The organism is Rubritalea tangerina (assembly GCF_042683245.1).
GTDB classification, from domain to species: Bacteria; Verrucomicrobiota; Verrucomicrobiia; order Verrucomicrobiales; family Akkermansiaceae; genus Rubritalea; species Rubritalea tangerina.
The window spans coordinates 1-57,671 of record NZ_JBHUJB010000051.1; the positions used below are offsets into that span (position 1 = coordinate 1).

Here is a 57,671-nt window from a genome sequence, read left to right on the forward strand (position 1 = left end):
TATGAGCCATGAGCTTACCAGCAACCATGGCGCGGCCTCACCTCTCTTCTCATTCTATCTTTTTTTCGAAAAATAATTCCTAATGCCTCACAGAGCCTGTGGTTCTCCATTCGTGCAATTCGCCAGATTCGTGGTAAAAGGCTCCGCTAGTATGGCAATTTCATCAGATCTGTCTTTCGAACCTTTCGTCACTTTAGCGGTCCAAATGTTTCATCTACCAAGCCTAATTCTCTATGGCTTACCACTCACACGAGGATTGATATAGTTAGGGTCCATGCCCTTTTTCTTCATCGAAATCCCTGTGAGAAACTGCAGCATCACACGACGACACAAACGTGCTGTCTGCTGACCTTTATTGTCGTAGAATGGATTGAACTCAACCAAGTCTAACCCAACAATCGTCTTCGTAGCTGCAAACTTCCGTAAATGCGGAAACAACTCGTTGGGTGTCATTCCAGTCGGCTCACTCGAACCAGTACCTGGCGCATACGACATATCAAACACATCAATGTCGAATGACACGTAGACCAGTTCCACATCCTTTAAGTCCTCGTACATCTTCGCAAAAATAGCATCCACTCCATCTCTGCGAATTTCATGTAAGTGATACACCTTCCCGCCTTCCTCAAGAATCTCATCATAGAGATCCTCGCCAAATGCAGGACTGCCCATACCAAACTGCACAACATGCTTACCGTCTAACAAACCTTCATCGACAGCCATGTTCATGTAGCTCCCTGAATGATAGAAAGCCCCAAACTTGCCAGTTCCTCGGTCAAGGTGCACATCAAAGTGCACAAACCCAACCTTCTTCTTCCCATAAACATCGACAATCCCGCGATACGTGGCATTAGGCACCGAATGGTCCCCACCCACTGCAAAGGGAATGGCCCCAGTGGACGCAACCTCACGTGTGACCCTGCGAATTTCTTCTAAAGTGTGAACTTGGTTATACGGATTTAACCCAACATCGCCGTAATCCACTGCTGTTAAATTCTCAAATGGATTTAACAAGGTCTCGTACTCAATCCAACTCAAAGGAAACTTCGGATCTCCATACGCCCCCCAGTCCCGAGTATAGCGTATCTCCGCTGGTGCCCACATGTTGCCTGCCGAGTGCGGCAATGCGGCTGTCGCCGCCCCAAAGATAGCCACATCCACCTGACCTGCTACCAAATCCTTCTTTTCCAATGCCACAGGCAATTGGAAAAAGGTTTTGATACCAACAGGCTCTAACTGCACGTCATACCTCTGAATGTCAATAGGACCAGGTGTCCTCTCTGGATTACGTTTAGGGTCGCGCTCACTGCGCCAGACATTCGTCGCCTTGTCCTGTAAAATTTTCATCCGACTCGGGGTCCTTTAGATCCATATGCGGCATCGGGACTAATTCCTCCTTCGGAGCCTTAGCCACAATATCTTTGTGAATCTGGGCATCACCCGCCCCATAGCTTGCAAGGAAAGCACCACACAAAAGCAGACCTGTCGAAATTCGATTCTTTCTATTCATCATTGTTGTAGGTTTGAGCTTATAAATAAATAAATAAACGTCCACTACACTATCAGTCCTAACAAATTGTTGATAGACGATTCCTCTCATATTTTGAGCGTGCACATCCTCCCCTATTCGTCCTAGTCTACACCTTTCTCAGGATGCCCTCTCTCACCACTATTTTTGAAGCCAGTTCTATCGAAGCATACGCAGAAGCATTTGGCCCCGATTGGAACACACAATGCCGCCAACTATCAGCCGGTCCCTTCTCCTTCACCGAAAAACGCATCGACTTAGAGGGTATCGCTCTCTGTTGGGACTCTTTCGCATCTTCGGTGCAAGCTATCCAAACGAGAAAATCCCCAGGCCTCTCTCTCACTCTTCCACTCACTGACACCCCACCAGCAATAGTCCAATGTCGTGAACTCGACACATCCAACGCGATTCTTCTACTGCCAGGTTCCACTCTTCATTACACCGCACCGATAGGCTTTGAAGCTTTCACTGTCGATATCCACCATCGCATGCTCTCATCGTCCATACCGCCCACCGAAGCGCACCCTATTGCTGCTATCGCAAGCTCAGACAGAGAAAAACTCCTCGAGCTAGCGCTTTATATGAGCCAACAATTAGAATCCATGCTCTCCCCCTCACCTAACGAACTCAGTCACTGGCGCCAGCAAATCCTCCAGCACCTCAATCCCATCCTCGATTGTTTCTCCCCCTCAAAAAAATCCAAATCGATCCATAAAGCGCTCCACTCAGATGCCCTCATAAAATCCATCCAAGGCTACCTCGCAGACTGGAAATCAGATACCCCACCATCTATCACATCAATGTCTAAAGAACTCGGTATCTCAAGCTCTACCGCCTACCGGCTCTTCCAAAAATGGTGCGGCACCTCACCCTACAAGTTTCACCTCATTGAACGCTTACATCATTTCAGAAAGTCCCTGATTCTTGGGCCACACACACGAGGCGCAGTGACAGAAGCTGCAAGCTCAGCAGGATTCTCCGACTACAACCGTGCTATCCAACATTACAAACACTTCTTCGGCGAAACACCCACCCAAACACTCGCTAGTGTGGGCAAATGAAATGGCTCAAATAAATTTCAGCTGCTGAAGTGATTCGTCCAGACGGCCTGATACGCGGCAACTCTGTGACTCGATTTGTTGTTTCTTTTAACTAACATACCTGATATAAGCCACGCTATATTATTTAAATCACACACTTCATGATCAAACACATCACCCTCTGCTCAGCTATCTTCAGCCTCCCCGTCATAGCCCAGGACTCAGCCTCCGAAATGGCCCGAAAACTCCAAAACCCGCTGGCCAATATTCGAGCCCTCATGACCGATAACGTCGTCGCTTACAACACCGGACTGACTAATGACACTTCCTTCAACTTCCAGCTCCAGCCGGTCTACGCCATCGACTTCGAAGAATAAGCTTCACCTTCATCCCCCGTGCTGTCATCCCAATCATGGGGATCGAGCCTGGTACTAACCTCCCCATCCTCGATAATGAAAACCGTCCCACTAACAAAAGCACTTGGGGACTTGGCGACTCGATCTTCCAAACCTTTTTCGCCCCACATTCAGAAAGCGATTTTAAATGGGGACTAGGACCACAAATCTCAGCCCCTACCTCCACCGACCGCCTCCTCCAGGGTCCCGGCTGGGGAGCTGGAGCCGCCGCCATCATCACCACCAATTTCACCCCAGAGCTTTCTTTCGCCGGCATCCTCGGAAACCATTGGGGCTTTGATGGAAACTTCAATACACTCACCATCCAGCCGATGCTCTACTACAACATTGAGGCCGTACCCGGCATGGCCGTCGCCTACAATTCTGTCATCTCCGCAGACTGGGAAGCAGCCTCGAAAGACCGTTGGACTGTCCCACTCGGAATCACCCTCAGCCGAACCTTCGACCTCGGCGAAGGCAATGGCCTCGACCTCTCAATCGGCCAATACTACAACGTCGAACGCCCAACTGGCGCCGCCGACTGGACCACACGTATCGGCATCAGCTTCCTCTTCCCATAAAAATGCAGATCGCTAACCAATGCCTCTCGCATTCGTTTATACCACTGTGCTATAATGCTCCAATCTAACCACTCACAATGACCATGAAAAAGTTCAGTATCATCAGTAGCTCAATCATCGGCTACACACTCGCCTCAGGCTCGCTGCACGCAGAAGAGTTTGACCCCAAAACAGAAAAAACGCTCATCGAAATGCTCGAGGAAAACCCAGCCTCCGTCCCACTCGATGAACGTGACCCCACCCTCGACCTTCGCAAACTCAGACGCGACCCTAACAACAACCCCAAGCGTGAACCTGGTCCCATCAACATCCAAAAAGCAATCGGTGGCCTCGCCTACATGGGCATCCCAACCTTCTTCCGCCTCCCTGTAGCCCTCGGTCCTGAAGATCTCAAAGCGGGTGACGTCGATGTCGCATTCTTCGGTGCTCCTATCGACCTTTCCACTGGCCAACGAGGAACAGCCTACGGCCCACAAGCCGTCCGCACAGGCGAAATTGTCGGTGGCTGGGGAGAAATCTCACCACTTTCGCACCCTGTCGTAGGCGATATAGACTTCACCAAAGTTCTCACGTGTGTCGACTACGGCGATGCCCCTGTAGATATTTTCTCAGGTGAACGTACTGTGCTCCCAGTCTATCAGATGGTGAAAGAAATCGCTGAGACTGGTGCCATCCCTGTAACCGTCGGCGGTGACCACTCACTCATGTACGCCGATGTCGCTGCTATCACAGAGGTCCACGGTAAAGGAAAAGTGGCCGTCGTCCACTTCGACGCCCACTTCGACGGCATCCCTCTCCTCTTCGGCCACTACCTCACCCACGGTGCTCCGGTCCGTCGCGTCATCGATGAAGGACACGTCAAAGGCGAACACTTCATCCAAATCGGTCTCAACTCCCAAAAACCCGGCGGCAAGGACCTCAAGTGGATGCGTAAAAATAAGATGAAGTACCACTTCATGACTGAAATCGATGAGAAAGGCTGGAAGGCCGTCACCGAGCGCGTCCTCAAAGAACTCGAAGACTGCCCAGATAAAATCTATATCTCTATCGACACCGACGTACTCGACCCAACCTACTCACCAGGAATGGGTACACCTGAACCAGGCGGCCTCACCGTACGGGAACTCTTCCCGATGCTACGTGCCATCGCCACCGCTAAAGAAGTGGTCGGTGTCGAACTCGTTGAAGTCAACCCTGTCGCCGACCCAACTTACCGCTCCAAACAAGTCGCTGTGCGCATTCTAAGAGAAACACTCACCGGCGTGGCACTCCGCAAGAAAGGCATCACCGACCCATTCTACGTCGACCCCAAATGGGCCGATCACGAATACAAAGAGCCAGCGGAGAAGAAGTAAACCACAGCCCTAATCAACCAGCAGCCATGCCAACTCAAGGCATGGTTGTTTCGTTCTCAACTACCGAGGAGCTTAACCACAGATTTCGCAGATTATTCAGATTGTTTCCCATTCGCCCAACCAGCACTCCACATCCGAATTCCATCAAATATTAATCTGTCAAATCCGCGTAATCTGCGGTCAAAAAAACACTCCTGACCCGATGACTAGCAACGAACTCATCGGCTACCTCGCAGGTATTCTTCTCGCTCTCAGCTTCCTTCCCCAAGTCATCGTCACTTGGCGTACTAAACAAGCTGACGACCTCTCTATGGGCATGCTCTCACTCAACCTTTCCTCCGCCATCCTCTACGAAATCTATGCGTGGCAACTCGGCCTCATCCCAGTCGTCATCATGAACGGCATCTTCTGTCTCCTCGTCCTCGCCGTCCTCATCATGAAACTCCTCTTCGCCCCCAAAAAAGCCAGCCCAACCACTCCGAACAGGTCACCTAAACCTTCATCTCTCTAAAACACGAATCGCACAAATCTTCACCAATCATGTTTCTAACACACTCAGCACATAGCTTTGCAACATTAGTGTGATTCGTGAAATTCGTGGTAAAAGCATCACGATCTATCAGCTTGAACTCTCACCTTAAACTATGAGTCTAACACGCCGTCTATTCACCAAACTCAGCCTCGCCACCTCTTCCGCCTTCCTCCTCGGCATAGGCTCGGCCTCCGCCGCCACCTTCACCGATGAAGAACTCTGCTACATGACCGCAGAAGAACTCATCCCACTCTTCAAAGCGCAGAAGCTATCCCCAGTCGATGTCCTCAAAGCGCAAATCACGCGCTACGAAGCTATTGGTAAGAAGACTAATTCCGTCACTTACACCCACTTCGACACAGCCATGGCGCAGGCCGTGGAATCCGAGAAGCGCTATGCTAGCGGCAACCCTCGGGCACTCGAAGGCATCACCGTCGGCATCAAAGACGAACACCACGACACTGGCTGGATCGTCACTCGTGGCTCCGTCCTACTCAAAGACGCTAAGATGGATCACGCCGACCCGATCGTGACCAAGCTCAAGGAAGCGGGCGCCATCCTGCACATTCAGACCACCGTCCCTGAGTTCTACATGAGTGGTGTCACCTACTCCAAGCTCTGGGGAGTGACCCGCAATCCTTGGAATCTCAAGTACGCAGTCGGCGGTTCCTCCGGTGGCTCTGGGGGTGCACTTGCAGCAGGCCTCTGCACCATCGCCACAGGCTCCGACATGGGCGGATCCGTTCGCCTCCCTTGTGCCTACAATGGCCTCTACGGCTACAAGCCACCTTTCGGTCGCGTCATATCTCAGAGCACCCTCTGCCACTTCAGCGGCACAGGCCCAATGGCACGCAGCTTCGATGACATGGTCACACTACAAAACGTTCTCTCAGGACAAACTCCAGGCTTCCCAGCCACTCTCCCACGCAAGGAAATGGCTCACGACTACGCCTCTATCAAAGGCATGCGCATCGCCAACCTAGGCTCCATGGGACTAGTCCCACTCTCAAAAGAAGTCGCCGCCGAACATGCAGAATCGATCAAGAAGTTAGAATCCCTCGGCGCTATTGTCGAAGACATTGAGCTCCAGATCGATTGGTCCGAAATGGTCAATAAATTCATCGGCGGCGTCCTCGCTGGACCGATGGGTGCCCCACTCGCAGCCGACGCCAAGCGCGCGGACGAAATGACCACCTACGCTGCCTACTTCGCAAAAAAAGCAGCCAACCCAAAACTCGGTTCCACCCAAGCAGCCGACTTCGAACTCTACGTCAACGAGACCTACGCCAAGATCCATGCAGCCGTTTTCGCCAAAGGCTACGATGCTGCCATCATGCCTAGCCTAGCCACTCCACACGTCCCAGCCGACTACGACCTCTCCAAGGAAGGCTACGTGTTAGAAGGCAACAAAATGCACAAGTCCTTCATCCTCGCCCTCACCGTCCCATGGAACGTCCTCAACTGGTGCCCAGTCGTCAACGTCCCCACTGGACTCAGCTCCCAAAACATGCCCATGGGTATGCAAATCATCGGCAAACCCTACGCCGACGACACCGTCTTCCGCATCGCCCACGCCTGGCAAAACGTCGATCCAAACCTCTACAAAGCAAATAAACTCCCAGACTTCCGCAACAACTAATTCCTAACAATGAAACTCAAACACACCTTCACAGCAGCCATTCTAACGAGCTCTCTCCTAACATCGACGAGCTTCGCTGAACCCGACAAGTACGCCACCGCCGAAGAACTCGGTCTCATGGTCGGCTTTCCACCTCCAAAGGATAAGATAGTCGACAGCTCTAGCCTCCTCAAAGGGCCAGGCAATCGCTGGGCCTACCTCAACATGCGCAAGCTCTACCCAAGTGCGGGCATCAAAGCTGCAGATGAGGCAATCCCTGTAGAAGTCGCCATCGATCCCGCGATCCAATCGCTCAAAGTCGTCAAACCTAACGACAAAGGCGCAGACACGGATCAATCCGTAGACATGGACACCTACCTGCGTGAAACTTATTCCGACACTCTACTCGTCGTGAAAGATGGCAAGGTCGTCTACGAGAAATACCTCAATGGCATGAACGCGAACCATCCGCACCAGATGATGTCTGTCACCAAATCCTTTGCGGGACTCTTCGGGCTCATGGCTGTCGCAGATGGCAAAGCAAAGGAAGAAGAACTGGTATCGAAATACCTTCCAGAACTCAAAACCTCCACCGCCTTTGCCGATGCCACCTTTGGCCAAGTCCTCGACATGACCAACTCCATGGGCTTCTCCGAAGACTACGCTGATCCTGAATCAGGTATCGTCCACTATGCAGGAGTCCTAGGCCTCATGCCTCAGCAACCAGGTAAAAAATATGCGAGTAGCATTTATGAGTACCTACCGACTCTGCCACGAGATGAAGTGCATCCTAAGCACGGCGAAATCTTCCACTACCAAACACCAAAGACCGATGTCGTCAACTGGGCAACCAACCGAGTCACCAACAAGTCGTTCGAAGACAACATGTACGACGTCCTCTGGTCGAAACTCGGCACCGATGGTGAAGCCTACGTGCTGTTAGACAAGAACGGCACCCTCTTCGCTGGTGGTGGCCTCAATGCCACCCCTTACGACCTCGCCCGCTTCGGAGCAATGATGATCAATGACGGTAAATTCAATGGTCAACAAGTAGTTGCACCCGAGACCATCAAAGCCCTTTCGGATGGCGGCAACCAAAAAGCCTTTGCAGATGGTCCTAGCAGCGGAGGTAAAATGGCAGAAGAACCATGGAGTTATCGCGCTCAATGGTGGGTGCGTCATGCCAAAGGTAAAGAAGCTTTCACCGCCCTCGGGGTACACGGCCAATGGATCTATTGTGACATCCACCGCGGCGTCGCTATCATCAAACAATCCTCACAGCCAGTCTCCGCTAGCGATTACTTCGACGCCTACAACCTCAACGCTTACGACGCTATTATTGAGCATCTAACGAAGAAGTAAGCTCCTGCTTGTTCACTTTCCCTAAGAACGATGCAGCTGTAATCACCCAACCAGACTGTTGACAAACCTCATCGAGGTTTCGGCACCCAGCCCAGAGTGGCAGAGCCAACTCTGGGTGGTTGCAAACATCAGCTAGAAGTCTGAAAGACTTCGGGCTTAAAAATGACATAGCTCCGCACACCTCAAAGTTCTTGGTATTCATAGCTGCATGTTCACAACTAGAATCAGGAGTGAAACTCTAGGCGCTGTAGTGGCCAACACCACTGCTCCATCAGCTGAACTCAAAGGCGAATAGATGCAGCCACTTAATTCTAACAACCAACAAGCTGCCGCAGAGATCCTCGCGGCAGCCTTTGCTTCTGATCCATTCATGCAGTGGTTTTCAAAAGAGCCCGACTTCATAAAACACCTCACCAACTGCCTTCTTCCTAGCATTCTCAAAAATGGCGAAGGCTACCTCACCGATGAGCTCGACGGTGTCGCCCTCTGGATCAAGCCGGGTGAGAAGTTGTGCCTCCCCCTCAACATCCCCCTTCTCTACAAACTCGTTCGCTGCGCTGGCATTTCCATCCTCTGGAAATTTGACCAACTACTCTTCAGCAAAGGCGTCCCAGCGCCACGTCCAGATTACTACTACCTCTTTCTCATAGGTAAATCCCCTTCGAGCACCCGCAAAGGCGTTGGCTCCGAACTCCTCCAGTACATGCTCAGCAAATGTGATACGCTGCAAATTCCCGCCTTCCTAGAAAACTCAAACGAATCTAATATTCCATTCTATCAAAAGCACGGCTTCACCATTCTAGGCTCCAAGTCCGTAGCCCCTGGCTCCCCACCACTTTGGTACATGTGGCGCGAACCTCAACTTCCTGAAAGTTGATCTATTAAAATCCAAAATCGCCCCATCACAAACCCATGCTCAGATTTCTCCAATACTTTTTGCTCTACCTGCTATGTTCGATTCCAGTCCTATCACAAGACGCTATCAACGACCTACCTGCTGAGCCTAATTACATCTATGCTGCGGTGTTAGGCACTGGCGTCTATCGGGTAGAAGACGCCACACTTACCACTGTGCGCCTCCCCTTTTCCTACACGCTGGACACAGAAGAAGAAGACAAATGGCGACTCCTACTCCCTGTCGTGATTGGCTATGCCAGCCTCGACCCAGATGACATTATCGACCGCTGGATCCCCACAAACCTCGGAACGCTCAGCTTCATCCCAGGCATAGAATACCGCTACCCGATAAACGATACCTTCACCCTCAAACCCTTCGCTCAAGTGGGTGGTGGCTACGATTTCGAAAATAATATTTGGAGCGGCCTCGTCGTTGGCGGCACCCGCGCCCTCTGGAAGAAACCACTCAATTCCCATTGGCAAATGCAACTCGGTAGCTAGCTCCAATGGGCCGCTGGCTGGCAACAAGAAGCGAGCTCATCCAACAGCTTTGGCCTCTTTGAAATCGGAACCGACATCCGTAGAGACCTGCCATGGAAACTCTCCGGCAAACAACTCAATGCTTCACTCTACGGCAGGTGGAGACAGTTCTTTAACGAATGGAATATCGCCAACACCCCTGATGACCCTATCAGCGTCGACGCCCTCTATGAACTCGGCCTTAGCCTTGGACTCAATGAAGGCTATAATCTCTTCGGATACAACTTGCATAGAGTCTCCCTAGGCTACGTTTGGGGCGACGGCACACAGGCTCTGAGCCTAGGCCTCGGATTCCCATTCTAACTTCCATCTATGAACATGAACTCTCTCCCCGTGCCAATTTTCTCAACGCATCACACTAGCTTTTCACCTTCTAGCGAGCACCCCTAACGCCTACCCACTATGTTCTACTTTCAGCTGCGTCACATTCATGTTATAAAATCATGTTGCTATCGCACCTTACCTTTAACCTAACACAATCAATCACACATGAACAAACGACTCCTCGCATCCACTTCGCTCAGCATGGTCTCATCCACGCTCATAGCAGCCCCTATTGCCGACACGGTATTCTCCGGCGGTAAAGTCTACACCGTCAACCCAAAGCAAGCATGGGCAGAGGCGGTCGCAGTCAAAGATAACAAAATCATCTACGTCGGTGACCAAGCTGGCCTCAAAGCCCATATCGGTGACTCCACCAAAACCATCGACTGCAAAGGCAAAACCGTCATGCCTGGTTTCATCAGTGCCCATGACCACCTCATCGCCTCTAGCTGGACCTCCCTCGGCGTGAATCTCTACGACGCTAAAGATAAAGCGGAAACCCTCAAACTCATCAAAGAATACGCCGATGCCCACCCCGATGAGAAAGTCATCCGTGGTATTGGCTGGGTAGCAGACAAAATGGGAGGCCCACCTACAGCCAAGGATCTCGATACCGTTGTCCCAGATCGCCCAGCGATATTGTTAGACTTCACCATCCACGATGCCTGGCTCAACTCTGCCGCCCTCAAAGCTGCCAACATCACCAAAGACACCCCAGACACCCTCCCAGGTGTCACCTACTGGGTGCGTGATAAAGAAGGAAATCCACTCGGAGCTGCCATCGAGATCCAATGGATGCAGGCCTACATCGATATGGGAGCTTGGGATGCGGAAACCATGGTGCGCAAAAGCGCAGATGAACTCTTCACCATTGCAGCCCAAAATGGCACGACATCCCTCCTCAACCCAGGCATTGTCACTCCTAACGTCAAAGACACCCACGGAGGCATGGAAAGAGATTTCGAAGCCAGTGTCGGCATGCTAGCCGAGCTCGAAAAAAAGGGGGAACTCAAGCTGCGCGTGCAGGCTGTCCCCTTCTTTAAAAATGCCAAAGCGGATCCCGAAAAGTTCGTGAAGTTCGCTGCTAAAATGCAAAAGCAATATCAGGGCGATAAAATCCGCTGTGATTTCATCAAAGTCCACCCAGACGGCAACTGGAACGCCCAAGTATCCCCCCACCTCGAACCCTACACCACTGGAAAACAAGGCGCTTTCAACATTGACCCAGTCACCATGAAGGCCGTGACTCTAGCAGCTAACAAGGCGGGGCTCAATACCATCATCCACACTGACGGAAGCGCCACTGGACGCGGCGCTATCGATGCCTTTGAAGCAGCCATCAAGGCTGGCTACAAAGACACACGTAACGCAATCCACCATTACACATGGATTCACCCAGATGACCACAAGCGCACGATCGATCTTAAGATCCCAGTCAACGCGACGCCTAACTTCTACAACGATTGGTCCAACCAACGCGAGGATGCCTACCGTCTCCTCGGAAAAGAGCGCACAAACACCCAATTTGGTCTCTACTCAGACCTCGCACATGCAGGCAATAGCGTTTCAATCTCAGCGGATGTTCCAAGCACCCAGCCAAGCATGCAGGCACCACTCTTCTGCGTCGAAGGTGCGGTCACTCTGATGGACCCAACACGACCAGACGAATCCAAACCATTCCCTGAAACGCGTAAACCAATGACTCTCGAGCAAGCGATCCGCGCTGTCACTATCGATGCGGCCTGGCAAATCTCCTTGGATGACAAAGTCGGTAGCCTCGAAGTCGGAAAACTCGCTGACATCGTCGTCCTCGATAAGAACCCATTCGATGTGAAACCTACCGAGATCGCAGAAATCGAAGTCGCCTACACCATGATGGATGGACAATTCACTCACACTCCAAAAGACAAAGACATCGAAGCTGAATCTCGTGATGAATTCCTAGGCACAGGCGAATACACACCCAAGACCAGCTCGTACACCCGTCCTTCCAAGAAAGCTCAAGAACAAGCACTCATTGCATCCTTTAAGTTCTTGAGCACCTTCTGCTGTGCCAAAGGCTATGCCGCCCCAGAAGGCAAGACCTATAAAGAGCAACTCATCGAAGAACTCCTCTCGACCTCACTCTAACAGGAAACCTCTACCCATACCTTCTCCAAAGCACCTCCTCAGCGAGGTGCTTTTTTAGTATCTCATTGCTCCGGCATCAGAGCCCCAGCTGAGTACGAACTTGCGCTGACCTAGGTATTTTGGCATGCACCCATTACAGCAAGCAGCCAAGAATCGGACAATTTCCTCCCTTTGTGTCCAATCCGCACTCTTCAGACACTACATCAACACATGACAACCCTCGCTATCGCCCTTGGGGCACTCATCATCTACCTCATCGCCTACAATACCTACGGGAAATGGCTCGGTCAGAAAATCTTTAAACTCAGCACCCAATCCGTCGCTCCATCCATCGAGCTAGAAGATGGGAATGATTACGTGCCGACCAAAAAAGGCATCGTCTTCGGCCACCACTTCACCTCGATCGCTGGTACCGGCCCCATCGTGGGCCCTGCATTAGCTGTCATGTGGGGCTGGCTACCAGCTCTCCTTTGGGTGCTCTTTGGCTCTATCTTTATCGGTGCCGTCCACGACTTTGGCGCCCTCGTTGTCTCCATGCGCAACAAAGGAAAAACCGTGGGTGATATTGCTGGCGACGTCATTTCCCCCAGAGTGCGCCTGCTCTTCCTTCTCATTCTCGCCATAGCTCTCACCATTGTCCTAGCAATCTTTGGCCTTGTGATTGCTGTGGTATTCAGGATCTTCCCCCAGTCCATCACCCCCTGCCTCATTCAAATTCCACTGGCGATCATCATCGGCTTTTTCGTCCACCGTAGAGGGCTCAATATTCTCATTCCCTCCGTTATCGCCCTAGTCCTCATGTACCTCTCGGTGTTCTTTGGAAACGCTGGCTGGCTGGCAAGCTTCAATGCCACCCTAGCCGCTTGGCCCATCATGACTTGGGTCACGGTACTTCTGGCATATTCCTATATAGCCTCAGTCCTTCCAGTTTGGATCCTCCTCCAACCAAGAGATTATATCAACTCACTCCAACTGATCTCAGCTCTCGTACTCGTGGTTCTTGGGCTCATCATCGCAGGTCTCTGGGGCGGCGCCCCCATCGACGGCACGCGTCCACCACTCGAAATTGTTGCCCCTGCCGTCGAGGAAAATGTCACCGCAAAACAACTCCCGCTCATTTTCCCCTTCCTTTTCGTCACCATTGCATGTGGCGCAGTCTCCGGTTTCCATTGCCTAGTCTCCTCAGGTACTTCCTCAAAACAACTGCGCTGCGAAACCGATGCGCGCTTCGTCGGCTACGGATCCATGCTTACGGAGGGTTTTCTGGCAGTCTTGGTGATTCTCGCCTGTGTCGCAGGTCTGGGACTTGGCCTCACCGCAAAAGATGGCACATTCCTCACGGGTGCAGCGGCTTGGGATGCCCAGTACAGCACTTGGGCCAGCTCCAAAGGCCTCGCTGCCAAAATCAATGCCTTCGTCACGGGCTCTTCAAACTTCCTCCAAGCACTCGGCATCTCCGCTACTTTCGCCAAGGCCTTGATGGGCGTTTTTGTCGCCTCCTTTGCCGCAACCACTCTCGACTCAGCATGCCGCCTCCAGCGCTACGTCGTCCAAGAACTCGCTGGTTGCTGGATCGACCTCAGACACAGCAAACTCCCCGAACCTGAGCGTAGCACAGTCGTCGCAGAAAAACGCAACAACTCATGGCTCACCAACAAGCATGTCTGCACCATTGCTGCTTGCTTAGTAGCTTGGTGGATGGCTTCCCTCCCTGCAGCTCCCGGCAAAGCAGCCGGCACCGGTGGCATGATCCTCTGGCCGCTCTTCGGGGCAATCAACCAATTACTCGGAGGCCTCGCCTTCCTCGTCGTGCTCTTCTGGATGCGAAAGAAGAAAATGCCCACCTGGTTCATTGCCCTTCCCACCTTCTTCATGCTCGTCCTCCCCGTCTGGGCGATGCTCTACCAAATCTTTATTGCCGCCATCGGCTCTAACCAATCTTGGATTGATCAAGAACGTTGGCTCCTCGTATCCATCGGTTTCTCCACCATTATCCTCGAGTTTTGGATGATTGCAGAAGCCCTCATGGCGTGGAAACGCTCGAAAGCAACCGAACTCCCACCCACCGAACCCGAGCTCGCTCCCAACTAGTGGGATTTCAGCTATTCCCGAACTCAAGCAAGCTCAGCCTTCTCGCCACTCATTTGTTCAATCATCAAATACACAGTCGCACTGAGCATCACAAAGAGAATGACCATGTGGCTTGCATAGCCCCCCAAATCAACTGTGCCACCCGAACACCCACAATCCACGTCAAGACCACGCGCCCAGACTGAGCCAATGGCTCCCATAAAGCTCAACAACATCCCCGCTGTGAGCAACAAAGCCCCCTCCATCCAACGCTTCAAAATCAACCCTAGCCCGACCAGCACCTCCAAGGGAGGCAAAAAGTAGGCCAACCACATGTCATATGGGGGCTCGTTGAAAGGTGGAATCTGGAAATTTGCCACATTCTCAACAAAGGCATGCGCATCCAAAATCTTCATCAGGCCAAAGACCAAGAAGATCCCCCCCAATGCGACCCGCAATACTGCCAATACCACTCTCACTTAGACAATCTCCCCATCAGGATAAATATCGCGGTACTTGATCGCTTCCACACCCACCAAAGCCGCGGTCCCGAGTAAACTTTCCTCAGTCACCGTCTTTGGTACTTGGGCAGCAGGTCGACTCAGCCCGCAAAGCAAGTGGCCATACATCTGAGCTCCAGCCACATGCTCCAACAGCTTAAAGGAAATATGAGCAGCATCCAAATTTGGAAAGACAAGCACATCAGCACTCTTCTCCGCACGCTTGTCCTGCAGTTTGACTTCCGCGGCAGCCAAATCTAATGCCACATCAGCCTGAATCTCGCCATCAATCTCAATCTCGAGTAACTGCTTGCGCGCCATATCTCTCGCCAAGGCCGTCGCAGCTACCACACGCTTTGAGGATGCTGTAGGCATCGAACCATGCGTAGAGTGGCTCAACATCGCAACCCGCGGACTGTGCCCCATAAAGTGCTCTGCCAACTTGCCAGTCTCTACGGCAAAGCCAGCTAGATCCTCGACTGACGGCTCAGGATTTACCCCACAGTCCGCCAAAAATAGCATGCCCTCACTGCCAAAATGCTTCAAATGCGGCGCCACCATCGCCACCACCGAGAAAAGCTTGGGCGCATTCGGGTCCTTCTTAATAAACTGCATTAAGGATCGATAAATCGATGCTGGGTTCGCCTGATTGCCTGACACCATGCCATCCGCCTGACCGTATTGCAGCATCATCGCAGCAAAATTGTGCGGCTTAGCCATCATCTCACGTGCGTCCGCCACCACGCGCCCGCGGTATCGCTCTACTTTCTCAAGACGCTTGCAAAACAGATCGAGGTCGCTCGACCTCCTAGGATCCATCACATTGATAAACTTCAATGAGACCCCCATTTGCACAGCCATCGCACGAATGCGATTCTTGTCCCCCAGTAATATGGGTGCGATTATTTCCATTTTAACAAGCTGGGCAGCCACCCGAATCACACGCTCATCTTGACCCTCGGTGAAAACAATACGTTTGGGATGCTTTTTAAGAGCATCAAATAAGTGCTGAGTAAGCTCGTTGGCTTCAGGAAATGAGGTATCTGGTGTCGTCATAGAAAATATCTGTGCGGTGGAACGCTGACTAGAGAACTAATCCCATCTCCAACAATCCCGCAATGCTAAAAAAGCTCCAGTTTCGATTTATAAATCGTGCCGCCACCCACGCAAAATAACCACTCAGCTGGCAATCTCGATTTTCTTGGAATAAGTATTCGACTCGTTCCTCACCCATGTGAGATCCCCAACAATCAGCAAAAGACTGACACCCTCTGAAAAATCTAGCCTTTCTCTCTCGTTAAATACCGATACACTCATGACAAAGATGCAGCGCTTCCTCCGAATCATTCCAGCCATTCTCATCCTCGCTGTAGGGGCTTGGGGCTGGAACCACTTTGCCTCACAAAAAGAGGATGCTGAAAAAAATGCGGGCCCCAAGCTTACCAAAGAACAAAGAAAAGCCAAAGCTGCTGCACGCGCACTCGCCAATGCCCAACAAACCCACGTGCTCGAACTCAGCGCCCAAGACTTCCAAGTCGAACTCACCTCGCACGGCATTGTCCAACCACCCGCCATCACTGCCCTCAACCCACAAGTTTCCGGAATTATCCAAAAAATCTCCCCCCACTTTGAGAATGGCGCCTTCGTTAAAAAAGATGAGGTCCTAGTTGAACTCGACCCAAGCGACTTCAATTCACAAATCTCAAGTGCTAAGGCTGCCCTCGCACGTGCTGAAGCCAACCTCGCTCAAGAGCAAGCACGCGCCGCTCAAGCTCTACGTAATTGGCAAGACATCGGCTTCGATGAAGAACCCAACGACCTCGTGCTGCGTAAACCCCAACTCAAAGAAGCCGAAGCCAACGTCGCCGCCCAAGAAGCCGCTCTCGAAAAGGCACAACGCAATCTCGAACGCACCAAAATCCGTTCCCCCTACGATGGACGTATCCGTTCACGCAATATCGGTCTCGGACAATCCGTGGGCACTGGCACCAAACTCGGTGAAGTCTACGCCACTTCCTACGCCGAAGTCCGCCTCCCACTCTCAACCCGCCAACTCGGCAAAATTGATATCGATGAAATCGATTTCGACCATATCCCTGTCGTCCTCACTGACGCCCTGCATGCCCACCACGACACCCAATGGGAAGCTCGTATCGTCCGCATCGAAGGCGAACTCGACCCAACCTCCCGTGAACTCTTCGTCGTCGCCCGCGTCAATGACCCATTTGGCATCGATACCGAACACAGACCTCACCCGCTGCGCATGAACCAACCAGTCGCAGCAAGCATCCAAGCCAACACCCTCAAACAAGTCGTCTCCATCCCACGTTCCGCTATCTACGGTAAAGACGAAATCATCGTCGTACGTGACAACAAAATCCATCGCGAACAAATCAACATCGTCTGGTCCACACTCGACCGTGTCTTCACCGATACCCCTGACCTCGATAAGGCCCTCCTAGCCACATCGAAACTCGCCTACGCCCCAGAAGGCTCACCAGTCCGTATCATCGAGAAAGAGACTCACTCCATCACCAGTGTCGCTCCAGAAAAATAAGACGCTTACTCATGCCGCCGAAAAGCGGCGTGCTTCACTTTCTATCTGATAGCCCCCCATCACAGCTTTCTCCTAGCTGTCCAGAACTACCGTCAGCTGTTCTGCTTCTTAAAGTCCCGTGGAGTCATTCCAACAAACTTCCTGAACATCTCAGTGAAGCGCCTCAGACTCACGAAACCACATGCCTCTGAGACTTCTTGTATGCTCACCTCCTTATTCTGCAATAAACCACGAGCATAATTAATTCTCTTCTCTAACACCACATTCCAAATCCCCTTGCCGACACATGCCTGGAAGCGCAATTCTAAATTTCTCCGACTCAGTGGCACCAAATCAACCAGTTGGCTAACATTCTTCACAGAGTCAATATTCCTGTCGATGTAATCTAACACAGCCCGCACTTCAGTATCCACTACCGCATTCACAGCCGTTGATTCCCTCTCCACCACCCGTACAGGATCTGGAGAGAAATGCCCATCATGTCGAATCGGTCGCCCTAACAAGCTATCCGCTAACATCTCTGCAGCAGCATAACCTACCGCTGCTGCTGGAATCTCAACACTCGATAAAGGAGGACGAGAGAGCCGGCACTCAACAAAATCATTATCCACCCCTAAAATAGCTACCTCCCTGGGTACCTCCACGCCTAACTCCAAACACACATCCGCAAAGTCACGTGCAGGAATGTCATTCGAACAAAATACTGCCAGCGGCTTCTCCCTATTCTCTAACCATTGCTTCATCCGCTCACGCATCGCCTGCGCCTCACTCGCTTTATCAATCTGCGGTAAATACTCTAACTCACACACCGCTACCTCTTCCCCACCTACCGCTTCCTTGTAACCACTCAAACGCATCTTAGAGTACTGTAATCGCGCGCTACCCACATACCCAAATTGCTGATATCCTAAACTTGCCAAATAGCTCCCAGCCATCCTCCCAATCTCAAAATGATTCACGTCAGCTAGTGGTAAGTCTATACCTAACAATGAGTCCGTTGTATTGACCACCGGGATCTTTAAACCCTTCACAAACTCTATCAATGCCGGATCATAAAAATGCCCAATCACCCCATCCACATTCCAAGAAGCAATCGCCTCTATCGATTCCTCAGAGGGCGCAGCATCATAGAACACCCAGTTCTTATGCCGCTGACTGTGAGCATAGATTCCTTCAATCACATTGCGGTTGTAACCAATGCTTTTCTCCATCAAGAGTGCGATCCGGTAGAGCTTTTTCACGTTCCATAAAATACAGGCTCCTAATCACGAAAAAAGCATTATTCGCATTTCATCCTCACTATTACGCAATTATCGCATACACAAGCCTCCACAGAGAGCTATCATGCAAGCACCAACGACAAACGCTATTATTATCATGAGCTACTTTCCAAACATTCAGAAGATCCAATTTGAGGGCAAACAAACCACCAACCCTCTCGCCTTCCGTCACTATAACCCCGATGAAATCATCATGGGGAAAACCATGCGCGAGCACCTGCGTTTCGCCGCTCCCTACTGGCACGTCATGCGTAACGAGCTCTCTGACCCCTTCGGCTCAGGCACTGCACTCATGCCTTGGGATGACAAGTCAGACTCGCTAGAAAACGCCCTCAAGCGCGTCCCCGTCTTCTTTGAATTTCTCGATAAAATTGGAATCGACTACTATTGCTGGCACGATCGCGATATCGCTCCAGAAGGGGCTACGCTTGCAGAAACCCACGATAACCTCGCTAAAGTCTGTGACGCCCTCGAACAACAACAGACCGCTACCGGTAAAAAATTGCTCTGGGGAACCTCATGCCTCTTCACTCATCCACGCTACGCCCAAGGCGCAGCCACTAGCCCGAATGCTGATGTCTACGCTTATGCAGCCTCTAACGTAAAACACGCACTCGAGCAAACCCACCGTCTGGGGGGTGAAGGTTACACCTTCTGGGGGGGCAGAGAAGGCTACGCCACTCTGCTTAATACTGATATGAAGCGTGAGCTCGACCACCTAGCCGCCTTCTTCCACATGGCCGTTGCACACGCCAAGAAAATCGGCTTCAAAGGTCAGTTCTACATCGAACCTAAACCCATGGAGCCATCCACCCACCAGTATGACTCAGACTCCGCAGCCTGCCTCAATTTCTTGCGTGAATACGACTTACTCGATCACTTTAAACTGAATCTCGAAACCAACCACGCCACCCTCGCAGGACACACTATGCAACACGAAATGGATGTTGCTCTCGGCTCCAATGCCCTCGGCTCTATCGACGCCAACCAAGGCGACGAACTAATCGGCTGGGACACAGACCAGTTCCCAACAGATATCTACATGGCGACCCATGTCATGGTTCGTATCCTCAAAATGGGTGGCTTCACCACTGGTGGCCTCAACTTCGATGCCAAGCGCCGCCGCGAATCCCACGAACTCGAAGACCTCTTCCACGCCCATATCGGCGGCATGGATACCTTCGCTCGCGGTCTGAAAATTGCCGCCAAAATCATCGAAGATGGCCGCTTTGATGCGCTTATCACCCAGCGCTACGCAAGCTTCGATAACGGTATCGGCGCAAAAGTCGAGGCGGGTTCCACTAGCCTCGATGAACTCGATGCCTACGCACACAGCATCGCTGCTCCTACTCTCGCCAGTGGTAAGCAAGAGATGCTAGAAAACCTCCTTAACGATTACATCGTCTAATCATTATGTTCTTAGGTCTAGACGCGTCGACCCAAAGCCTCTCAGCCATCCTCATTGATCCCGCTGAGGGGACCATCCTCTTTGATGAGAGCATTAATTTTGGTGCCCACTTTCCTCAGTACCAGGCGCCCAATGGCTTCATCGAAAATGGCAACGAGTGCCACACCTCCCCACTCATGTGGCTCGACGCGCTAGATCTGCTTTTTGATAAGCTGAGTCAATCTGGTCTCGACCTCACGAAGATAGAAGCCATCACTGGCGCCGGCCAGCAGCACGCAACCGTCTATCTCAATGCAAAGTTCCCATCCACACTCGCGACACTCAGCGTCGAACACTCACTAAGCGATCAACTCGCTCCTACTCTCTCTCGAGAGTTCTCCCCGATTTGGATGGATAGCTCCACCATCGAGCAATGTGAAGAGATCACTCAAGCCATCGGTTCGAGCGAAAAAGTCGTCTCAATCTCCGGCTCCACAGCCACCCCTCGCTTTAGTGGTCCGCAAATTAGAAAATTCTATCAGACCCAATCTGAGAACTACGCGAACACCCATCGCATTCACCTCAATTCTTCATTCTTTGCATCTGTCCTCGCAGGTGCAGATGCCCCCATTGACTATGGTGACGGTGCTGGCATGAACCTCATGGATCTCAGTGCCCAAGACTGGAGCACCCCTCTCGTAGAAGCCACCGCACCAGGTTTACACGACAAACTCCCTGCACTCACAGCCGCGGGCCATTGCTTCGGCTCACTCTCTCCCTATTTTGCTGAAAAATACGGCCTCTCAAACACATGCAAAATTCTCACCTGGACTGGTGATAACCCAGCCAGCCTCGTCGGCATGGGGGCCGCCCAGCCAGGTAAGTTAGTCGTCAGCCTTGGCACCAGCGACACTCTCTTTGCTGCGCTCGAATCACCACTCACCGACCCGAATGGCTTCGGCCATGTCTTCGGAAACCCGCTAGGTGGCTATATGAGTCTCATCTGCTTTTCTAACGGTTCGCTCGCGCGTGAAAAACTCAAGGAATCCTGCCAAATCGACTGGGACACATTCGCAGCAACCCCGACACAGCCCTTTGGGAATGATGGTAAATTAGCAGCCCCTCTCTACGTGGACGAAATCACGCCACGACTCAAGGCACAAGGTCTCCAAACTAACCACTGGGACCTCACCACTGCTGATACTCACACAAAAATACGAGCATTACTCGAAGGCCAATTTGGCAACATGCGCCTCCGCGCACGCTGGATGCAGCTCCAAGCTAAAAACCTCCTCGTCACCGGTGGGGCATCGCGTAACCAAGCCATCCGTCAGACTCTTGCTAACACTTTCCAATGCCAAGTCCAAGGGCTCGATGTATCAAGCTCAGTGGGCTTGGGTGCAGCAATCATCGCCTCAGTCCATGCCGGTTACGCATACACCGAACTCATTGCACAATTTTGCAGCCCATCCCCAGAAGTAACCACTCCAGAGGCAACAGCTATTGAACTAGAGAAGGCACTCCTCAGTTTTGAGCAATTCCAACAAGAACTCGCTCATTCACTCGCCTATTAGTTTGCTATCTGAGGAATGCTGCTATGCTGAGACAGCTCCATGACTGTCCGCGAAATCAAAAGCATCATCACCCTTGCCATCCCACTTGTCATTGGCCAGCTCGGCCAAATGCTCCTCGGTGTCTTCGATACCATCATGGTTGGTGAAGTCGGTGTCCTTGACCTCGCGGCCCTCTCATTTGCTAACAGCCTCTTTATTATCCCCTTTGTTTTTGCTATCGGCATCCTCACCTGCATCTCGATTCGTACCGCCACTGCCCGAGGAAAACAAAATCAAGCCGAAGCCCGTAGCGTCTGTCGAAACGGTCTCTTCCTCTCCGTCATCGTAGGTACAGTATTCTTCCTACTCGCCCTAGCTGCCTACCCCTTCTTGCATTCCATGGGGCAACCCGATGATGTCGCCACTCGCTCCCAAGCCTACTACCTCATCGTCATGGCTTCACTGATTCCATGTGCCATGTCCTTGCTCCTCAAAAACCATGCCGACGCTCTCGACCGACCATGGCCGGCTTTCTGGATTTTCATGGGAGGAGTCGCCCTCAATATCACACTCAATGCCGCCCTAATTTTTGGCAAGTGGGGGTTTCCCGAACTCGGCCTAGAAGGCGCCGCCGTTGCCACCCTCGTCGCTCGATGGGCCATTGTCATCGCCATGATCCTCTGGTTCCGCTACGACCATTCCCTCCACTCGTGGACACCCGAACATTGGCTCAAAAAACCAGATTGGTCAGAAATATCCGCCCTCACTAAATTAGGCTTTCCCGCAGGTCTCCAAACCCTAGCCGAGGTCAGCACCTTTGCCGCAGCAGGTTTGTTGATCGGCCATTTCGGTGCTGAAGCACTCGCCTCACACCAAATTGCACTCCAATCCTCAGGTATGGCATTCATGATCCCCCTAGGCCTCTCCATGGCTCTCCATGGCTCTCACCGTCCGTATCGGTGAAGTCCATGACGACCATCTACGTCAAAAAAATATCGTCACCACCGGCTGGTTTCTCACCCTCCTGAGTTCCTGCACCACGGCATGCATCTTCATCTTCGCTGGTACTTGGGTCGCCCGCCTCTTCATTAATGAACCTGAGATCATCGTGCTCGCAGCCTCACTGCTGGCTGTATCCGGCATTTTCCAGATTGTCGACGGCCTCCAGGTCGCCTCCACTGGACTGCTCCGCGGACTCCACGATACCAAAATCCCCGCCAAGATGGCCATTCTCTCCTATTGGGTGATCGGCGTCCCCTCAGGCTACCTCTTAGCCCACTACGTAGATCTTGAAGCCAGAGGGATCTGGTGGGGCCTCGCCATCGGATTAGGTGCCGCTGCCCTCATGCTCTCCATCCGAGTCTGGAAAAAAATTCTCCCACACCAATCCCCTAAGCCCGCTCTAGCAAAATGAAAAAGCCCAAGTAGTACACCTACTCGGACTTTCTCCCTTTAGCTTTAAATGAATTTATTTGGTGAGTGATTGGATGTCTTTTTCCAGGCCATTACGGCTGTACTTCTCCATCACTAAGGCACCTTTGACGTAAACCTTCAATACAAGACCTACCATGCTATCTACCCGCCGACCGGCAGGTGTTCCAGAGCCTCATCATCCACCTCCTACGCCTGGACGAGATTCTCGCACAATCGGAATCGCGTCAGTGTAAATGGTCTCGCGGTACTTCCCAAAGAGTGAAGTAACCGTTTCTGATCCGTTAGTCTTTGTTAAAACTGGAGGACCGTCGAGTGTATCAACTTTGTAGTAAATATCATACTCGAGCTCGATCTCATCGATCTTCTCAGCTGAGCGGTTAAACAATGTGATGTCAAAGTGTGTATTTACCGTGATCGCACGCCCCGCACGCTCAGCTTTGGCCTTTGATTCCTTAATCGTGATGCTCAAACTCTTCGTCGCAATCACCAAATCCTTGATCTCCTCGTAGTACGCAATATCGCGCTCACTGAGTTTATCAAGTGGGACAGTTAACTTTGACTTCTTTGTCTGAACCTCAATCGTTTCCTTTCCCTGATCAAACCCTACGATCCGCCCCTTGAAGGACTTGGAATAATCAGGAGTGTAAAAGCTACGCTCGTAAATGCCGTCATAGCGGTCCTTCTCAGCTTGCACAGAGGCTGGTGCATCAGTCACCACCTTCGGCTTGTACTGTAATTTGACTGCGAATGCGTCCCCTTTGGCTTCACCAGTGAGGTACACATAGTATTCCTCCTGCTTCCATCGGTACTTCATCGCCTTTGTGCCATCTTTGCCAGTATAAGCATCCTTCGTGTGCTCAACTTTGAGATTGGCATCAAATACCGCAACCCATTCTTCTAAGGTCTCGGTAAAACTTGCTTTGTCCTTTGTCTCATCGACCAAGACATTGAGCTCACGAAGAAAATTCGCTCTCGAAACCATGTCAAATCCATCAACATCTCGGTTCCACAAACGAATGTCGTCATTCTTCAGCTCAGCCTTGTCTGCAGATGCTTCCCATTTAAAATCAGGAAACTCACCCGCAGCAGCCTTCGCAGACATGGCCCAATAGCCCTCGTCTGTGAATAGCCGATCAATGTTGGTCTGGGCACATAGCGAAGTCGCTACGGCTCCAAAGGCCATCATCGTCTTGTATACTACTTTCATTGTTTTCTATAGGTGTGTTCGCAAAATCATTAGTCTACTACCTAAAGTAGACTACGATTGCACCTCATACAGTACTCTTTTCTGCTAATGGTCAACCAGAAAGCACTGGTCTTAACTTGAACGCTTCCCCATGTGACCACTCTGTCACTCAGCTCAGACTTGACCATAAAGCATCATTTCGATAACCATCGAAGTATGAACTCCCAGCTGGCCATCACCAAACTCAGCGCACTCGCTCAAGAATCGAGACTCGAAATATTTCGCCTCTTGGTCCCCTGTGGAACCAAGGGCATGAGCGCAGGTCAAATAGCCGAAACCACCAAAATCCAGCCAAACACACTCTCATTTCACCTCAAAGAGCTCAACGCCGCTGGACTCATCAACTCCCAACGCCAAGGCCGCAGCATCATCTACAGCATACAAATAGAGGGCGTACGCAATTTAATTGGCTTCCTCACGGAGGATTGCTGTGAAGGACGCCCTGAACTCTGTACACCGACAAAAGATCACTGTTGCTAACTCTCACTCTCTAAACATCAAAACTATGAATATCGGAATCAATGGCTTCGGCCGCATGGGAAGACTCGGCTTTCGAGCTGGCTTCGACAGTAAAGCCTACACTATTAAACAAATCAATGAGCTGGGTGGCCCGGCTGCAACTGCCGCTCATCTCTTAGAGTACGACACGGTTCACGGAAGATGGCAACGCGACATTCAATCCACCGACAACACTATCATAGTCGACGGCGAAGAAATAAATTACACCCAGAACGCGGCTATCGAAGACACCGATTGGTCAGCTTGCGACATCGTGATTGAAGCCACAGGTGTCTTTAAGTCAGTGAAACAGCTCGAAGCCTACTTTGCGCAAGGTGTAAAGAAAGTAGTCGTCGCCGCCCCCGTAAAAGAAGATGAGGTACTCAATGTCGTAATGGGCTGTAACGATTCACTCTACAATCCAGAGCAACATCGCATTGTCACGGCAGCCTCTTGTACCACCAACTGCATTGCACCTGCCATCAAGGTTGTGCACGAAAAAATTGGCATCGAACGTGGCACCATCACGACCCTGCACGATCTCACCAACACCCAAGTCATTGTCGACGCACCTCACAAAGATCTCCGACGCGCACGGTCTGCCATCAACTCACTCATCCCCACTACTACTGGATCAGCCACCGCCATCACCTTGATCTACCCAGATCTAAAAGGAAAGCTGAACGGGCACGCCGTTCGCGTTCCCCTGCTCAATGCGTCTCTAACCGACTGTGTCTTTGAACTCAAACGCGATGTCACAGCCGAAGAAGTCAACACCTTGCTTAAAGATGCCGCTGAGGGAGAACTGCAAGGAATTCTTGGCTATGAAGAAAAGCCCCTTGTCTCAGCTGACTTTACCAATGACACGCGCTCCGGAATCATCGACGCCCCTTCCACCATGGTAGTCGACGGCCGCATGCTCAAACTCTTTGTCTGGTACGATAATGAAGTCGGATATGCCAACCGCTTGATGGAGCTCGTCCAAAAAGTCGCTCACTCCATCGCTTAGTGTAGCCAACATACCTCCCCCCCACGCATTACCCACCCGCCGAACCAACAAACTTGCTGTGACTAAGGGAACATACGCACTCGTGACACTCGCCTATTGGGCCTTCATGCTGACCGACGGAGCCCTTCGTATGATTGTGCTTCTGCACTTTCACGAGCTTGGGTATTCCCCAGTCCAGCTGGCATTTCTCTTCCTTCTCTACGAATGTGCAGGCATTGTCACTAATCTAATCGGTGGTTGGGTTGGCTCGCGCTACGGCCTAAGACGCACCTTATTTATAGGACTCAGCCTCCAAATCGTTGCCCTCCTCGCACTGAGCTCCGTCTCAGACACCTGGCACCCCTACCTAACTGTTGGTTTTGTGATGGCCATTCAAGCACTCGCAGGTGTGGCAAAAGACCTCACTAAGATGAGCTCAAAGAGTGCTGTCAAACTTGTCATCAATGACGAGAACGCAGATGCTGAAGGTAAACTCTTCAAATGGGTCGCTGCTCTCACCGGCTCCAAAAATGCGCTCAAAGGCGTCGGCTTTTTCTTGGGGAGCCTCCTGCTTGCCAAATTAGGCTTCGACTCATCACTCTATACTCTGGCAGGCATGCTGGCCATCGTATTGATCGTCAGCCTCTGCAAGGTCAAAGGCTCGTTCGGTAAATCAAAACAAAAGACAAAATTCACCCAGCTCTTCTCAAAAAGCCCAGCCATTAACAAACTATCCTTCGCCAGAGCATTCCTCTTCGCATCCCGAGATGTTTGGTTTGTCGTGGGACTCCCCATCTTCCTTCACGATGTCCTCCACTGGGACTTCTGGCAAGTCGGTGGCTTCATGGCCTTCTGGGTCATTGGCTACGGATTCGTCCAAGCACTCGCACCCAAGTTCACACGCCTTAATAAATCTAACCCTGATACCAGCGCCCTCGCACATTGCGTCCACTCAGCAAAGTTCTGGATCTTTGCCCTCAGCCTTCTCTGCGCCACAATGGCCATGGCTGTCAGCTTAGACTTCCATCTCACCTATACATTGTTAGGTGGCCTCTGCGTTTTTGGTTTCATCTTCGCCATCAATTCATCCCTCCACTCCTACCTCATTCTAGCCTATACCGATGACGACTCAGTTTCGCTGAATGTGGGTTTTTACTACATGGCCAATGCCTGCGGCCGCCTGCTCGGCACCCTCCTATCCGGAGCTGTTTACCTATGGGCGGGTTTACCTGCCTGCCTATGGACTGCAGCCGGACTCACCTTAGTCGCTGCATTCACCTCACTCAAATTGCCAAAAACAGCTTCAGCAAGGAAACCAGTCGCCGACTGAAAAGACTTTTTTAGCTCTCCTAGCGATTTGCGATAGCGTTCTCGGATTTGCCACAGTACACCTCTCTGACTTCAGATTGCATGCCTACTATGTTTCCCGATACTACCGCGACGATTCACACACTCGATAACGGCCTTAAGGTCATCCTGAACCCAGATTCCTCAGCCCCAGTCATTTCAACGCAAGTCTGGGTAGAAACAGGAAGTATCCACGAAGGCCAATGGTTGGGAGCCGGTATCTCCCACCTCCTAGAACATATGGTCTTCAAGGGCACCGAGTCCTTTTCAGGTGAGGAACTCTCCCAAGTCGTTCAAGCGGCAGGCGGCCAATGGAACGCCTACACCACCTTCGACCGAACTGTCTACTATATCGATGGCCCAAAGGAATCCGCCGAAACCTTCCTCAAAGCCGTCACAGAAATGGTGTTCAAACCAAGTTTCCCCGAAAACGAATTTGAGAAAGAAAAAGATGTCATCCGCCGTGAAATCGATATGGGACTCGATGACCCAGATAGTAGAGCATCACGCCAACTCTTCGCAACCGCTCTCGCCAATGACGGCAGAGCTCAGCCCGTCATCGGCCACCTAGAGCTCTTCAACCAAATCACCCATGCTGATATGGTGCAATACCATCAAGAAAGGTATACCACCGAAAATGCCTTCCTCTCCATCTCTGGTGACTTCGAAGTCAACGCACTCCTCAAAGTAATCAATGACCTCGTAGGCTCTATTCCACGCAGCTTCACCCATCATCCCGTGGTCTCAGAAGAACCGCCACAGCTAGGCAGGCGCATTGAGCGCTCAACCTTTGCTGTACCAGCAAGTAAACTAACACTTGCCTGGCAAGCTCCCTCACTCAGCCACCCAGATGCCGCCCCCCTCGAACTCCTCTCAACCATCCTCGGTGGAGGACGTTCATCCCGCCTCTACCAAAACCTTCGCGAGGAAAAAGGACTCTGCCTTCACATTGCTTCTTGGGCGTGGCTCACAAAACATGCCACCGGCCTCTTTAGCATCAGTGCTGAAGTACCACACGATCAACGCGAGACCCTCAAGTCCGCTATCCATCAGGAAATCCAAGACCTTTGCCATGACTCACTAGAAGCCGAACTTGCCAAAGCAAAACGTATGTGTCTTGTCTCACAGTTTAAGACCCTAACAACAGCTTCAGGCAGAGCCTCTGACCTCGCAAGTAATTGGCATGAAGCCAGAAACCTAAACTACACCAAAGACTTTATCTCCTCAGTAGATGCAGTCACAGAAGCAGATATCCGACGCGTCTGCCAAACCTATCTTCTCAATACCTCCCGCCTCACAGAAACCTCACTCGACCCTCTCGACTCCACAGAGACCCAATCTGCAGAATCCTCCCAAAACAGTTCTAAAGAAATCGTTAGCCACACACTCAGCAATGGCCTCCAACTTCACCTCTGTGCAGACCCTCGCCTTCCCATGGTCTCAATTCAGGCAGCTATTCGTGCTGGGCTCACTTCTGAAACCCCTGAAAACGCAGGACTATCCACTCTTCTTTCCTCCCTACTGACCAAAGGAACCGATTCCCGTAGCGGTGCTGAAATCGCCACTCAGTTAGAAAGTATCGGTGCAACTCTCGGCGCTAGCTCAGGTAACAATACCTCAGCTCTCGCCGCTAGCTGCCTCAACCAAGACCTCGACACCGTACTCGAAATATTCGCTGATTGCTTCGCCAACCCAGCCTTCCATCAAGAAAATATTTCATTCGAAAAGAAAACTCAATCAACCGCATTGTTAGAACAAGACGAAGACCCAGTCTCCAATGCGTTCAAAACTGTTAGAAACTCGCTCTTCTGTGGCGAAGGATACGGCATCAACCGCCTCGGTACTACCCAGTCATTAGAGGCGATCGATAGACTCACTCTCTCAGCCCACCATTCCCTCTACTACACCGCTGAAAATACACAAATTGCTATTTTCGGAGATATCGACCCCGTCGAAACAATCAAACTTGCAGAGAAATACCTCTCGCAAATTAAACGAGGCAAGCCACTCACTCCGCCCTCACAAAGCTGTGCCTCTGCTCCAGAGAAAATCAACATCACTCTAGATAAGCAACAAGCTGTCCTCGCCATTGCATACCCGGGGGCCTCCATCCACGCAGATGACATCCATGCCCTCGATCTCATTCATGCATGGTGCTCCGACATGGCGGGCCCACTCTTTACTAAAATACGCGAGGAAATGGGCCTCGCATACTATTGTAGTGCCACCCAGTTCCACGGTCATGATACTGGTATGTTTGCCTTTTACCTCGGCACCTCACCAGAACAACTCGCGCTCGCTCAAGATGCCCTAACACAAACTATCAGTGAGATTGCTCAAAATGGTATGGATCAAATCACTCTGGACTCTGTAAAAAATTCATGGCTTGCATCCCAAGCATTGAGCAACCAATCCAATGCAGCAATGGCCCGCCTCTGTGCTATCGACACCGTACTCGGATTCAGTCCGCTGCATCACAGACAATCAGGTGAAAAAATCAAAGCCGTCACTCTCGAGCAAATTAAGAACGCTGCAGCTAAGTACTTCGGCTCTCAGCCTGCGGTCACCGTGACTGTGCAACCCTAAAAAAAGAGGCTGTTCGGCTGCAATGGCCGGACACCCTCTAGCTATGATTTCTATTGTCAGTAACTTTAGTGGCTGACTTCCTGTACTGCTGCTTTCGTGTTGTGAACGATTTCCTCGTTCATCTTGTGTGATGCAACTAAGCAAGCAATGCCAAGAACTGCCACTACACTCACGATGATCCAATCTGTTGGTATTTTAAACACAACATAGATACTGCAGATACCATGCCATCTTTCAAGGAATCCTCCCCAGCCTTTAGTGACATCTTTGACACATCCTACTCAGCATCCCTGCTTCTGGCTAAGAGCCAAAGCACATCCGAAAGCCGGTTTAAAAACTGCCTAACAATATCAAGCTCATTATCTTCAATCTCCCAGCTCACCAACTCAGAGCGACGGCAGGTTGTTCGAGCAACATCAAGATATGCTCCCGATAAGGCACCAGCTTGACCAGGGCGCGACCATCCTCTAAAGCGATGGCCTTTCACAGTCTCTAGCTCGTGAACAATAGCATCGAGCCATTCCACGTCGCTCGCCGCAATCCCTTGATACCCTTTTTCTTCATACCGCTGGTGATCACCTAAGTCAGTCGCCACCACACCCATCAGTCCCACTAAGCGCTTCTGAATGCCATTAATCCAGCTTTCCATCTCATCTGACACCTCAGAGGCTCGTACCACTCCCAAATGAGCATTTAACTCATCTATCGCACCACAGCAGCGCACTCGAGGGTGCGTCTTTGCTACCCGCTTTCCAAATAATAAATCTGTCTCTCCTTGGTCGCCACGACGTGTGCTTATGCTCATATTGGCACACTAACAAGCCTCTGAAATATTGCAAAAAAAAGTGCGGATGATCACTCATCCGCACAGTCGTAAAATGTCATGTGTAAATCAAATGTCTACTCAACATCCATCACCAACACCTTCTCCCACAGATCTTTGAAGCCATCGACAAAAACATCGTGCTCGGGATGAACTTGATAAGCGTCATGCTTCTCAATCGAGTCAAAGCTCAAATAGAGGCCATAATCAAATGACTTATCAGTCACTGGTCTCTCAGGTGTTGGAGCTGGCTTTCCCCAATTACCTGAAGCAATGTTAGGTACCTGACAAACAGCATCGAGACCCTTCTCAAATGCGGCTCGGGTTTCAGCGTCTTGATGCTCTTCTTTTAACCAGAAATATACGTGATGTTGCATGACTCATTTCATCTACCGAATGCCTTCTCATTCCAAGTAGAAAATGCGCCATACCTCGCCCAAAGCCATCCTGCTAATCCACCACCAAAGTGACATGCGTGTGCGATCTTAAACACTGAACCTCCCATCAACTGACTGAGCCCTACCCCAATTTGCTCAAATCCTGGTAATCCAAGCGCCGGGTCCATCAAAGCCAGTCCAGCTTCACTCAACAACAAACCGTACGCTAAATACCCCAAACCCAAGCGCCCACCAAATATCCTTACATCCCTCATCCTGAAACATAGAAAAATCAATAGCCCCATTACCCCACCCGAAATACCAATTAATAAACTCCCCACCGCATGTCTCCCGAAGTACTCGATAACACAATGGAAAATTGCCCCTAACAAAATGGAACTACACAGCACTGTAAAGGTCACCCGACGCCCAAATAACCCCTGCACTTTACCACCAATTGTAACTAACAAAATTAGGTTAACACCCAAGTGGTACCATGAACCGTGGAGAGTTGCGTAGCTGAAACACTGCCAGAGTTTTCCAGATTTCAGTCCCAAAAGGCTCAAACCTAACTCGTCATAAACTTCGATGTGTTGGTCCACCCCACCACTCAAAAAAAGAGCTGTATGAACCAACAAAAGTATGAGTGCTAAAACAATCATCATAAAAAAACTCCGAGCCACATCACGTGATTCTCGGAGTCATTCGATCCACTATATGCCTAGGAGAACAACTTAACTTTCTCCCTTTGCTCTGGGTTCTCCAGCAACGGTGTCCTTGGCACTGGAGCTAGTCACAAAAGGGCCACCTTCCATCGGCGCCACTCCTGTAAAGGCAACATCTGGCATCTCAGTCGGTTTACCAGCCAAAGGAAATTCCTTGCGCAATGGATGATAAGGATAGCCTTCCCACATCAAAATACGCTTCAGGTTAGGATGGTCGCTAAACTTGATGCCCATCATATCGTAAACCTCCCGCTCATGCCAATCCGCCGTCTTCCACAAGTCAATCACCGTAGGCACATCTTCGTCTTCGGCCACCGGCGCCTTGACCCGCAAATGCTGTGAGTCATCTACTGATGCCAATTCATACACCACCTCAAACCTTGGATGCACTGACTCGTGATCCACACTGCAGATGTCGATCAAAAAATCAAAGCCCAGCGAATCTTTACAATAAGCCATTACCTCCTTGAGCTGCGCTAGTGCAACCACGACTGTCTGCTCCCCCCGAAACTCGTGCTGACTGAGAATGCCATCACCAAAAACCTCCTGCAGCTTTGTTACATGTGTGCTCATCTTATTAGGAAATGGCTTCGGGTTCTTGCTTCAGTGTCTTGGCGGATTCCTCCTGCTCAATCTTCGCTTGTAGCTTCATTAAGCCTTCAATCAATGCCTCAGGACGTGGTGGACACCCAGAAATGTACACATCCACAGGAATCAATCGATCAATCCCCTGCAAGGTCGCATAGGACCGATACATCCCGCCTGATGAAGCACAGGCACCCATAGCGATACACCACTTAGGCTCTGGCATCTGATCCCAAATCCGCTTCACCGCAAGCGCCATCTTGTAAGTCACCGTGCCTGCAACAATCATCACATCCGCTTGACGGGGTGAAAAACGCATCACTTCCGCACCAAAACGAGAAATGTCGAAGCGAGAAGATGCTGTAGCCATCAATTCAATCGCACAACAAGCTAACCCCATTGGCATCGGCCACAACGAGTTCTTACGCATCCAGTTAATTGCGGCGTCTAACTGGGTGAAAATAACATTGCCTTCGATCTTTGAGTCGTAAGCAAAATCAGTGCTATGTGGGTCTGGCGATACCATAGGATTTTTTTAAATTCGCAAGTCACTCTACTGCGCGTATCGAGTGCCACAAGCTAAATGTTATCCGAATTCTCTTCCTGCCTCGATCTCTAGCTATGAAGCTTAACTCTCGTGCCCTGCATCTTCATTCTCGATGTACGCAATCAAGGCTGGAATCGCATACTCAAACACCTCTCCGACCTGTTGGTAGGCACGCTTACCCATCCCTATCGGATCGGGTACATCTATCCCAGCCTTGCCATTGATCTCAATGAAATCACACACCAAATAACACTTCTCAGCATACCCAGGAAATGCCTGTGTAAGCATGTGCAAATGCGCTGCTGTCATTGCAAACACATGCGTCGCCTGCTCCAGCATCTCTTCTGTGACAGAACGACTTCTGAAATCATTCAAACTCGCCCCACGACTTTCCAGCTCGTCAGCAGATTCAGGGCTGATTCTATCGCCATCATACGCTGCCACTCCAGCCGAACCAATGGATAGTAATCCCTCATGATCTTTAATCGCCTTACGGAAAATTCCCTCAGCCATAGGGCTGCGACATGTGTTGCCTGTGCAGATAAACAGCACGCGTTTCTCGCTTTGCATACGCAGAAACTCACAGCTGAGACCCAACAATTCAAGCGGGAAGTTCTATTGCATTTTTCTCATGAGCTCCCTAAAATTCCACCATGCGCATCGCGTTCTCCCTCATTGGTTTCATTCTCTTCTCTCTCCTGAGTTACTCACTCGCTGAGCACATTCATTCAACTTCCTCCTCGAGGAACATCACCCTCATCTGGATGGCCGCCTCCAGCTCACTCGCTATTTTCTCACTCACCAGCGCACTTTTTATCCTTCCTAACAAAGCTTTCTGGATCGCTGCAGGCTCGCTCATCACTCTCTCACTCGTCCGCATTTTCGCTTTTCCCTATTCAAATGACGCCCTGCTCCCAAGCGTTGAGAATCTCGCTTCATATGAACCGGGCTACTTCCTCGCCATGCTCCTCTGGCTCCTCATCCTCGCTAGAGTCAATGCCAAAGATGTCATGTGCTGATAGCGCATCACAACTTGGCCCGTGTGGCCAAATCCTCAAAGTAAGGCCAAAATGCTATTACTCATGGCTTTTTTAACAACGAATTTTCGTGGCAGAGATCTATGTCATGCACGATGACTGGGGGTGACCTAATTTGAATCATCCTATGGCATCATTTTCAGTAAATAATCGTAGTTACAACCTTCCTTCGCGCCCCGTAGCTGTCATCTGTATCGATGGCTGTGCCGACGAATACATTAGCGAATCCATCGCCCAAGGCTATATGCCCCGTCTAGAAGCAATGGTCAAAAGTGGCTACCGCGGCATGGTGCGTGGAGCCCTTCCTTCCTTCACCAACGTCAACAACTCAGCCATCGTCACAGGTGCTCCTCCGGCTGTGACGGGTATCTGCGGCAACTTCTTCCTTAACCCTGAGACTGGTGAAGAAGTCATGATGAATTCCGCCGAATTCCGCCGCTGTGATACGATCCTCAATGCTGCTGCTGACGCCGGCAGAAAAGTGGCCTTCATCACCGCAAAGGAAAAACTGCGTACCGTCCTTGGTGATGGCATCGTCGAACGCGGGGGCATTGCCTTTTCATCTGAAAAGGTCAATGAAGCCGTCGCTTCCACCCATGGAGTCGATAATGCCGAAGACATCATTGGTAAACCCAAACCTGAAATCTACTCAGGTGACGCCTCCATCTACGTCCTCGAAGCTGGTGCGGCCCTCGTCGAACAAGGAAAAGCTGATTTCCTCTACCTCTCATTGACCGATTACATGCAACATAAGTTTGGTCCCACCGACCAAGAGTCACTCGAGTTCTATCAACAGATGGATGAGCAGATCGGACGCCTCCTTGACGCAGGTTGCGTCGTAGCGGCCACTGCTGACCACGGGATGAATGCTAAAAATGATTCTAACGGTGAGCCTAAAGTCATCTTCGTTGAATCACTCCTCCAAGAGCAATTTGGCAAAGATGGCATCTCAGTCATCTGCCCTATCACTGACCCCTATGTGGTGCACCACGGAGCACTTGGCTCACTTGTCATGGTCCACCTCGATGACCCCTCGCGTGCTGACGAGCTCATGGACTTCCTCCTCCGACAAGAGGGAATCACCGAGGTCTATAACAGAGAAATGGCAGCTCTTAAACTCGAACTCGCTCCAGACCGCATCGGAGACATCACTGTGCTCTCTGGGCGCGATGTCGTCGTCGGCAAGACTCCTGAGCACCACGACCTTTCCGTCCTCAAAGGGGGCCTACGTTCCCACGGTGGCCGATACGAAGAAATGGTACCTCTCCTCCTTTCTGAGCCACTTAACGCTGAGTACAAATTGATTGCGACTGGCGACCCTCGAAACTTTGACGTCTTCGCCTTCGCTTGTAATGCTAACGCTTAATACTAAATGAATTTACCTTCCTATATCGCAGGCAAAGCCGTCCATAGCGACGATAAACTAGAAGTCTTCTACCCATACGACAATAGCCTCACGGGAACTGTTAGCAAAATCACTAACGCCCAGCTGCACGAGGCTATCGAACACGCTATCTCCCCGAAAAACACCTCACTGAGCCGATACGAACGCCACGCGATTCTCCGCAAAGCCGCTGACCTCCTCGCCGAACAACGCGAAGACCTAGCCAAATTGCTCTGCCGTGAATCCGGCCTTTGCATGCGTGAAACCATGTATGAAACTGGCCGCAGCTCAGATGTGTTAGAGTTTGCCGCCATTGAAGCGCTCAAAGATGACGGCGAAGTTTTTTCTTGTGATATCTCACCTCAAGGCAAAGCCAGAAAGATCGTCACCTTCAAGCAACCCCTCCAACTGGTCAGCGCGATCACCCCCTTTAACCACCCACTCAACCAAGTGGCTCACAAGGTCGCCCCAGCAATTGCTGCTGGCACACCAATGCTCCTGAAACCATCCGAGAAAACACCACTCGTAGCGATCCGCTTCGCCGAAATTCTCTACCAGGCTGGCTTGCCAAGCTGGATGTTGCAGGTCTTTGTCGGTGATCTCGACGAAGTCGTGACCCCCATGATCACTGACGAGCGAGTTGAAATGGTCTCCTTCACAGGCTCAGTCGCTATCGGAAAACACATCTCAAAAACTGCAGGCTATAAAAAAACCTGCCTCGAACTTGGAGGAAACTCACCACTGATCGTACTTGAAGATGCCGACCTCGAAAAAGCCGTCACGCTCGCAGCCGAAGGTGCCTTCCGCAACTCTGGCCAGCGCTGCACCGCGGTCAAACGCATCCTCGTGCAAGAATCCATTCTCGAGACATTCACCGAGCGCTTTGTTGAAAAAGCCAAAGAGTACACCTCAGGTGACCCTGAAGACCCTGAAACCAGAGTGGGCACTGTCATTGATGAAGCCGCTGCCATCTACCTCGAAGAAGTGGTTGAAAAGGCTGTCGCTGACGGGGCCAAAGTGCTCCTCGGAGGCAATCGCTCAGGCGCTTTGCTCGAACCTACTGTGATCGCCAACGTACCGCGTGACACCCAAATGGTCGCCGACGAATCATTTGGTCCCCTCGCCCCCATCATTCCAATCAAGGACTTAGATGATGCCATTGAATACTACAATGGAGGGAACTTTGGACTCAGCTCCGGAGTGGTCACCAACGACCTACAACTCGCCCTCAAGGCTGCAAAACACCTCCGTACCGGCACAACTAACATCAATGAGGTCCCTGGATACCGTATCGAATGCAGCCCTTTCGGCGGCATCAAAGACTCTGGTCTCGGCATTAAAGAAGGCGTCATTGAAGCCATGAAGTTCATGCAAACCACAAAGACCTTCTCCTTCCCCTGGGAATAGCTTACTAGACGCTAACAGAGACCTCATTCAAACCATACAGCCTAAACTATTCTGGCTGTGCAAGCGCGTGCCTAGTGAAAAGCACGCGCTTCTTATTCCTCCCCAAAAGCTCGTGATACAAATAACCAAGACACTATCGCATAAACCATGGGGAAACTCTCACGCCTCCCTAGCATAGCTCGCGATAGTGTGTCGGCGTCATTTCACACATCCTTCTAAAAAACCTTGAGGCTTCCTCAGCTGCAGGAAATCCCATTGCGTACGAAATCTCTTTGACCGACATATCCGTTTCCTCCAAGTAGCGCTTGAAAACCTCCAATCGCACCCTCGATATTTCAGCTTTTGGAGACCTCCCCAACTCCCTTGACATCAGCTCCTTCAATGAACTCTTACTGATAGCAAGGTGAGTACAAACCTCATTGACTTGCAATGCCTCACTTGGTGCATGCACTTGAATAAATTTTAACGCCTTCTTCAACCTCTCATCACTGTATGCCAAGGTGTTCGTTGACTCACGGGCATCCACCAGCCTCACTGGCACCACCGACTCCACTTCTTCTTCTTTACCCGAAAGCAAATTATCTAACTTCTCTGCAGCCTTGTAGCCAATCTCGCGTCCCGGGTATTGCACACTCGTCAAACTCGGACGGGTGCTCAAACAAAAAATCGGCTGGCTATTCGTACCAATCACAGCCAATTGCCCCGGAACATTGATCCCTAAATCTGCCGCAACCCTTAAAATATTCGCTGCTAACAAGTCATCAGCCGCGAACACACCGCAGGGAGTTGCCAATCGAGGTAACAACCTTCTCAACTTGTTAGCCATGTACCCAGCCCGTTCACCTACAGCCAAAGCATTCACATCTAAATCAAAGGCTTCCACTTGAGCACCCTCGCGCGCTAACACACGCTGAAATCCAGAAAATCGCTCACGCGAATAGTTCCTCTCAGAGCGCCCAATATAAACAAAATTGACCAAACCAATGTTCAGCAAATGCTGCGCAGCTAACTCACCTGCAGCCACATTGTTCGGTAGCACCGTCGCCAAACCTGCATGGCTCACCGAACTCAAATTTACATGTGCAACCCCACGCTGCCGGAACGCCGCAACTTCCTCAGCTGTGTAGCGAAAACTAATCAAGCCATCCCCGTCCCAGCACGCATCAATCTTCACTTCCGGTAACTCACCATCAGACCCCCTCGGTACCTCTAGCTGCCACAGCTTATCGTGCTCACGGATATACTCCACAATACCCAGTAAGATGGCATCCTGCATCATGAACCAATTCGGTATCCTTAACCCAATGCGCTTCAGCGTGGCTTGCATATCGATCTCCTACACTAAACACTCGGCCATTTCTACATATAAAATGTCGATTAGTCCATCAGTATCGTTTCGCCATCTACCATCAAGTCCTGCTATTCCTAGTGGTGTAAGGCAAATCAGCCTACTCAACCACACACTCACCCTCCACATTCGGGCTAAATTCCCAGAAAATTACAATTTCCATCAAAATCGGCATATTGCCGCAAATAGGTAGATATTCCTCCACTTTCCGCACAATATTAGAAGGCTCATTGACCAGACCAGTCGGTCACAATCAATTGGCGATTCAGCTAATATTAAACAATCAAAATAATGAACATCGGCGTACCCAAAGAAATCAAGAACCAAGAGCATCGCGTTTCCATGATCCCCTCATCCGTTAAGGATCTCGTGAAGCGCGGCCATACGGTCTTTGTTGAAAAAAATGCTGGAGCAGGCTCCAGCTACACGGACGAGCAATACCTCGCATGCGGCGCAACCATCCTTGACTCCGCCGAAGAGGTCTTTGCCAAATCCACCCTCATTGTTAAGGTCAAGGAACCTCAACCTTCTGAGGTTGCCATGCTGACCGATCAGCACATTCTCTTCACCTACCTCCACCTGGCTGCAGACAAAGAGCTCACAGAATCACTCGTCGCGACTGGATGTACTGCCATCGCCTACGAAACAATCGAAGTCAACGGCCACCTTCCGCTTCTCGAGCCTATGTCTGAAATTGCTGGCCGCATGTCAGCCATCGTCGGCAGCTACCACCTCGCCAAACACAACACAGGTCGCGGTACCTTGCTCGGTGGTGTTCCAGGTGTCGCTCCCGGTCGTGTCGTTGTCATCGGAGGTGGCACAGCCGGAGTCAATGCTGCCCGCGTTGCGAAAGGAATCGGTGCGGATGTCACGATTCTCGAAGTCGACTTTGACCGTATGCGCTTCCTCGATATCACCATGGAAGGCACCCATACAGTCTTCTCAACAGAAGCAAATCTCAGTGAACTGCTACCTCGCGTAGACCTCGTCATCGGCGCGGTTCTCGTCCCTGGTGCAGCAGCACCCAAGCTGATCACTCGCGATATGCTCAAGCTCATGCAACCCGGCAGCGTCTTTGTCGATATCGCAGTCGACCAAGGCGGTTGCGCAGAAACCACAAGAGCCACTACCCACGAAGCGCCTACCTTCATTGAAGAAGGCGTTGTGCATTATTGTGTCGCGAATATGCCCGGCGCTTATGCCCGTACCGCTACGCAGGCACTCAACAATGTCACACACTCATGGACCGCTCTCATCGCAGAAAATGGCGTTGCCAGCGCAGCTCTCAAACGTCCAGAACTCATCAATGGCATTAACTGCACTAAAGGAAAACTCACCTGTGAGCCCGTTGCTACAGCGCATGGCATTCCTCTCTCATTAGCTACCGACCACCTAACAACATAAAACACTATGACTAACAGTTCACTTGATAACCCATACATTCTACTCACTCCAGGACCACTCTCAACCAGCCCCACAGTCCGTGAAGCGATGCTGCGCGATTGGTGTACATGGGATGACGATTACAATTTAGGAATTGTCACTCCAATCCGCCAAGGCCTAGTAAAACTAGCCACCTCGACAGCCCCAGAAAAGTACACTACCGTACTCATGCAAGGCTCTGGCTCCTTCTCTGTGGAATCAATGATTGGCTCTGTAGTACCTGAAGATGGTAAACTGTTAGTCCTAGCAAATGGTGCATACGGTAATCGACTCGCTAAGATTGCGAGCTACCTAAAAATTAACCACATCATTCACGACACGGGTGAACTTGCTCCCCCAGATCTAGCTCAGTTAGATCTAGCTCTCTCTTCAGATAAGAGCATCACCCATGTCGTTGTTGTCCATAACGAAACAACAACGGGTATGATGAACCCACTCGAAGCAATTGCTGCTATCGTAAAACGTCACCAAAAAGTCTTTCTCGTCGACTCAATGTCTGCCTTCGGGGGTGTGCCACTCGATATCGCACAACTCGATATCGATTTCCTGGTTTCCTCAGCCAATAAGTGCATCCAAGGCGTGCCTGGATTCGGCTTCGTCATCTGTAAGACCACTGAGCTTGAGAAGACCAAGGGTATCGCACGCTCACTCTCACTCGACCTCTACGACCAATGGAAGGGCATGGAAGAGGGCAATGGCAAATGGCGCTTCACCAGCCCCACACACGTCACACGTGCCTTCCACCAAGCCATGATCGAACTGGATGAAGAAGGCGGTGTGTCAGCCCGCTTCGCTCGATACACAGAAAACCAAAAGCGCCTTGTCGAAGGTATGGAGAAACTCGGCTTCCGCTGTGTCCTTCCAAAAGACCTGCAAAGCCCTATTATCACCGGATTCTATAATCCAGATTCTCCAGAGTACGACTTCCTTAAATTTTACAATCTACTCAAACAAAAAGGATTTGTCATCTACCCAGGTAAAGTCACTGGAATCGACTCATTTAGAATCGGTACCATCGGCCACGTTTACCCCGAAGATATTGATAGACTCATCCTCGCCGTTGAAAAAAGTATGTACTGGAATGCACAGCTTGTCTAAATGAGCGCTTCGAAATCATTGACCGAGCCCCCCCAATCGGACTCACAAGACGGGCTCAAATCATTTCAAGCGCGCATCGTCATCCTCTCATTTCTCAGTTACTTCTTTTACTACTACACGCGTAAAAACTTAGGAATCGCGACCTCTTCCATGATCGAAGAGGGCTTCACTGAAGAAACCATTGGCTGGATCCAAAGTGGCTACGGTATTCTCTACGCGCTAGGTCAGTTCATCTGCGGTGGACTCGGAGATAAATTGGGCGCACGCATAATGATCTTCTGCGGCATGGCTTTATCAGCCATCGCATCTATCGCCATTGGCTTCTTCCCTCTCACCTTGGTCCTCCTCATTGCCTGGCCACTCAATGGCTTGTTCCAATCAACTGGCTGGTCTAACAACTGTAAATTGATCGCCACTTGGATCCCCCACGATAGCCGAGGTCGAGTCATGGGTATCTGGTCACTTTGCTACGTCCTAGGAAGCATTTCAGCCAATGTCGTCTGCGGATACCTCGTAGAACATTACAACTGGAAATTAAGCTTTCTCGTCACAGGCTTTACCGTTCTCTCTGTCGCTATCATCCAAGGCCTCTTTCTCATCAATCGCCCAGAACAAAAAGGCTTCACCATCCAACGGCGTAATGGCGCAAGCGCTGAAAATGCCTCTCAAAAAGGCAACTTCAAACGCATGCTCACAAACCCCATTATCCTACTCTATGGCGGCTCTTACTTTTCTCTGAAGTTTATTCGTTATACGTTTTTTATCTGGCTGCCATTCTATTTTGAAAAACGCCTAAACTACGATACAGATGTCTCAGCCTATAGCTCTAACGCGTTTGAAGTTGGTGGTGTCATTGGTCTTCTTTGTGGCGGAATTTTAGCCGACAAGGTTTTCAGCGAAAACCGTGGTCGCCTCGCATGGCTAGGTCTTATCGCACTATGCGCAGCACTCTTTGTATTCAGAAATTATGCGCATAGCTCATATCTAGCAGTACTCTTCAGTTTGGGCGCTGTGGGTCTATTTCTCTACATTGCGGACGCACAGGTCTCGGGCACAGCCGCTCAAGATGTTGCTGGAGCCGACGCCGCAGCTTCGGCAACAGGTATAGTTAACGGCCTAGGGTCCGTTGGCGGCGCACTAGCTGGAATTGTCCCCATTTGGATCAAACAAAGCTATGGTTGGGACGGTGTCTTCCTCCTCTTCATCGCCCTCACCGCTCTTGCCATTCTCCTCACCTTTCCAGTCGCTCTACGCAGACAAGTTGGAAAGGCCTAACAATCACATAAACGCCATCGCAGATAATGAATAGACAAACACTGCATACGAATACGCCTGTAAAAGCCCAATACGACTTCCCGCGCCATAGCCTTCCACGTAAAGCTCGAGTCGTCGTAGTAGGCGGCGGCATTGCCGGCACCAGCATGGCCTATCAACTGGCCCGTGCAGGCTGGAACGACATCGTCTTGCTTGAGCAATCCAATATCTCATCCGGAACCACTTGGCACTCAGCCGGCCAAGTAGGGCAATTGCGTGCCAGCTCTGCCCAAACAAAAGTCAACAAAGCCTCCACTGAAATCTTTGCACAACTCAAGCAAGATACCGGCCACGACCCTGGCTGGCTTCAGTGCGGGGGCCTACAACTCGCTTCATGTGACGAACGCTGGAGGCAATTGCAAAGGAACGCTGCGATGGCTGAAGTCTTTGGAGTAGAAGCCACTCTCATATCTGGTGAAGCCTGTGCCAACTACTGGCCGATGCTTAATACAGAGGACCTCATCGGTGGCATTTACCTTCCCGGCGATGGCAGAGTCCTCCCCGGTGAAGCCACCGTCGCTTTTGCAAAGGGGGCACAACAACGTGGTGCCAAAATCATCGAAAACATCCACGCCCAAAAACTCATCTACCATGAAAACAACCAAGGGATCAAACGCATCACAGGTGTCGAAACCGACCAAGGAGTCATAGAAGCCGATTGGGTCATCATGGCTGGTAACATGTGGATGCGACAACTTGCTCTCAATGCAGGTATCGATATTCCAGTCTATCCATGCGAACACCACTATGTCATCACTCGCCCCATTGAAGGCGTGACTCGCAACAGCCCCTGCACCAGAGACCCCAATGCCGGACTCTACTTCCGCGCTCTCGATGACGGTGGACTCAAACTCGGCGCTTTCAAAAAACGATCCAAACCCTGGCAAGTCGCTGACCATGTTCCAAAGAACTTTGCCTATGATTTGTTAGAACCTGACTGGCCTGACTTCTTAGACCCCTTCAAGGACCATATGCACAGACTCAAGGGCATCACGCGTGATGATGTGGTTAAATTTGTCAATGGCCCAGAAGCCTTCACTCCCGACAACAACTTCATCATGGGGCAACCTTTCCTCACTGAAGGGCTCTTCATCCTCGGTGGCTGGAATTCTGCAGGCATTGCTTGTGCCCCAGGAGCTGCAAAATATGCTGTCGAATGGATTGAAAATGGTGGCATGACCCTAGACCTTTGCAGTGTCGACGTCAGGCGCTTCATTCCTTTCCAAAACGGCAGAAAATACCTTCAAGAACGCGTCAGCGAAGTACTTGGACTCCACTACCAAATGGCTTGGCCTGGGAGACAAATGGAAACTTCTCGAGACATCAGAGCCTCCTCCTTGTTCGAAAAACATCAGCAAGAAAATGCCGGATTCGGCGAGACCGCCGGCTGGGAACGCCCACTCTTCTATGCTCCCCCAGGACAACCGCCTGAAGTAAAATACTCCTTTCTCAAACAAAACTGGCAAGAATGGACCGCGCAAGAGGTCAAGGCCTGCCGAGAAGACCACGCCCTACTCGATCAATCGACTTTTGCTAAATTCTTACTCACGGGCCCTGATGCCCTGGCAACCCTTCAACACCTCTGTGGCGGAAACATCGACGTCCCTGTGGGTAAAACTGTCTACACAGGCATGTTCAATCACTCAGGAACCTTCGAAAGCGACTTAACAGTCGTCCGGGAATCCGCAGAAACCTTCTACATCATCACAGCCACGGGCCAACAGATGAAAGACTTTGACTGGATCACTCGACACATTCCAGAAAATGCTCAAGCCACCCTCACCGACATCACAGACCAACGCTCAGTGCTCTCAGTGATGGGTCCCAACTCGCGTAAACTCTTATCAAAAGTCAGTGATGCTGACTTCAGTAATGAAAATTTTGCCTTTGGTGATTCTCAATCTATCCACATCGCCAATATCCCAGTGCGAGCCATTCGCCTCACCTATGTCGGCGAACTCGGCTGGGAATTGCACGTAGATGCCAAACAAGCTGAAGCCCTCTGGGACGCCTTGCGCAATGCCTCTCCAACGCTTCGCCCTGCCGGCAACAATGCCATCTCCATCATGCGTATCGAAAAAGGCTACCGCGCCTTTGGCCACGAACTCTCCCCAGATGAAACGCCTCTAGAAGCAGGACTCGGATTCGCCATAGATTGGAATACCGACTTCATAGGCAAACAAGCCCTCCTCAGGCAGAAAACAAACGGTCTCACGAAGCGCCTCGTCAATTTTGTACTCGAAGATTCAGACTCCATACTTTGGGGCAATGAGCCCATTCTTTGGGACAATAAAATCGTCGGCTACACTACCTCAGCCTGCTACTCACCCACTCTCGGCCGCAGCATTGCACTCGGATACGTGTCAACTGATACGCCTATGCAGGCCGCCGACCTGAGAAATGGCCAATTCTCCATCCTCAACCTGGGCAAAGAACACCCAGCCAAAGCAAGCCTCTCACCAGCTTATGACCCAAAACGTGAGAAGGTAAATGCCTAGTAGCCATTCCCCCCTTCCCACCTATACTTAAGTGCCCCTTAACGGGCTGGAAAACTTCTCAAACCCCTCTGTGGGTTTGAGAACTTGCCATTGGCTCCCTTTTCATCATCTGCAATTTCTTCTCCTGAACTTAAATTCTGAAAACTCCCGCGACCAGATCTTGAAATGACCGCTGAGGATGAGGAATTCTTATCAATCACTTCATTCTCAATCTGGTACCTGCTGTCTATTATACTTTGCTGTCCCAATGCGATACGTGCTTCCAGGGCCTTTGCCTCTCCATAAAAGAAGGTAGCAAGACCCAAGCCTCCTGTAACTACCATCATCGCCGAGAGTAGTGCTCGTGTGTTCTTACCCGTAGCTGCGTGATATAAGTCACCAATAAATGGCACAAAAACACTCCATTTTTGACCATTCCTCAATTGATAAATCCGCGATGCTGACATCCCCACTGCCAATATGGTCAGAAAGTAGGTAGCAACCCCATATTGCCAAACATCGGGGTACATCAGACTAAAAACTAATGTCACAAGCCCAGCTAACACCACAATGAGCACCTCAATCCCCAACCACGCATAACGCTCACGCTTCTCTTCTTGAATAACCTCTTCATGGCGCGCTTCCGCAGCACGCTGAGCCTCTATCCTCTGGGTTTCTTCCTCTTGCTCTTTTTCTAACTTATTTTCAAATGCCGCTTTGGTCTCAGCACAACTACTTGCTGCCACCCAATCACCCAGCAGTTCATGCCACACTAATGTGTCTGCTGTGACCTTTCCCTCCAGACAAAGCTTCTTTAGTTGCTCCACGCTCACTGGGCCCTTCACCTTATCCTTAATAGTAAAGTACCATTCGGCATCACTCGGCAAAACGAGCTCCTCTTCACTCTCAATACTCGATTTAACTTCACTGTCCTGAGTATTGGCTCTCACCGCTTTTTTCCCTACGGGCTTAGCATAGGCAAAGCTATTGCTCAAAAAAGCGGTCGAATTCTTACCTGAAGATCCCTCATCCGATTGAGCCAAAGATTCAACCGTTATAGCACGCACCAGTCGACTGTTTCTTCCTTCTGATTCGGTCGACAATGTAAACTCATCTTCTTTCTGAGTTAATGCAACTAGCTTGAGCTCATTCAAGGCCTCCTTGGCACTTGTATACGCCTCAACATCCCCTCGACGTAGTAATCTTGCCAACCATTGAGCCAGTTCCTCACTCACATCACTGCGCAGTTCTCGCGGGCAAGGGTACTCACCTTTGATATGTGCGGCCATCACCTGAATGGAATTATCTCCCGTAAATGGATATACCCCAGTGAGGATGTAGTAGAGCACACACCCCAAAGCATACAAATCGGACTTTTCACTCGGCTTCTCACCACTGAAAAGCTCAGGTGCCATCACATAAATAGAACCCATCAGCTTTGTCTTTGCCGCCTCCTGTTCCTCAGCCGTCGGCAAGGACATCCCAAAATCATAAACCTTCGCCTCGTATCGATCATCTGATGCCAAACACAACATGATGTTCTCAGGCTTCACATCACAATGTAACACTCCCGCTTGATGAGCAGCTGAGAGGGCCTGCAAAATCTGTATCCCCACCGTTTGAAAATCACTCGGCTGAAGTAAATGCCGCTTCACTAGCTTGTCCAATGAAACCCCAACCAACAATTCCATCACGATCTCATCGAAATCTTCTTGGGTGCTGATATCGTAAATCGATACAATATTCGGATGCTGCATTGTAGCCAACACCCTTGCCTCCCTCAATAATTGCTCCCTAAGAGCATCCTCACCCACACCTCTATCAAGGCGCTTCACCGCAACATCACGATGCAACATCGTGTCGTGAGCCTTATAAACAGACCCAAAACCTCCAGAACCTAACGGCTCAATGATGCGATATCTCTCCCCCGCTTGCATGTGATTTCTGTATGACTAGTTCAGCCGATCCGGGGGAAATCGAACGCATCATCCTAGCACACCGCAACCTTTGTCAAACTTCAAATAGTAGCAAAATGTTAAAAGATCGTTTAATCTACGCGCTATCGAATTGCGCATCTAACATTTTTGGTGCGATCTTATGAAGACTGCACTTCAGTGTTCGCCATTGTCTGATCAGACGCATAATCAGCGATCACAACGCTTCCAAAAGTGAAAACAGCAAGTCCTCCGAGTAAGAACATAGTCATGCCCACTGCGGCACGCATGTCTCTTTTGACAATAGCATAAATCAGATCACCGATGACTGGTAAGCAAAGTCCCAAAGCTAACCACATCTTTCCATCACGATATTGCCTGACTCTCAAAAAACCAAAGCCAAACACTGCAACTACTGCTGCAAAAGCCATTAAAATCATAGATTGGCTTTGCGGAAATACAAATGCCCCAATTGCCGCTAAGATTCCACCTAGTAACACCACCAAAACCTCGGGATTCAGCCAAAATGGTAGTTTTCTTGCTGTTTCAATTTGCTCTTTAGCAAGTTCGTCAGCTTCTTCTTCGTCCTCTTTAGGAGCTTCAGGGAAATACGGCTTCAGCTCTGCACAGTTATAAGCGTGAACCCATTCACCATAGTGTGGGTGCCAAACCATGCTTCCAGCCTCAACCTTATCATCTTCAACCAAACGGTACAATTGATCTAGAGTCACTGGCCCCTTTGCTTCATCACCTCGCGTGAAAAACCATTCTGCCGTATCAGGCAACACCTTCGGCTTTGGTGAGAACGGGTCTTCTAAGTCCTCAGCTTCCTCCAAAATCGCCTTTGCACTCTTCGTAATTCCCAGACTATGCGTGATGGTGTTGGTTAAATAACGGGTAGTGCGCTTGTCATCCGCAGCACTCTCCAATTCCAATGAACGCCTCGTGAGTGTACGCACCACCCGGCTATTCTCAGATTCAATCTCTAAATCTGTTGGCAAAGTGAAGACGCCCACCTTGTCTTGAAACTCAAAACGTAACAGCTGCTCCAAGCCTTTAGCACAACTTTCCAAACGCTCATTTGGGTCAGTCTTTATGAAACTCTCCACCCAATCACAAAACTCCTGCCCTAAATCAGGCCTCACTGCCAACAGCGGCCGATGCTTCCCTTTAAGGTGCGATGCCATAACTTGCATCGATGAAGCCCCAACGAAGGGATAGGCTCCCGTCAATAAAAAGTAGAACAAACAACCTAAGGCATAAATGTCCGTCTTCTCACATGGCCGCTGGCGATCAAACAGCTCTGGAGCCATCACATAAACCGAGCCCACCAACTTAAAATCTTCATTCGCACTGGTGTTGTCAGCAGCCTCAGACATACCAAAGTCGAATACCTTCAACTCATACTGATCTCCCGATGTCAGACACAGCATGACGTTCTCGGGTTTAATATCACAGTGCAAAACACCCGCTTTGTGAGAGGCAGATAAAGCATGCAATACCTGGGCTGCAATATGCCTAAAATCATTGGCTTGTAGCAAGTGCCTCTTTACAAAGGTCTGAAGCGTAATCCCATTGATAAATTCCATGACGATTTCATCAAATTGCTCCTGACTACTCACATCATAGATAGAAACAATGTTCGGATGCTTCAAAGTCGCCAAGACCCGAGCCTCGTCCATCAATTTCTGACGAATGGATTCCTGACAATCACCTTTGTCAAGACGCTTAATCGCTACATCCCGTTGCAGCTTAGAATCATACGCGCGGTATACGGAACCAAAACCACCTGTTCCCAGAATGCTCTTGATTGTGTATCGTTGCCCCGTATCGCTAGTGTCCTTCATATCTATAGTCTAGGGGGTGCGCGCACCCTAGCAATCATACTGATTTCCTACAAGTCGATTGTGGCCGAATCAGCCAAAATCAACATTTTTAAAATCTAGCACAACTGTGGGGGGATCTGACAACTATATTATGCTGGGAACTATAGATGCGACGAGCAACTCAGCGCATCCGCTCTTCAGGAGAATCCTTCCACATCAACAAGGCCTTGAAAATATCTGAGACCCCAGTGGAACGGTGAGCGTCCCTCTCCACCTCAATTGCAGCCTTCACCTCATCACATTCCTCCAACGAATCTGACATCGCGTCCAGCTTGGATGGCAAATGCTCATCACCATAAAGCAAGCGCATCTTCGCTATCTGAGCATACTCCCGTAACTCATCTATCTTCTCCTTCAACTCAGCCCAATCTTCCCCTTGATCCGCTGACATTGTCTGCTCAAACCTCACAATTAAATCGGAAATAGTCTCATCCAAATCAATTAACTGTTGAGCACGCAAATCAGGACAACGCTCCAAGTCTTCCCTCAATTCTTCAGCCACTGATTTCAATTTTGCTTTCATAACATACTAATCTAACACAGGACCCAGCCCTTGCCATGAAAAAAGCACTCTAGAGAGCAACTCTACCACCATGAGCGTCACTGTATGATAGCTATACTGCCGTCGCAATCCCTCCTATGCCTATAGCAACACCAAATATCAAACTCACCCCAAGACCTAGAAACTCTGGCAATCAACGAGATAGGCTACATTGCGCGCTTAAATCATCAAGGAATGTGTTTTTTTCGTAAGCACGGCTTGAAATCTAATTGATTTACGCCTATCACGCGCGAAGTTCTCTCACACAGACACAATACAATGAGCGCAACATCCTGTTCACTATGCCAGTTTTGGAGTTCATCCATCGGCAAAAAATTCGTAGTAGCCATCACTGGCCTCGTCCTCGTCGGCTTTCTAGCGGGCCACCTCAGCGGTAACCTCCTCATGTACGTCGGCGCTGAAGCCTTCAATGAGTACGCAGAATTCCTCCACAGCATGCTCCACGGAGCCGGTGTCTGGATCGCACGCATTGTCCTCCTGATATCACTCGTTCTTCACGTCGTGGCAACTATCCAGCTCACTAAAGCAAATCGTGCGTCAAAGGAAAAACGCTACGAATGCGATGCCACAGTACAGGCATCCAAAGCGTCCCGTATGATGATCTGGTCAGGCCTCACAATTTTAGCTTTCATCATCTTCCACATCCTCCACTACACAGTGCGTGTGGATTCTGAGCTCGCTGCTCTTGCTGATGCTGGAAATGCATACCAAATGGTCATCGTTGGATTCCAAAGCATCCCTGTAAGCGCCTTTTACATCATCGCCATCTCTCTTCTCTGCAGCCACCTCAGTCATGGTGTAGCATCTATCTTCCAGACATTAGGACTGCGCTCTAAAAAGACTGCAAGCCTCATTGATGGACTCGCAAAAGCATACACAGTGATCATCTGGGTCGGCTTCGTCTCCATTCCAGTTTCCGTTCTCGCAGGCTGGATCCACTAAGTTTCTCAACGCACCTCAACTCACACACCATTTATTATTATGTCATTCGACGCAAAAATTCCTGAAGGTCCGCTTGAGCAAAAGTGGTCAAAGCACAAGATGGACTCCAAGCTCATCAACCCAGCGAACAAGCGAAAGTTCACCGTCATCATGGTCGGTTCTGGACTCGCTGGCGGTGCCGCTGCGGCGACACTCTCCGAGCTCGGCTACAAGGTGAAATGCTTCTGCTACCAGGACTCTCCACGTCGCGCACACTCAATCGCGGCACAAGGTGGTATCAACGCAGCAAAGAACTACCAGAATGACGGTGACTCAGTCTACCGTCTCTTCTACGACACTCTCAAAGGCGGTGACTTCCGCTCTCGTGAAGCAAACGTCTATCGCCTCGCTGAAGTTTCTACCAACATCATCGACCAAGCAACCGCTCAAGGCGTGCCATTTGCGCGTGAATACGGCGGTCTCCTCGACAACCGCTCATTCGGCGGCGCTCAGGTCTCCCGTACATTCTACGCGCGTGGCCAAACTGGACAGCAGCTCCTCATCGGTTGCTACCAAGCACTCTCCAAAGAAGTAGCCAAAGGTGGTGTCGAGATGTTCCCTCGTACTGAAATGATGGAGCTCGTCATGGTGGACGGACACGCCAAAGGTATCGTCGTTCGCGACATGACTACTGGTGAGGTAACTACCCATGCCGCTGACGCGGTCTGTCTCGCTACTGGCGGATACGGCAACGTGTTCTTCCTCTCCACCAATGCTATGGGATGTAACGTCATGGCAGCATATAAGGCCCACAAAAAAGGCGCCTACTTCGCAAATCCATGTTACACCCAAATTCACCCAACCTGTATCCCAGTGAGTGGTGAGTACCAATCAAAGCTCACACTCATGTCCGAGTCCCTCCGTAACGATGGCCGAATCTGGGTACCAAAGACAGTGGAAGACGCAGAAGCAATCCGCGCAGGTAAGAAGAAAGCCTCCGACATTGCTGAAGATGACCGCGACTACTTCCTTGAGCGTAAATACCCATCCTTTGGTAACCTTTGCCCACGCGATATCGCATCCCGTGCAGGTAAAGAAGTATGTGATGAAGGACGTGGCGTCGCTCCAACAGGTCTTGGGGTGTACCTCGACTTCGCAGATGCCATCAAGCGCCTTGGTGAAGATGTCGTCCGCGCTCGCTATGGAAACCTCTTCCAGATGTACGAAAAAATCGCTGGTGAGAACCCATATCAACAACCAATGATGATCTTCCCAGCTGTGCACTACACCATGGGCGGTCTCTGGGTTGATTACAACCTGATGTCCAACCTCCCCGGCCTCCACGTCCTCGGTGAAGCAAACTTCTCCGACCACGGTGCCAACAGACTTGGTGCATCAGCATTGATGCAAGGCCTTGCCGATGGCTACTTCGTCATCCCAACCACCATCGCCAACTACCTCGCTACCCAAAAACCTGGTTCAGTCACCAACGACCGACCTGAGTTTGCCGAAGCGAAAAAGGAAGTCGAAGATCGCATCGAAAAGCTCATGAACATCAAAGGTGAGCGCTCAGTCGATTCCTTCCACCGTGAACTAGGCAACATCATGTGGGACTATTGTGGCATGGAGCGCCGCAAAGAAGGCCTCGAGTTCGCACTCCAACGTATCCCTGAGATTCGCGATGAGTTCTACAAGAATGTCCGCATCCCCGGCGACGCTGACGAAATGAACCAAGAACTCGAAAAAGCAGCACGCCTCGCTGACTACTTCGAGTTTGCTGAACTCTTCTGTCACGACGCCCTAAACCGCGAAGAATCATGCGGTGGCCACTTCCGCGGTGAACACCAATTCACCGAAGAATCACCTGAAGTAATTGCCGGCAAAACGCAAGCAGGTGAAGCTCTTCGCCATGACGATGAGTTCTCCTACGTCGCAGCCTGGGAATACAAAGGCTTCGGCGAAAAACCAGAACTTCATAAAGAAGATCTCAACTTCGAATTCGTCAAACCATCTGTACGTTCTTACCAGTAAGACATACCGATAGACCATTTAAGCTATCCCGCTCCGATCACTCGGTGCGGGATTTTTTTTCATAGCCACAGACTAAAAAAGCCCCAGGGCTTACCCCTGGAGCTTATGAAAACATTTGCTCTAAATAGAACTGCTTGCCCAGTCTAGGCTTTTGCAGTCTCGTCAGATTGCGGCTTTGATTTTACCGGCTTAAAGACGAGCTCCTCAGAGCCGCGCTTACAGGTAACCTTTACTGTATCACCCTCTTTCACGTCACCTCTTAGCAAGGCCTCAGCTAGTGGATCCTCGAGATAGCGCTCCACGGCTCGACGCATTGGGCGCGCTCCATAGTTTGGATCGTAACCTTTATCAGTAAGAAGGTTGCGAGCACTCTTCTCGAGCTTGATCTTAATCTTGCGGTCAGCGAGACGCTCAAAGAGCTTCTTACACTCGAGATCCACAATGATATCGAGATCCTTCTTCTCGAGCATGTGGAATACCACCAGCTCATCAAGACGGTTCAAGAACTCAGGTCGGAAGAATTTCTGAGAGGCTTCCATGATCTTGGACTTCATTCCTTCAAAATCAGCCTCCTCTTCACTCATGGCACCGAACCCTAATGCGGTTTGCTTCTTCGCATTGGAAGCTCCCGCATTCGATGTCAGGATGATAATCGTATTTCTGAAGTCGATCTTGCGACCGAGACTATCAGTCACCATACCTTCCTCCAAAATCTGAAGGAGAAGGTTCATCACATCCGGGTGCGCTTTCTCAACTTCGTCAAAAAGTATGACCGAGTAGGGACGGCGGCGCACAGCTTCAGTAAGCTGACCACCTTCTTCGTGACCCACATACCCTGGAGGTGAACCAATTAAGCGGCTCGTCGCAAACTTCTCCATATACTCAGACATATCAATCTGAATCAATGAGTCTGGATCACCAAACATGAAATCCGCCAAGTTGCGCGCTAGGTAGGTTTTACCCACACCAGTCGGCCCAAGGAATAAGAATGAACCAATAGGACGACGTGGATCCTTGAGGTCAGCACGCGAGCGACGCAATGCCTTGGAGATCGCCTTGACTGCGGATTCTTGCCCAATCACGCGGCTGGCTAACTGCTCCTCCATTTTCAGCAACCTCTCAGCTTCTTTCTGCTCCATGCGCTGCAGAGGCACACCTGTCCACTTAGAGAGAACAGCCATAATTTCCTCCTCACCCACAGGTACAGTACTTTCCTCACTGTCTGCCTTCCATTGTGATAATGTGGCTTCGAGCTTCTCCTTGGCCTGCTTCTCCTCATCACGAAGAGCGGCCGCCTTTTCGAAGTCTTGGTCGTTGATTGCCGCAACCTTTTGCTTGTTGATTTCAACAATATCCTGCTCAAGCCCCTTCACTTCAGGAGGACGTGTCATCTGCCCGATGCGTGCACGAGAACCAGCCTCGTCCAGCACATCGATAGCCTTGTCTGGTAAAAATCTTCCAGTCAAATAACGTGATGAAAGCTTCACCGCACTCTCAAGTGCCGCATCAGAATACTGAGCCTTGTGGTGGGACTCGTACTTCTCACGAAGCCCTTTAAGAATCTCGATCGAATCATCTACCGACGGCTCGTCCACTTTGACCTGCTGGAAGCGACGCTCAAGCGCACTATCCTTCTCGATAAACTTACGGTATTCGTTGAGAGTAGTCGCACCCACAACCTGGAGCTCTGAGCGACTCAACGCCGGTTTGATGATGTTAGATGCATCCATCGCTCCTTCTGCGGACCCTGCACCCACAATGGTATGGATCTCATCAATGAAAAGGATCACATTCTTCACCTTCTTGATTTCATCCATCACCGCCTTGATACGTTCCTCAAATTGACCTCTGTACTTGGTCCCTGCGACCATCAATGCTAAATCGAGAGTCACCACTCGCTTGTCACGTAATAGCTCAGGCACGTTACCCGATATAATCTCCTGGGCCAAGCCCTCAACAATCGCTGTCTTACCTACTCCCGCTTCACCGACCAATACTGGGTTGTTTTTGGTGCGGCGGCATAGAATTTGAATCACGCGCTCGATTTCTTCTTCACGCCCAATCACTGGATCTAAATCGCCCTCCTCGGCCTTCTTGGTGAGATCCTGACCAAATGCCTTCAATGCCGGCGTTTTGGTCTTACCTTCACCCTGAGCCTCAGCCGGCTCCTCTTCTCCTTCCTCAAAAACTTCGAAAACTTCCTCTTCATCTTCAGGATTGAAATTCGGATCAATCTCCGCAAGCACCTCTTGGCGCGTGCGCTGGATATCTACGTCAAGCGACTGAAGTACACGTGCAGCAACCCCTTCACCTTCTCTCAACAAGCCAAGAAGCAAATGTTCGGTACCCACATAGGAATGGCTCAGCTGCTTTGCCTCCTTATTGGCAAGATTCAGCACCTTCTTAACGCGAGGCGTGTATGGAATCTGACTAGACACATTCTGCTCTGGTCCTGACCCAACCTGCTTCTCAACTTCCTGACGGACAGTGTCGAGCTCCAACCCCATACGCTCAAGTACATTGACCGCCACTCCCTGACCAAGCTTGATCAGCCCGAGTAAGACGTGCTCAGTGCCCACGTAATTGTGATTGAATCGATCTGCCTCCTTGCGCGCTAAGGCAAGGACTTGTTGTGCTCTTGGGGTAAAATTATTCATTCTCGAAATTTAAGTCGCCAGTGGTGTCTTCATCACTCGCATTTTTATTGGTTAGTACATTGATAGCAGGGGCTTCGAGGGATTGCAACCTAGTGCGTAAGATTTCTGCTCTAATCAAATCCCTTTCTTCTGGTTCTAGTTCAGCACCAGCGTGTAACTGCAAATGCGCCGGCTGAATATCCATCATCATCGAGTCACATACTTGCATCGTCCCCTCAGGAAAATACCCCATCGCCGCCCCCATTCTTAATAATGAGATATGCGAAAATGCCTCTTTAGATTCAAAAATTGTCGCATAACCCAATGTCCCATACGCACGTCCAATCCGGTCACTCAGCTGGTTAGGCTCATCCTCTAACATCTTGAGTCTAGCATTCGTTTCATGCGTCTCGATTTGAGCAATCACACGCTCCAGCCTAGAAATGATCGCTTCCTCACTCTCACCCAAGGTTGATTGGTTTGAAATCTGGAATAAATGCCCAAGTGACTCAGTCCCTTCACCAAACAAGCCACGCACAGCTAATCCTATCTTATTGACAGCTTGCAAGACCTGCCCAATTTGCTCGGTCAACACCAAAGCTGGAAGGTGCAACATCGCAGATGCGCGCATCCCCGTGCCCAGATTAGTCGGACAAGCAGTGAGGTAACCTAAGTCAGCATCAAAGGCAAAAGCCAGTTCATCCTCCAAGGCATCATCTACCTTCCCTAAAAGGCGATGCGCTTCACGTAAGTGAAGTCCCGCACGAATCGACTGCATGCGCAGATGATCCTCCTCATTAATCATCAAAGAAAGCCGTTGCCCACGATCAACCACAGCGGCACTCCCTTGCCCACGTGCCGCTTGCTCACGACTGATCAAATGCCTTTCTACCAACACTTGCTTCTGCAATGGCTCCAGCTCAGATAGTTCATGAGAAAACCCATTCTTCATGACCTTGAGCGCCTCAACTTTACCACGAATCAACTCCATAGAGTCGATGCGTTCAGCCTTTTTCGCCCAGCCAGGAAAAGGCAAATCACGCACATTGCGCGCGAGACGAATACGGCTGGTAATCACTACCTCATTATTGGCATTCTTACCGGTCATCCAGTCCGCTGGATGCTTCATCAATGTCGAAAAACGCATCATCTTTTAGACCTCCTTTCCTTCCAGGGCGTGAATCTGATCTCTAAGCTTTGCTGCTGCTTCAAAGTCCTCCTTCTCAATCGCCTCCCTTTGCTCCGCCTTCAATGCCTCAAGCTGTTCACTCAATGCGATGGTATCAGCTAAACCTGAAGGTACCTTTCCTTGGTGTTTAACACCATGGTGCATTTTCGCTAATGCTGGTACAATCTCAGCCCTAAACGCCTGATAACAAGCACTGCACCCAAGCCTTCCCACCTTGCGGTAATCCTCTAGTGTGAATCCACATTGCTCGCAACTTTGCGCCACATCTGCCACCATAGCCGGCTGAGCTTGTTCAGGGGTCTCGTCCATAAGTATATCTACCATTGAAAATGATCCAGGGTCCGTCAGACCACTCTGGTCTGCACAGCTTTGGCAGAGGCAAATTTTCTTTTGCCCCCCCTGAATGGCCTGCGTGTAAAACACGGTCGCCTTGTTATTGCAAAGCTCGCACTTCATCTCTCCCCCCAACCTAGTCCAGACAACAAAAAGTCCCAGCGCGAATTTCCACTTTTTGCAAGTTTTCGCCCAACGCGCTCACAAGCATCCATTCACCCAACAAAGGTGGTCCCCATCCAGAGCACCACTGCAATTATTCAGACTCACTACAGAGCTGAACAACAGCCTCAACGAGCCCTTCAATATTATGAGGTTCAGCCTGGATATCAGCCTTCTTACCAATCACCTCAAGTGTCGCACTCGTCACTGGACCGATACTAGCTACCTTGCAGCTTTCATCCCATGGCATGTTCAGCGCAAAGAAATGCTTCGCCGCTGAAGAACTCACAAAGGTCACCACATCCGCACCCTCTGTTGCAAAACGCTCCTTCGCTCCATTCGGGTCATCAAATTCTGGCACAGTCTTGTAGGCGATACACTCGTCCACAATCGCCCCCAGCGCTGAGAGCCCCTGACTGATCGTATCTCTCGCCTCAGCCCCTCTCACCCACAGCACCGTCTGATTCTCAATGTGCTCCTTATCAGCAAAGGCTTGCACCAATCCTTCAGCTACAAATGTTTCAGGAATCAAATCCACCGCCAATCGGTATTCGTTTACCTTCTTTGCCGTACCCGGACCTACTGCTGCGATACGAACTCCTCCAATGCTACGAGCATCATCGTAAACACTGAAAAATGCCTCAAAGAATCGCTCCACCCCATTCGGGCTGCTGAATACTAACCAATCATAGGTGTGAACCTGACCCACACCCTCTACAAATTCTTGTTTGTCGTCTGGGTGCTCGATCTTGATAGTTGGGATTTCTAACACATCAGCTCCAAGCTCGTTAAGTTGTTTGCTGAGCTCACTCGCCTGCGAACGCGTGCGCGTCACCACTACTTTTTTTCCGTGGAGCGGACGCCCCTCGTACCAATTCAAATTCTCTCTTTCTTTCACAACGTCTCCTATGATTGCCACAGCGGGCGCTTTAAAATTCTGTTCTTCTGCAATGTCTGCAATGCTTGCCAGAGTCCCTTCAATCGTCTTCTGGTTCCCTGTCGTCGCCCATCTCACCAAGGCAATCGGAGTGCTTGGCTCTGCACCATGCTCCACAAGCGCATCACAAATCAATCGCAAGCGCTTCACTCCCATTAAAAAAATCTTCGTCCCCCCCGCTTTCGCCAATTGCGCATAATCCAATCGGCTTTCATCCTTCGTAGGGTCCTCATGACCAGTGAAAACGGTAAGCTGTGAACAATGGTCTCTGTGAGTCACCGGAATACCAGCATAGGCAGGCCCAGCAATTGCCGAGGATATGCCCGGAACCATCTCAAAACGCACGCCAGCCTTCGCTAAACACCCCGCTTCCTCACCACCCCTACCAAACATCGTTGGGTCCCCACCCTTCAGTCGCACGACCACTTTTCCTTCGAGTGCCTTCTCAACGAGGAGCTCGTTGGTATCCTGCTGCGCCACAGCATGATTCGCCGCGCGCTTCCCCACGTAAATCAATTCACAGTCAGGCTTCGCCCAACGCAAAAACTCGTCCGCTATCAAAGCATCATAGACCAAGACATCTGCTTTCTCGATGCACTCTTTAGCCTTGAGCGTCACCAAACCAGCATCGCCAGGTCCAGCCCCTACGAGATAACAAATCCCTGCATTCATGAAAGCGATTTAAACAAGGATTCGGCCACCTTCAATGGCTCGTTGAGACATCCTGAAGACTCAGCTTGTAGGGGATCACCAATGGCTTCCCCCTC

General features: G+C 50.6%; 51 protein-coding genes (1 of these 51 running past the window's edge). 29 read left to right on the plus strand and 22 right to left on the minus strand.

The genetic code is table 11. The features are described 5' to 3' along the window. Window positions 1–231: 231 nt before the first annotated feature. Window positions 232–1,347 carry an agmatinase family protein gene (locus ACFSW8_RS12530; protein WP_377089706.1) on the minus strand — a complete coding sequence of 372 codons (1,116 nt, stop codon included), beginning with the start codon at window positions 1,345–1,347 and terminating at the stop codon, window positions 232–234. Next, window positions 1,304–1,600, minus strand: a complete 297-nt coding sequence (locus ACFSW8_RS12535; protein ID WP_377178397.1) for a hypothetical protein — start codon at window positions 1,598–1,600, stop codon at window positions 1,304–1,306. Before ACFSW8_RS12535 ends, ACFSW8_RS12530 begins: the two co-directional genes overlap by 44 nt. Window positions 1,601–1,653: 53 nt before the next feature. Here ACFSW8_RS12535 and ACFSW8_RS12540 point away from each other — a divergent pair, with 53 nt between their 5' ends. The 9 genes from ACFSW8_RS12540 to ACFSW8_RS12580 all read left to right on the plus strand — a co-directional run bounded on the left by ACFSW8_RS12540 (window position 1,654) and on the right by ACFSW8_RS12580 (window position 9,809). Further along, complete coding sequence (locus ACFSW8_RS12540) at window positions 1,654–2,589, plus strand: AraC family transcriptional regulator (protein ID WP_377089704.1); 936 nt, start codon at window positions 1,654–1,656, stop codon at window positions 2,587–2,589. 140 nt (window positions 2,590–2,729) lie between these two features. Beyond that, window positions 2,730–2,945 carry a hypothetical protein gene (locus tag ACFSW8_RS12545; protein ID WP_377089702.1) on the plus strand — a complete coding sequence of 72 codons (216 nt, stop codon included), beginning with the start codon at window positions 2,730–2,732 and terminating at the stop codon, window positions 2,943–2,945. A gap of 35 nt (window positions 2,946–2,980) precedes the next feature. Beyond that, a complete protein-coding gene (locus tag ACFSW8_RS12550; RefSeq protein ID WP_377089701.1) occupies window positions 2,981–3,544 on the plus strand; it encodes a hypothetical protein in 564 nt (187 codons plus the stop codon). An 83-nt stretch (window positions 3,545–3,627) separates the two neighbouring features. After that, window positions 3,628–4,899, plus strand: coding sequence for an agmatinase family protein (locus ACFSW8_RS12555; RefSeq protein WP_377089700.1), 1,272 nt, complete (start codon window positions 3,628–3,630; stop codon window positions 4,897–4,899). Between the two features lie 202 nt (window positions 4,900–5,101). Then, a complete protein-coding gene (locus tag ACFSW8_RS12560) occupies window positions 5,102–5,410 on the plus strand; it encodes a SemiSWEET family sugar transporter (RefSeq protein ID WP_377089697.1) in 309 nt (102 codons plus the stop codon). A gap of 133 nt (window positions 5,411–5,543) precedes the next feature. Beyond that, the gene (locus ACFSW8_RS12565; RefSeq protein ID WP_377089696.1) at window positions 5,544–7,070 is read left to right on the plus strand and encodes an amidase; all 1,527 of its coding nucleotides are present in this window, start codon (window positions 5,544–5,546) and stop codon (window positions 7,068–7,070) included. Between the two features lie 9 nt (window positions 7,071–7,079). After that, window positions 7,080–8,411, plus strand: a complete 1,332-nt coding sequence (locus ACFSW8_RS12570) for a serine hydrolase domain-containing protein (protein ID WP_377089695.1) — start codon at window positions 7,080–7,082, stop codon at window positions 8,409–8,411. 295 nt (window positions 8,412–8,706) lie between these two features. Then, window positions 8,707–9,288: a GNAT family N-acetyltransferase gene (locus tag ACFSW8_RS12575; protein ID WP_377089693.1), complete on the plus strand. Its 582-nt coding sequence runs from the start codon at window positions 8,707–8,709 to the stop codon at window positions 9,286–9,288. A gap of 35 nt (window positions 9,289–9,323) precedes the next feature. Further along, window positions 9,324–9,809, plus strand: a complete 486-nt coding sequence (locus tag ACFSW8_RS12580; protein ID WP_377089692.1) for a hypothetical protein — start codon at window positions 9,324–9,326, stop codon at window positions 9,807–9,809. A gap of 123 nt (window positions 9,810–9,932) precedes the next feature. Here the strand turns inward: ACFSW8_RS12580 and ACFSW8_RS12585 are convergent, their stop codons facing one another. Further along, window positions 9,933–10,079 (minus strand): hypothetical protein, encoded by a 147-nt coding sequence (locus ACFSW8_RS12585; RefSeq protein ID WP_377178399.1) that lies wholly within the window; start codon window positions 10,077–10,079, stop codon window positions 9,933–9,935. Window positions 10,080–10,337: 258 nt separating this feature from the next. Here ACFSW8_RS12585 and ACFSW8_RS12590 point away from each other — a divergent pair, with 258 nt between their 5' ends. Both ACFSW8_RS12590 and ACFSW8_RS12595 read left to right on the plus strand, forming a co-directional pair. Next, window positions 10,338–12,302, plus strand: coding sequence for an amidohydrolase (locus ACFSW8_RS12590; protein WP_377178401.1), 1,965 nt, complete (start codon window positions 10,338–10,340; stop codon window positions 12,300–12,302). Window positions 12,303–12,512: 210 nt separating this feature from the next. Continuing rightward, window positions 12,513–14,393: a carbon starvation CstA family protein gene (locus ACFSW8_RS12595; protein ID WP_377091515.1), complete on the plus strand. Its 1,881-nt coding sequence runs from the start codon at window positions 12,513–12,515 to the stop codon at window positions 14,391–14,393. Window positions 14,394–14,416: 23 nt separating this feature from the next. On the opposite strand, the gene ACFSW8_RS12600 is transcribed toward ACFSW8_RS12595, so the two are convergent. Further along, window positions 14,417–14,851, minus strand: coding sequence for a DoxX family protein (locus ACFSW8_RS12600; RefSeq protein WP_377178403.1), 435 nt, complete (start codon window positions 14,849–14,851; stop codon window positions 14,417–14,419). Beyond that, window positions 14,852–15,928 (minus strand): phosphate acyltransferase, encoded by a 1,077-nt coding sequence (locus ACFSW8_RS12605; protein ID WP_377089686.1) that lies wholly within the window; start codon window positions 15,926–15,928, stop codon window positions 14,852–14,854. A gap of 259 nt (window positions 15,929–16,187) precedes the next feature. Between ACFSW8_RS12605 and ACFSW8_RS12610 the strand changes: the two genes are divergently transcribed. Beyond that, entirely contained in the window at window positions 16,188–17,429 is a 1,242-nt protein-coding gene (locus ACFSW8_RS12610; RefSeq protein WP_377089683.1) for an efflux RND transporter periplasmic adaptor subunit, read from the plus strand. A gap of 92 nt (window positions 17,430–17,521) precedes the next feature. Here the strand turns inward: ACFSW8_RS12610 and ACFSW8_RS12615 are convergent, their stop codons facing one another. Continuing rightward, a complete protein-coding gene (locus ACFSW8_RS12615) occupies window positions 17,522–18,670 on the minus strand; it encodes a substrate-binding domain-containing protein (protein ID WP_377089681.1) in 1,149 nt (382 codons plus the stop codon). 133 nt (window positions 18,671–18,803) lie between these two features. Here ACFSW8_RS12615 and xylA point away from each other — a divergent pair, with 133 nt between their 5' ends. From xylA to ACFSW8_RS12635, 4 genes are read left to right on the plus strand one after another with little or no spacing between them, the layout of a single operon-like run. Beyond that, a complete protein-coding gene (gene xylA, locus ACFSW8_RS12620; protein WP_377091513.1) occupies window positions 18,804–20,117 on the plus strand; it encodes a xylose isomerase in 1,314 nt (437 codons plus the stop codon). 5 nt (window positions 20,118–20,122) lie between these two features. Next, a complete protein-coding gene (locus tag ACFSW8_RS12625) occupies window positions 20,123–21,670 on the plus strand; it encodes a xylulokinase (protein WP_377089680.1) in 1,548 nt (515 codons plus the stop codon). Window positions 21,671–21,709: 39 nt separating this feature from the next. After that, window positions 21,710–22,612, plus strand: a complete 903-nt coding sequence (locus ACFSW8_RS12630; RefSeq protein ID WP_377089679.1) for an MATE family efflux transporter — start codon at window positions 21,710–21,712, stop codon at window positions 22,610–22,612. Then, on the plus strand, window positions 22,587–23,063 hold the full coding sequence (locus ACFSW8_RS12635) for an MATE family efflux transporter (RefSeq protein WP_377089678.1): 477 nt from the start codon (window positions 22,587–22,589) through the stop codon (window positions 23,061–23,063). The genes ACFSW8_RS12630 and ACFSW8_RS12635 overlap by 26 nt, the downstream gene beginning before the upstream one ends. Window positions 23,064–23,258: 195 nt before the next feature. Here the strand turns inward: ACFSW8_RS12635 and ACFSW8_RS12640 are convergent, their stop codons facing one another. Next, on the minus strand, window positions 23,259–24,290 hold the full coding sequence (locus tag ACFSW8_RS12640) for a hypothetical protein (protein WP_377089677.1): 1,032 nt from the start codon (window positions 24,288–24,290) through the stop codon (window positions 23,259–23,261). Between the two features lie 195 nt (window positions 24,291–24,485). Between ACFSW8_RS12640 and ACFSW8_RS12645 the strand changes: the two genes are divergently transcribed. From ACFSW8_RS12645 to ACFSW8_RS12660, 4 genes are all read left to right on the plus strand, one after another. After that, entirely contained in the window at window positions 24,486–24,809 is a 324-nt protein-coding gene (locus ACFSW8_RS12645; protein WP_377178405.1) for an ArsR/SmtB family transcription factor, read from the plus strand. 25 nt (window positions 24,810–24,834) lie between these two features. After that, window positions 24,835–25,836, plus strand: coding sequence for an ArsJ-associated glyceraldehyde-3-phosphate dehydrogenase (locus ACFSW8_RS12650; RefSeq protein ID WP_377091511.1), 1,002 nt, complete (start codon window positions 24,835–24,837; stop codon window positions 25,834–25,836). Between the two features lie 58 nt (window positions 25,837–25,894). Further along, window positions 25,895–27,145: an organoarsenical effux MFS transporter ArsJ gene (gene arsJ, locus ACFSW8_RS12655; protein ID WP_377089675.1), complete on the plus strand. Its 1,251-nt coding sequence runs from the start codon at window positions 25,895–25,897 to the stop codon at window positions 27,143–27,145. 80 nt (window positions 27,146–27,225) lie between these two features. Further along, the gene (locus tag ACFSW8_RS12660; protein WP_377178407.1) at window positions 27,226–29,748 is read left to right on the plus strand and encodes a M16 family metallopeptidase; all 2,523 of its coding nucleotides are present in this window, start codon (window positions 27,226–27,228) and stop codon (window positions 29,746–29,748) included. A 277-nt stretch (window positions 29,749–30,025) separates the two neighbouring features. Here the strand turns inward: ACFSW8_RS12660 and ACFSW8_RS12665 are convergent, their stop codons facing one another. The 6 genes from ACFSW8_RS12665 to ACFSW8_RS12690 all read right to left on the minus strand — a co-directional run bounded on the left by ACFSW8_RS12665 (window position 30,026) and on the right by ACFSW8_RS12690 (window position 33,375). Then, the gene (locus ACFSW8_RS12665) at window positions 30,026–30,553 is read right to left on the minus strand and encodes an ATP:cob(I)alamin adenosyltransferase (RefSeq protein WP_377089672.1); all 528 of its coding nucleotides are present in this window, start codon (window positions 30,551–30,553) and stop codon (window positions 30,026–30,028) included. 95 nt (window positions 30,554–30,648) lie between these two features. Then, window positions 30,649–30,948 (minus strand): Dabb family protein, encoded by a 300-nt coding sequence (locus ACFSW8_RS12670; RefSeq protein ID WP_377089671.1) that lies wholly within the window; start codon window positions 30,946–30,948, stop codon window positions 30,649–30,651. Between the two features lie 8 nt (window positions 30,949–30,956). Beyond that, window positions 30,957–31,613: a rhomboid family intramembrane serine protease gene (locus ACFSW8_RS12675; protein ID WP_377178409.1), complete on the minus strand. Its 657-nt coding sequence runs from the start codon at window positions 31,611–31,613 to the stop codon at window positions 30,957–30,959. Window positions 31,614–31,682: 69 nt separating this feature from the next. Next, complete coding sequence (locus ACFSW8_RS12680) at window positions 31,683–32,246, minus strand: NADH-quinone oxidoreductase subunit C (RefSeq protein WP_377089668.1); 564 nt, start codon at window positions 32,244–32,246, stop codon at window positions 31,683–31,685. A gap of 4 nt (window positions 32,247–32,250) precedes the next feature. Next, window positions 32,251–32,784, minus strand: a complete 534-nt coding sequence (nuoB, locus tag ACFSW8_RS12685) for an NADH-quinone oxidoreductase subunit NuoB (RefSeq protein ID WP_377089667.1) — start codon at window positions 32,782–32,784, stop codon at window positions 32,251–32,253. A 102-nt stretch (window positions 32,785–32,886) separates the two neighbouring features. Further along, entirely contained in the window at window positions 32,887–33,375 is a 489-nt protein-coding gene (locus ACFSW8_RS12690; protein ID WP_377089666.1) for an arsenate reductase/protein-tyrosine-phosphatase family protein, read from the minus strand. 83 nt (window positions 33,376–33,458) lie between these two features. Here ACFSW8_RS12690 and ACFSW8_RS12695 point away from each other — a divergent pair, with 83 nt between their 5' ends. From ACFSW8_RS12695 to phnY, 3 genes are all read left to right on the plus strand, one after another. Next, window positions 33,459–33,824 (plus strand): hypothetical protein, encoded by a 366-nt coding sequence (locus ACFSW8_RS12695; protein ID WP_377089664.1) that lies wholly within the window; start codon window positions 33,459–33,461, stop codon window positions 33,822–33,824. A 145-nt stretch (window positions 33,825–33,969) separates the two neighbouring features. After that, window positions 33,970–35,208 carry a phosphonoacetate hydrolase gene (gene phnA, locus ACFSW8_RS12700; protein ID WP_377089663.1) on the plus strand — a complete coding sequence of 413 codons (1,239 nt, stop codon included), beginning with the start codon at window positions 33,970–33,972 and terminating at the stop codon, window positions 35,206–35,208. Between the two features lie 6 nt (window positions 35,209–35,214). Continuing rightward, window positions 35,215–36,633 carry a phosphonoacetaldehyde dehydrogenase gene (gene phnY, locus ACFSW8_RS12705; RefSeq protein ID WP_377089662.1) on the plus strand — a complete coding sequence of 473 codons (1,419 nt, stop codon included), beginning with the start codon at window positions 35,215–35,217 and terminating at the stop codon, window positions 36,631–36,633. A 169-nt stretch (window positions 36,634–36,802) separates the two neighbouring features. Here the strand turns inward: phnY and ACFSW8_RS12710 are convergent, their stop codons facing one another. Further along, window positions 36,803–37,960: an AraC family transcriptional regulator gene (locus ACFSW8_RS12710; protein WP_377089661.1), complete on the minus strand. Its 1,158-nt coding sequence runs from the start codon at window positions 37,958–37,960 to the stop codon at window positions 36,803–36,805. A 312-nt stretch (window positions 37,961–38,272) separates the two neighbouring features. Here ACFSW8_RS12710 and ald point away from each other — a divergent pair, with 312 nt between their 5' ends. From ald to ACFSW8_RS12730, 4 genes are read left to right on the plus strand one after another with little or no spacing between them, the layout of a single operon-like run. After that, window positions 38,273–39,385, plus strand: a complete 1,113-nt coding sequence (gene ald / locus ACFSW8_RS12715; protein WP_377178411.1) for an alanine dehydrogenase — start codon at window positions 38,273–38,275, stop codon at window positions 39,383–39,385. 6 nt (window positions 39,386–39,391) lie between these two features. Next, window positions 39,392–40,522, plus strand: coding sequence for a 2-aminoethylphosphonate--pyruvate transaminase (phnW, locus tag ACFSW8_RS12720; protein ID WP_377089658.1), 1,131 nt, complete (start codon window positions 39,392–39,394; stop codon window positions 40,520–40,522). Beyond that, window positions 40,523–41,797: an MFS transporter gene (locus tag ACFSW8_RS12725; protein WP_377089657.1), complete on the plus strand. Its 1,275-nt coding sequence runs from the start codon at window positions 40,523–40,525 to the stop codon at window positions 41,795–41,797. It abuts the gene before it with no gap. Between the two features lie 26 nt (window positions 41,798–41,823). Further along, window positions 41,824–44,334: a GcvT family protein gene (locus tag ACFSW8_RS12730; RefSeq protein WP_377089656.1), complete on the plus strand. Its 2,511-nt coding sequence runs from the start codon at window positions 41,824–41,826 to the stop codon at window positions 44,332–44,334. A gap of 38 nt (window positions 44,335–44,372) precedes the next feature. On the opposite strand, the gene ACFSW8_RS12735 is transcribed toward ACFSW8_RS12730, so the two are convergent. From ACFSW8_RS12735 to ACFSW8_RS12745, 3 genes are all read right to left on the minus strand, one after another. Further along, complete coding sequence (locus ACFSW8_RS12735; RefSeq protein WP_377089655.1) at window positions 44,373–46,250, minus strand: protein kinase domain-containing protein; 1,878 nt, start codon at window positions 46,248–46,250, stop codon at window positions 44,373–44,375. Between the two features lie 158 nt (window positions 46,251–46,408). Then, entirely contained in the window at window positions 46,409–48,094 is a 1,686-nt protein-coding gene (locus ACFSW8_RS12740) for a protein kinase domain-containing protein (protein WP_377089653.1), read from the minus strand. A 160-nt stretch (window positions 48,095–48,254) separates the two neighbouring features. Then, entirely contained in the window at window positions 48,255–48,656 is a 402-nt protein-coding gene (locus ACFSW8_RS12745; protein WP_377089652.1) for a hypothetical protein, read from the minus strand. Between the two features lie 297 nt (window positions 48,657–48,953). Here ACFSW8_RS12745 and ACFSW8_RS12750 point away from each other — a divergent pair, with 297 nt between their 5' ends. Together ACFSW8_RS12750 and ACFSW8_RS12755 are read left to right on the plus strand one after the other, a co-directional pair. Beyond that, window positions 48,954–49,637, plus strand: a complete 684-nt coding sequence (locus ACFSW8_RS12750; RefSeq protein WP_377089651.1) for a succinate dehydrogenase cytochrome b subunit — start codon at window positions 48,954–48,956, stop codon at window positions 49,635–49,637. A gap of 39 nt (window positions 49,638–49,676) precedes the next feature. Next, window positions 49,677–51,647 carry a fumarate reductase/succinate dehydrogenase flavoprotein subunit gene (locus tag ACFSW8_RS12755; RefSeq protein WP_377089650.1) on the plus strand — a complete coding sequence of 657 codons (1,971 nt, stop codon included), beginning with the start codon at window positions 49,677–49,679 and terminating at the stop codon, window positions 51,645–51,647. 143 nt (window positions 51,648–51,790) lie between these two features. On the opposite strand, the gene ACFSW8_RS12760 is transcribed toward ACFSW8_RS12755, so the two are convergent. The 5 genes from ACFSW8_RS12760 to hemC all read right to left on the minus strand — a co-directional run. After that, a complete protein-coding gene (locus tag ACFSW8_RS12760) occupies window positions 51,791–54,304 on the minus strand; it encodes an ATP-dependent Clp protease ATP-binding subunit (RefSeq protein WP_377089649.1) in 2,514 nt (837 codons plus the stop codon). Further along, a complete protein-coding gene (locus ACFSW8_RS12765) occupies window positions 54,297–55,433 on the minus strand; it encodes a protein arginine kinase (RefSeq protein WP_377089647.1) in 1,137 nt (378 codons plus the stop codon). The genes ACFSW8_RS12760 and ACFSW8_RS12765 overlap by 8 nt, the downstream gene beginning before the upstream one ends. 3 nt (window positions 55,434–55,436) lie before the next feature. Beyond that, on the minus strand, window positions 55,437–55,781 hold the full coding sequence (locus ACFSW8_RS12770) for a UvrB/UvrC motif-containing protein (protein ID WP_377178413.1): 345 nt from the start codon (window positions 55,779–55,781) through the stop codon (window positions 55,437–55,439). A gap of 280 nt (window positions 55,782–56,061) precedes the next feature. Next, window positions 56,062–57,576 carry a uroporphyrinogen-III C-methyltransferase gene (gene cobA / locus ACFSW8_RS12775; protein ID WP_377089645.1) on the minus strand — a complete coding sequence of 505 codons (1,515 nt, stop codon included), beginning with the start codon at window positions 57,574–57,576 and terminating at the stop codon, window positions 56,062–56,064. Then, window positions 57,573–57,671: the end of a hydroxymethylbilane synthase gene (gene hemC, locus ACFSW8_RS12780; protein WP_377089644.1), read on the minus strand. It continues 849 nt past the right edge of the window; 99 of the gene's 948 nt are visible here — the last part of the coding sequence; its start codon lies beyond the right edge, outside the window; its stop codon occupies window positions 57,573–57,575. Before hemC ends, cobA begins: the two co-directional genes overlap by 4 nt.

What these genes read in the sequence shown, in the direction of transcription:
- ACFSW8_RS12530 (WP_377089706.1), bottom strand. Translation starts at nt 1,347, where the DNA reads ATGAAAATTTTACAGGACAAGGCGACGAATGTCTGGCGCAGTGAGCGC.
- ACFSW8_RS12535 (WP_377178397.1), bottom strand. Translation starts at nt 1,600, where the DNA reads ATGAGAGGAATCGTCTATCAACAATTTGTTAGGACTGATAGTGTAGTG.
- ACFSW8_RS12540 (WP_377089704.1), top strand. Translation starts at nt 1,654, where the DNA reads ATGCCCTCTCTCACCACTATTTTTGAAGCCAGTTCTATCGAAGCATAC.
- ACFSW8_RS12545 (WP_377089702.1), top strand. Translation starts at nt 2,730, where the DNA reads ATGATCAAACACATCACCCTCTGCTCAGCTATCTTCAGCCTCCCCGTC.
- ACFSW8_RS12550 (WP_377089701.1), top strand. Translation starts at nt 2,981, where the DNA reads ATGGGGATCGAGCCTGGTACTAACCTCCCCATCCTCGATAATGAAAAC.
- ACFSW8_RS12555 (WP_377089700.1), top strand. Translation starts at nt 3,628, where the DNA reads ATGAAAAAGTTCAGTATCATCAGTAGCTCAATCATCGGCTACACACTC.
- ACFSW8_RS12560 (WP_377089697.1), top strand. Translation starts at nt 5,102, where the DNA reads ATGACTAGCAACGAACTCATCGGCTACCTCGCAGGTATTCTTCTCGCT.
- ACFSW8_RS12565 (WP_377089696.1), top strand. Translation starts at nt 5,544, where the DNA reads ATGAGTCTAACACGCCGTCTATTCACCAAACTCAGCCTCGCCACCTCT.
- ACFSW8_RS12570 (WP_377089695.1), top strand. Translation starts at nt 7,080, where the DNA reads ATGAAACTCAAACACACCTTCACAGCAGCCATTCTAACGAGCTCTCTC.
- ACFSW8_RS12575 (WP_377089693.1), top strand. Translation starts at nt 8,707, where the DNA reads ATGCAGCCACTTAATTCTAACAACCAACAAGCTGCCGCAGAGATCCTC.
- ACFSW8_RS12580 (WP_377089692.1), top strand. Translation starts at nt 9,324, where the DNA reads ATGCTCAGATTTCTCCAATACTTTTTGCTCTACCTGCTATGTTCGATT.
- ACFSW8_RS12585 (WP_377178399.1), bottom strand. Translation starts at nt 10,079, where the DNA reads ATGCAAGTTGTATCCGAAGAGATTATAGCCTTCATTGAGTCCAAGGCT.
- ACFSW8_RS12590 (WP_377178401.1), top strand. Translation starts at nt 10,338, where the DNA reads ATGAACAAACGACTCCTCGCATCCACTTCGCTCAGCATGGTCTCATCC.
- ACFSW8_RS12595 (WP_377091515.1), top strand. Translation starts at nt 12,513, where the DNA reads ATGACAACCCTCGCTATCGCCCTTGGGGCACTCATCATCTACCTCATC.
- ACFSW8_RS12605 (WP_377089686.1), bottom strand. Translation starts at nt 15,928, where the DNA reads ATGACGACACCAGATACCTCATTTCCTGAAGCCAACGAGCTTACTCAG.
- ACFSW8_RS12610 (WP_377089683.1), top strand. Translation starts at nt 16,188, where the DNA reads ATGACAAAGATGCAGCGCTTCCTCCGAATCATTCCAGCCATTCTCATC.
- ACFSW8_RS12625 (WP_377089680.1), top strand. Translation starts at nt 20,123, where the DNA reads ATGTTCTTAGGTCTAGACGCGTCGACCCAAAGCCTCTCAGCCATCCTC.
- ACFSW8_RS12630 (WP_377089679.1), top strand. Translation starts at nt 21,710, where the DNA reads ATGACTGTCCGCGAAATCAAAAGCATCATCACCCTTGCCATCCCACTT.
- ACFSW8_RS12635 (WP_377089678.1), top strand. Translation starts at nt 22,587, where the DNA reads ATGGCTCTCACCGTCCGTATCGGTGAAGTCCATGACGACCATCTACGT.
- ACFSW8_RS12640 (WP_377089677.1), bottom strand. Translation starts at nt 24,290, where the DNA reads ATGAAAGTAGTATACAAGACGATGATGGCCTTTGGAGCCGTAGCGACT.
- ACFSW8_RS12645 (WP_377178405.1), top strand. Translation starts at nt 24,486, where the DNA reads ATGAACTCCCAGCTGGCCATCACCAAACTCAGCGCACTCGCTCAAGAA.
- ACFSW8_RS12650 (WP_377091511.1), top strand. Translation starts at nt 24,835, where the DNA reads ATGAATATCGGAATCAATGGCTTCGGCCGCATGGGAAGACTCGGCTTT.
- ACFSW8_RS12660 (WP_377178407.1), top strand. Translation starts at nt 27,226, where the DNA reads ATGCCTACTATGTTTCCCGATACTACCGCGACGATTCACACACTCGAT.
- ACFSW8_RS12665 (WP_377089672.1), bottom strand. Translation starts at nt 30,553, where the DNA reads ATGAGCATAAGCACACGTCGTGGCGACCAAGGAGAGACAGATTTATTA.
- ACFSW8_RS12670 (WP_377089671.1), bottom strand. Translation starts at nt 30,948, where the DNA reads ATGCAACATCACGTATATTTCTGGTTAAAAGAAGAGCATCAAGACGCT.
- ACFSW8_RS12675 (WP_377178409.1), bottom strand. Translation starts at nt 31,613, where the DNA reads ATGATGATTGTTTTAGCACTCATACTTTTGTTGGTTCATACAGCTCTT.
- ACFSW8_RS12680 (WP_377089668.1), bottom strand. Translation starts at nt 32,246, where the DNA reads ATGAGCACACATGTAACAAAGCTGCAGGAGGTTTTTGGTGATGGCATT.
- nuoB (WP_377089667.1), bottom strand. Translation starts at nt 32,784, where the DNA reads ATGGTATCGCCAGACCCACATAGCACTGATTTTGCTTACGACTCAAAG.
- ACFSW8_RS12690 (WP_377089666.1), bottom strand. Translation starts at nt 33,375, where the DNA reads ATGCAAAGCGAGAAACGCGTGCTGTTTATCTGCACAGGCAACACATGT.
- ACFSW8_RS12695 (WP_377089664.1), top strand. Translation starts at nt 33,459, where the DNA reads ATGCGCATCGCGTTCTCCCTCATTGGTTTCATTCTCTTCTCTCTCCTG.
- phnA (WP_377089663.1), top strand. Translation starts at nt 33,970, where the DNA reads ATGGCATCATTTTCAGTAAATAATCGTAGTTACAACCTTCCTTCGCGC.
- phnY (WP_377089662.1), top strand. Translation starts at nt 35,215, where the DNA reads ATGAATTTACCTTCCTATATCGCAGGCAAAGCCGTCCATAGCGACGAT.
- ACFSW8_RS12710 (WP_377089661.1), bottom strand. Translation starts at nt 37,960, where the DNA reads ATGCAAGCCACGCTGAAGCGCATTGGGTTAAGGATACCGAATTGGTTC.
- ald (WP_377178411.1), top strand. Translation starts at nt 38,273, where the DNA reads ATGAACATCGGCGTACCCAAAGAAATCAAGAACCAAGAGCATCGCGTT.
- phnW (WP_377089658.1), top strand. Translation starts at nt 39,392, where the DNA reads ATGACTAACAGTTCACTTGATAACCCATACATTCTACTCACTCCAGGA.
- ACFSW8_RS12725 (WP_377089657.1), top strand. Translation starts at nt 40,523, where the DNA reads ATGAGCGCTTCGAAATCATTGACCGAGCCCCCCCAATCGGACTCACAA.
- ACFSW8_RS12730 (WP_377089656.1), top strand. Translation starts at nt 41,824, where the DNA reads ATGAATAGACAAACACTGCATACGAATACGCCTGTAAAAGCCCAATAC.
- ACFSW8_RS12735 (WP_377089655.1), bottom strand. Translation starts at nt 46,250, where the DNA reads ATGCAAGCGGGGGAGAGATATCGCATCATTGAGCCGTTAGGTTCTGGA.
- ACFSW8_RS12740 (WP_377089653.1), bottom strand. Translation starts at nt 48,094, where the DNA reads ATGAAGGACACTAGCGATACGGGGCAACGATACACAATCAAGAGCATT.
- ACFSW8_RS12745 (WP_377089652.1), bottom strand. Translation starts at nt 48,656, where the DNA reads ATGAAAGCAAAATTGAAATCAGTGGCTGAAGAATTGAGGGAAGACTTG.
- ACFSW8_RS12750 (WP_377089651.1), top strand. Translation starts at nt 48,954, where the DNA reads ATGAGCGCAACATCCTGTTCACTATGCCAGTTTTGGAGTTCATCCATC.
- ACFSW8_RS12755 (WP_377089650.1), top strand. Translation starts at nt 49,677, where the DNA reads ATGTCATTCGACGCAAAAATTCCTGAAGGTCCGCTTGAGCAAAAGTGG.
- ACFSW8_RS12760 (WP_377089649.1), bottom strand. Translation starts at nt 54,304, where the DNA reads ATGAATAATTTTACCCCAAGAGCACAACAAGTCCTTGCCTTAGCGCGC.
- ACFSW8_RS12765 (WP_377089647.1), bottom strand. Translation starts at nt 55,433, where the DNA reads ATGATGCGTTTTTCGACATTGATGAAGCATCCAGCGGACTGGATGACC.
- ACFSW8_RS12770 (WP_377178413.1), bottom strand. Translation starts at nt 55,781, where the DNA reads ATGGACGAGACCCCTGAACAAGCTCAGCCGGCTATGGTGGCAGATGTG.
- cobA (WP_377089645.1), bottom strand. Translation starts at nt 57,576, where the DNA reads ATGAATGCAGGGATTTGTTATCTCGTAGGGGCTGGACCTGGCGATGCT.